We start from the raw sequence: 57,671 nt of genomic DNA, 5'->3' as shown, positions 1-57,671 counted from the left end.
ATGTTTGCCTTAGCATAACTGGTCGTCCCTATATAAAATCAGTATCTGCGGGAGGGTGCCCATGAGATCCCTGCCAACCACTTCTCAGAAGCATTTTTGTCAAGGCATGACTCTCATCGAAGTGTTAATCGCTGCTGTTGTTATCGGCATAGGCTTAATGGGAGTAGCCGCACTCCAGGTGGCAGCCTTACAAGGCTCAAGCAATGCGCAATATCGCTCTAAAGCGACCGACATAATCTCTAACCTGTCAGACAGGATCCGTGCAAATCCTAATGGCGTCGTCGATTATGTTTCAGCCGCAGCGATTGGAAATTGTGGTGCAACTGTACCCGCAGCTATCTGCGCAATGACTCCTGATGCTCCTTCTGCAGCTGGCGTTTCAAACTGCTTACCTACACAGTTAGCTGCGCATGACCTGTGGGAGGTACGCTGTGACCTTGAAAATGAATTACCTGGCGGACAACTTGCTGTTAGCTGCCCCGGCGCATGTCCAGCACTATCACCCTTGCAAATCACAGTCACCTGGCAAGTACAGGAAAGCGCAGCAGGCTTTACAACCCAAAATGTCACCTCTACGATAATTCCAGGGGTGGCGCTAGGACCTCCATTATGATCTCGATAGGAAAGAAACAAACAGGCTTCTCAATCGTCTCGCTATTAATTGCAAGTGTAATCGGTATTTTCCTTATCGGTGGTGCTGGCAAAGTATATGTAGATAGCAAAACTACTTTTACAGCACGATCAGCCATCTCTGTAGCTGCAGAGAATACCCGATTCGCCATTCAAGATTTGCGGCGAACATTGGTTATGGCAGGAAGAAGTGTTGGCGAAGATGATGACGCACCGTTAGCCTACACATCAGCTGACAATGGCTTCAGAACCTTCCCCGCAGTTGGCGCGCTTAACGGCATTATTGACATAGATGGCAATGGATCTAGTGTGATAGCCATTAGGTATGCCGGTGGACCCGCACCTTGTGGACAAGCAGGCACACTTGCTGGCACTCGCGCATCAACCAGAACTGTACGTTTCTACGTCGACAATGATGCAAATCTTGTGTGTCAAGTCGTTGAAACTAACTTTATTCAACCCTTGGTTCCTGGAATAGCAATTATGCGTGCTTTATATGGTGTGGATACAATCGGCGATGATATCGCGAATCAGTATCTTACGGCGGCAGAAGTGACTGCAGCCAACCGTTGGGTAAATGTAGTTTCGATTCGCATCGGCATTGTAACCAGTTCCGGTGATGGCGCAGAGATTCCACTGAAATATAGGCCGCCTGCTGCTGAAGACCTGGATCTCCTTGGAATGACTTTTACAGCGCCTGACACATCCCACTACTACAAAAGCGCAAACACGACGATCTCCCTCAGAAACATGCATAGCGGCGTACAGAAGCAATAATCATGAACATGCACAGACTTCAAGGTCCGAAGCGACCAAAACACGAGAATGGGGCGGCATTAGCAGTCAGCTTAATTCTTCTCGTAATTATTACACTCCTGAGTGTCAGCGCCATGAGATCAACCAATCTCGACACCAAGATTGCTGTTAATCACCAGTTCAAAGAAGCAAGTTTTCAAGCTGCAGAAAACGCTTTAGCGATTATTACCCCTTCGACGATACTGGTACCTCCGACGCCATCATCTGCTCCCGTTACAAACCCAAACTATTTCACCTCGTCCGGAGTCACAGATCAGCCAGATGTCTCCGCTGATGTCATCATGACATACATAGGTCCCACAAGAGCCTACAAGGTTTCTGGATATCGCCCGAATACCCTGTTTCAGGAATACCGAGCAGATGCGGTCGGAACAGTAGACCAAACCGGCACCAGAACACAAAATCGCATGCAACTATTGATTGTCAGGGATTAGGAGCTATTCAGATGAAAATTTCGACACACTCCATATATTCAAACAAACTCGCCATCTCTTTAGGCCTCTTAGTCGGGATTATTTCCTCAAGCTTCAACGTCTTTGCTGATGACATTGAAATCTATCTGCAGGAGCCACCAGACCCCGTACCACCGAATGTACTATTTGTACTCGATGAGTCAGGCAGTATGGCCACAAATGATCGTAGAGGCAGTCTTGTCACAGCAATGACGACATTGGTTAATGATCCAGACATGGGCAATGTCAATGCCGCACTAATGGGCTACACAACCAGATGGGGAAATAATGGTACTCTCTATCTGCGAGCCCACAGTGGTGATTTCAGCATAATCGATGACAATAGAGCGAGCCTCCTCGCAGCAATTAACAATCTTCAAACAGTTAGTTATACACCAACAGTTAAGTCTATGGAGGCTGCTGTTAATTGGTTCCGTCGTGACCGAACTTTTACAGATTATAACAATTTCTCAACCACCTCCCCAATTGCAGGTGACCCAGAAGACAACTGGTGTCGACCAAATCATATGGTCGTACTCACAGATGGTCGCCCAAACTCAAACTCCACAACAAGTGGACAAGCCTATGGCTTAAGCAGCTACGAAGGTACTAACTGCGCCAGTGACGCAACTTCAAGATGGCAAAACGGTCGCTGCGCCAGAGAGATTGCCTCCTGGGCTTTCAACACGGACCTGGAGACAGGTGCAGGCTGGAATGATCAACAAAATATCGTTACCCACACCATTGGATTTGATACTAGTGATGCGGCCATCGCAAATTTCATGACAAGCATCGCAAATGCAGGCGGTGGTAGTTACTACCCTGCCAACAATGTCTCACAACTGGTCTCAGCCTTCACCTCAATTGTCACTGAGGCCATGGAATCGATCCCTTACGCCTATACAGCCCCGGTCATACCATTCAATCAAGACAATGCCGCCATCAGTGGAGACAGTATTTATGTTCCACTGCTTGTGCCCGCCTCTGAGACTTTTTGGAAAGGTAACCTTAAGAAGTACACTATCACAACTAGCACTTCGGGTGATGGCGACATTTCAATCGTTCTGCGAGATGCCGATAATGGCCCTATTGTTAATGATAACTATGAATTTGTAAGTTCGAGAGACCACTGGAGTTCTTCAACTGATGGGGGTGACCCGCTAGTAGGTGGTGCCTCTGAGCATTTGTTTTCAACAGCTAGTAGGAACCTATATACAAATACCAACCCCGGCGTTGCCCTTTCAGATGCAACAAATCATGTACATCGTGATAACACATTAATTACAAATACGATGTTGGACGTGAGCACTGATGAACTTAGAACCGAGGTTCTTAACTGGATAAGCTGGGATCCATCCTTAACCGGTGACGCATCTCATGAAGGTGAAATGGGCGCGCCCATACACACACAGCCCGCAGTCATGAATTACGGTGCTGGCGATGTCATTTTCCTACCTACCAGTGAAGGTGTACTTGAAGCCATTGATGCAGAAACCGGGACAGAGCTTTGGGCCTTTATGCCTACAGACCTTTTAGATGAAATATTAACCATTAAAAATAACAATGACTCAACAATCCCATATTATGGCCTGGATGGCCCTCTAACACTGTATGAGACAAGTGGTAGAAAAATGGCAATTTTCGGCATGCGCAGAGGCGGTCGGAATTACTATATGCTGGATATTACGGACAGGCTGAATCCAACCTTTGTAGCCATTCTATCCAATACAGCAGGCATGGAAACCCCTGGCTTTGGCAATCTCGGACAAACCTGGTCTAAACCATTGTTCTTGCAGATGTACATAGGTACTTCAAATAGGGATGTACTGGTTTTTGGCGGCGGCTATGATCCTGATCAGGATGGCGCCACATCACGGCTGGATGATGACGAAGGCAATGCAATCTATATTGTCGACGCATTAGATGGAACGCTCTTAAAATCATTTACCAATAGTGGAGGTTCTTTTACAATCCCTGACATGGATAACGGTATTGCGGGCGATATTCTACCTATAGATATTAACTCCAACGGCATAACTGACCGACTCTATGCAGCTGATGTAGGTGGTAGAATCATTCGCGTTGACGTTCCTGACAGCGATTTTAGCAGTACAGCACTAAGTGGAGGGGTAATTGCAGATATTAATGCAGGTACCACTCACTATCGTAGATTCTTCAACACACCAGAAGTTGGTTACTTCAATAGAGGAGGATACCAATACTTGGCCGTCTTGATCGGAACTGGCAACAGACACTCGCCACTTGATAGTTCTATAACAGATAGATTTTATATGATCAAAGACCCATCTGTGTGGACTGCACCAGGAAGCTATGAAACCGTTGTGAATTCAGACCTTTTTGATGCTACAAGCAACACTGTTCAGGAAGGTAGCGCTGCAGAACAAATAGCGGCCAAACAGGATATACTAACAGCAAGTGGTTGGTTTATAGACCTAGGAAATGCGGAAAAATCATTCTCGAAAGCTGTCCTCTATAACTACGCTGTTTTGTTTACAACCTACAGCGCAGTTCGCACAACAGATCTGGCAGCCTGTGAAGCCAGAGGTGCAAATGGTGTTTCTCGTTTCTATTCAGTCGATATGACGAATGGTGGGGCAATGTTCGATGGTCTGGGCGGAAGCGAAGGCACTCTCGATTCAGACGATCGCTCAATGGTATTGAGCATGCTTGGCATGCCTCCTTCACCGACACTCGTTTTTCCTGGCGGAGAAGGTGGAACATTAGGCCAAGTAGTGAAAGCACTCGTGGGACTGGAAGAGGTCTATGAATGGCCCGATAAATTTATTCCAATCTCATGGGAGGAGGTCATTCAACAATGAAGCACCCTAAATACAATATGGGATTCACTCTTGTTGAGCTTATGATAGTTCTTGTTATTGTGAGTGTGCTAGCTGCAATCTCCTACCCAAGTTTTGTGGATTCCGTCAGAAAGGGACGACGTAATGACGGTATGTCGACACTGCTTGATGCTGCACAAAAACTTGAAGTCTACCGCTCGCGCCAAGCTTCATATACCAACACTCCCGGCGTAGCAAACATATCAACAACAAGTGCCGAAGGTTACTATGACAACTTGACTATTCAAGCAGGGGCATGCGGTAATATTGTTAATTGCTATGTCCTGGAGATTACGCCATCTACACTCAATAGCCAAGATGAAGACACAGTACAAGGCTACCGTCTCACATCCACAGGGGTAAAGACTCGGTATGAGCATGGTATTTGGGAAGATGGCTGGAAATAAATCACCCTAATAATTACTCATTCCTACAATATTCATCAGAACTTAAAAGGACTCTCTGACTAACCCAGAGAGTCCTTCTGTTTTTGCCACACTCGACTCCCTTATTTCAGATTCTTGAATAAATAAAATCCAGCTGACAAAGCTACCCGTTTGTCGAATATGTTACTCTACTGAGCTTGCGCGAAAATCGTTGATCACCCTAACTAACCAAAACCAGCCTTAACTCAGCTTAGAAAGGTAATACATGACAGACTGTCTTATCGTCGGAGGCGGAATTATTGGCATGCTCACTGCCAGGGAGCTTCATAGTGCGGGAATGCAGGTAACTCTCCTCGAGCAGAACCAGACAGGCCAGGAATCCTCCTGGGCAGGTGGTGGTATAATCTCACCCTTGTATCCCTGGCGATATGCACCCTCAATCTCCGACCTTGCAACATGGAGCCAGGGGGTTTATCCCGGCCTCGCTAAAGAGCTCACCGAGCAATCCGGAGTAGACCCGGAATACACACTCAGCGGCCTGTTGATAGTTGAACCTGAAGATAGCGAAAAAGCCCTTCAATGGTCTGAAGCGCGTGGAGAAAATCTGCAGCTTATCGAAAGCAAAGAGATCGCAGCCTGTGAACCAGCACTGCAGACCAATGCGCAACATGCCGCCTGGATGCCCGATGTTGCTCAAATTCGCAATCCCAGGCTCACGAAATCCCTATATGGTGCGATTCGAGACGACATCACAATTCATCAGAACACAAAAGTAACTGGCCTGGTCATTCAAAATAGTCGAATCAAAGGGGTCGAAACAGAGAGCGGCCAATTCGAAGCTGACAAGGTAGTGATTTGTGCCGGTGCATGGACAGGACAGCTACTTCAATCACTGCCGATACCACCAGCCATTGATCCAGTATTGGGACAGATGATCATCTTCAAACACCAACCTGGCAGAATTTCACGAGTAACCCTGCACCAGGATCGATACGTCATACCCCGGCGTGACGGCAGAGTGCTGATAGGCAGCACCCTGGAATTTCGAGGTTTTGAGAAGACCACAACAGCGCAGGCAAAACAGGAACTGAAAGCCTACGCCCTCAACCACTATCCGGAACTTGCCGAATCAGAAATCGAGCACCACTGGGCCGGCCTTCGCCCCGGATCACCCAGCGGCGTCCCCTACATCGGCCCACTACCCGATATTGAAGGCCTCTATGTCAATGCAGGACATTTCCGCAATGGCGTCGTACTTGGACCAGCCTCCTGCCGTCTCGCTGCCGACCTGGTTCTGGATCGCCAACCAATACTCAACCCACAGCCTTACAGCCTTACTGCAGAGAGATAATCAACATATATCAATGGGTTATTTACCGAGGCAGCCTATAGGCGTGTAACTGTTGATAAAGTAAGAGGCTAGACCATTAGAACCAAGAGGGTCTATAATCGGCCGCTTCGGGCCGATGTAGCTCAGTCGGTAGAGCAACTGATTCGTAATCAGTAGGTCGGCGGTTCAATTCCGCCCATCGGCTCCATACAATCAACATGTTACATATTTTTATTTGTTCTATAATCTTCCATGTAGACAATTTGTAGACTATAAAAAGTACGTATCTGTTACGCACTAACTAAAAACTATAAAGACAATCCAGAACCAGCAATGAACTAGTTCTTATCCATGTAACTACCTTATCTTTTGATCGTCAGCTCGTATCACCAAGTCGTTTTTAACATAGAAATACTAATCCTTAATTTCGATTTATATCTAGCTACGATAACTAACTTAGTCATGAATAGACTTTATATATTGTCTATTTTTATACATACTTAAGTTAAAATAATATATTCATTATTTAACATTACCCTATAGTACCCTGATCATCACAATTTAATGTAAATTTGGATTTTACGAGTCATTATTCGAATATTAAATATGGAACTATATGCCTAAAAAACGCCGGAAGAATAAAGCCATTTCCTCATTTAACAGCATTAAGAATTATGTACGCGGATCAAAAGACATAAGACACGGCTTTTCGATAGCAAGAAAGAATTGTCCGATTAGCTTATATCCAGATCTAATTAAATGGAGTGCAAACCAAAAACACAATATATCGCCGCTACTGGGTGAACCGTTTCCTAATAAATACCACAAGATACTAAAACTTTTGCCACCCAACCCTTTAGAGTGGACCCAAGAAATTTTTTGGGCTGCTTACAGGCTTCGTGTTCACAAACAAAAACTAAATGATTTTATATTGCTAAGTAGTGAGTATGAAAAAGAATTTGTTAATTCTAGGTTTAGTGCTTCTAATGAAATTTTGAAAACAATACAAAATAAATTTGGATTATCTTTTTGGTTAATAGAAAACAAAATCGCTTTGTTACAAATCTGGAAAGGCCTAGAGGCTCAAAAGTCATATGTTGAAAAGGTTATTGAAGAATCTAATTCAGGGTTAGTTCCTTACATTGCCCAATATTCAAGCCAAAGAAATGAAGAAAGTGTCTCCATTTTCAGACTTATACACAGATTGGAGGAAATAAACTCTGACCACTCAGTTCCAAATGGAATGAATAATTACATCTCTTATAAGCTATTTGGAACAACCCCAGATAGTTATGATGAATTAGGTGAGATACTACTATACGATGGAATGTCTAGTTTAATAGATTTATATACGTCTTTTTTTAATATCTGCTCAAGATTAGCGATACTAGAAGAAACCAACGAACAAATAGAACAAATGCATCGATCTCTTATCTTAGTTAGTGAGATCAATAATCCTTATCTAGTGAAAACAAATATACTAAACTCAGGAGATATTTCTAGTTATTCCAGATTAAAGAAAAGAAATTTAACTGCTGATATGAGTTTATTTTTAGGTGACGAAGTATCTGCTAAAAAGCACTCTTATATGTCATTAAAGAATGATGCGTTCGACTACAATTCCATCATTAACTATGCAAGAGCAGCAACCGTCACATCAGATAATAATTATGAATTCGGTTTACTCAAGAGTACAGCTATAAAGTATCTCATAGATATCTTTGAATTGAACGAAAATGCTGAAAAATCTAGCCTAGCACTTTTAAAACTTTCAGTTAACATCAAGTATTTAGATATTTCTAATTATTTATATGCATATGCTTTATCTTTTTTCAGTGATGACCTACCTATTATTGGTAGTGAAATGAAGCACCTTGCCTTCAGATCTAATTCTCTAAATCCAAGTGACTCACTAGTACTACCAGAGAATATCCGTAAAAAGTATCTGTTAAAATGCAAGGAAGTATATAGTGAAAACTATTTAGTTGACTACTTTATTAGTTTATTTGGTTTTTATGACAAGGAAAATCACCTTTTTGACTGCAAAGGATCAAACCTATGTAGGTTGCAAGCTTCTATATATGAAGCTGTTAATTTCCTCTTACATAAAAAACCTAAAGAGGTTATTAAATTACTTACATCATATACTCACAGTTCACTATTTTGTTATACCGCGGACTACGAACGATTAATTGCAAATGCATTAATTGAAAATGGATTATCTGAACAACTCTTAAGGTTTATTGTTGAATCTTGTTTTAAGAACCATCATGCAAAAATGTACTTGCCTATTAAAAAGATTTTTTCGAACAAAAAATGGGATGAATTTAAGCCATACACTAATAACATCTTACTACCAATTGCATTCCACATCTATAGTGAACTAAATACAGATTCTGCTTCTATTTCATATTTGAGGTATTCTTATGAAGAATACTTATGGTCGCAAGATATCCAGAAACCTAGCGAACTTGCAATTAACACCACTGATACTTTTACAAAAGACTGCCTTATATACTATTTAAGATACATTTGCATTCCATCGATCATAGATGTTGGTATTAATTTTGATAATCAAGCTGATGTAGATAAAGAGAGAATTGAGATTTGCGCAAAATTATCACTTATCGACAAAAAGTTTTCTGATGTATATATTGATGAAATCAGATCATTAACGACAAAATTAATGATTCAACAAGGCGTTGAGTACTTAGACAAGACACGTATTTTTGTTAATGAAGAGAACTACACTAAGTGGGCTATTAAAGAGTTAGAGGAAATATTTGAAAGATACCTAGAATACCAAAAAGCAGGCTTGGGTGAGAATTCAGAAGGTTTCTCAGACGCACTTAATAGCTATTTTATAAGCGGTAAAGCCATACCTGATGATTTCTTGAAAATTCCAAGTGGAAATAGTTCAGACATTTTAGTTGACCTTATTATCTCCCTCAAAGAAGCTTTTTTAAGCAACACTGAATTTGGCCTCGATTCTTATATTGGAATGCGTATTCGACACGGAACGTTATCAGGATTTGTCAGGAGTCCATTTGAGCAAGAAAAGATTACTCTATTATTAGATTCATCAAAGAATAAATATAAATATGATGATTATTGGGAGAACAAGCTTAATCTAACACCAGAGTCCAGTAGAACACTACATAAACATCTCTCTACTTTTTCTAACTCTATTGACTCTCTTTTAGACGAGACTATTCGTGAATACCTACAGATTAATAACAAATCGAAAAGTAACGGCCTATTTGAAATAAATATTAATGCGATTGTTTTTCATGCTTTGAGAGAGATAGCACAGAAAGAAAGAAATTTTGATTCATTTATCAATGAGTGCATTAGTATGTTTTGGACTCTCCTTGGACCCTCACTTATTAATGCCACACAATACTTCAAAGATTTTTTTATATCTGAAATAGTAAAATACACAGAAGAACTAGATAAAAATGTATCAAGAAGTGTTAACCGAGTGTCACATCTAAAATTTTCTAATATTTTGAATCAAGCTTCCACACAAGCTAAATCATCTATCTCTCTAATTTCATCATGGTTTGAAAAACCTACTGCAAAAGGCATCTCTGCATCACCTATAGAACAGGTCATAGAGATTGCATTACAAATGATGAGACAAGTTAAAGTGGGTTTTTGCCCAAATATCAGAAAAAACGTTAATGTTCCTGTTGAAATTGAAACGAGATCTGTTTCTATATTGTGTGATGTCCTATTCATTATTTTTGAAAACACCGTAAAGCATTCTGGCATGGGATTGGCACCGAATATCGACTTAGATATTTCATTGGACTATAAAAATGATATTGTAATAAACGTTTCGAACCAGATATCTAAGTTAAGTTCCTTATCTGATATTCAGCTTAAGCTATCAAAGATTCGGACCCAAATCGAAAATGGTGATTACTTAGACTCACTGGCAATCGAAGGCGGGACAGGATTAAAAAAAATTAAACGAATTATTGACCCAGACAACTTAAGGGCTGATTCTCTTATTTTTGGTTTAGATAACGAAACCTATTTTGTATCAGCAAAACTATTCATGATTGAGTTTGACTATGAAAATTCTTCTAATTGAAGATGATGATGCCAAAAAGAAGCATATAGTAGACTTTTTAACTACTACTATTAAACCTGATATATCTTGCATAGGATCCGTTAACTCTGCAGTCAAATTACTTCGGTCAGTATCATATGATTGCGTCATAACTGACATGTCACTACCAACCTTCGAAACAACAACTGATCCCAGAGGCGGAAGACCCCAAGGATTCGGTGGCAGAGAAATCATTAGGCAGATGAATAGATTTCATATCAATACGCCTGTAATTGTTATGACACAATTTTCCACCTTTGATGATACACAAGAAATTCTAACAATTGATGAACTTTCAGATCAATTAAGTCAAGAAAACAACGACAATTACTTGGGATTAGTATTTTTTAATTCGGCAATTGATAATTGGAAAAACAATTTACTCGATTTTCTTAATAACATATTACCTAAATAATGAGAAGCAATCATGAAGTGTTTAATAGTTGATGACGACAGAGTAAAAGTACGCAATATACGTGAATGTATTGAGACCAACATTGATTCATACGTTTATATAGACGTCGCACAGTGTGTAGTAGACGCAAAAAGACTATTAACAAGTGATGTATTTGATCTCTTAATTCTTGATGTTTGCTTACCATACAGAGCTGATGACAAACCAAAGAATGATGCCGGCCCAAGCTTATTAAGTGAAATATATGCCAGAGATAATCTCAAAAAACCTAAATATATTATAGGAATCACTGCCTACCCTGATTTGTTTGAAAACTGGAATGATGACATAGGTGATCACTTATGGTCTATTGTAAAATTTGACTCCAAACAAAGTGATTGGTGCAACAGATTAAGTTCTGTTATCTCTCATATCGAAACTGCTAATAAACAACCGAAGAAGATTAAGTATCAATATGACTTAGGCATCGTAGTCGCTCTTAGAGAACCAGAGTTAGACGAAGTACTCAAATTACCTTGGAACTGGAAACAATGCAATCATGACAATGACCCTGCTGAGTATTATGAAGGTCATATTAAAATTAAAGATAGAACTTTAACGGTAGTAGCCACAGTCACAAGCCGCATGGGAATGGTTTCTAGCAGTATTATAACTACAAAATTGATATGTAAATATAAACCTCGATACATTTCTATGGTTGGAATTTGCGCAGGCATCGGCGAATCAATAGAACCTGGAGACGTAATTGTAGCTGATCCAGTTTGGAACTATCAAAGTGGTAAAAAAGTTGCTACTAAAAAATCATTTGAAATAGAACCACACCAAATACAGCTAAGAAACTTTATTAGGCGTAGAATGTCACAACTTGCTAAAGATACAGATATACTTACTAGAATAAAATCGGATTGGCAGGGTGAACAATCAAGATCAGATATCAAATTACACATAGGGCCTGTTGCAAGTGGCTCACAAGTTTTAGCAGATGCTGATTTTATAGATTTAATCAAAGAACAAAATAGAAAACTATTAGGTGTTGAAATGGAAATTTACGGTCTATACTCAGCTGCCGAAGAATCTATTTTTCCTCAACCAGTATTTTTTGCGCTAAAAGGTGTGAGTGATTTCGCTGATGATAACAAATCTGATAAGCATCAACATTATGCTGCTTATACTTCGGCTAACATTTTAAAGCATTTTGTTACAAAACACTTGATCGATCTAATTAGTACAAGTGAACATGATCAATTATCAGAGAACTAATCCCTTTAATAGGATGGCGCACCCGCCTACTATAGGAATAATTAATCTAGTCTGATATCAGGTTATTATCCTATGATAACTTACTTGATAAATAAAAACTCAAACCATTAGGGCATTAATTCTCACCTAAGATTGAATTTAAACTAAGTTTTTAGTTCCAGCTTGTCTAAGCTCATCAATTCCAACTTTATCTGTAGTAATTATGTTAGTACAGTTATTGACAGAACTCCAAGGCAGATATTGCCCTTGACATAGGGACCCCTGCTGGTTGTGGTATTAGCTCGGCAGGCCCCGCCGGGCTACGCCCGGCATGGCCTCGCCGCCCTTGGCTACCACAACTCAGCCTCCCCATGTCAAGGGCAATATCTTTTTTACATGATTGATTTATTTGTATTTTCCAGATATGCAGTCTTGTACAAATATGATTCAGAGCAGATTTTACCCCTATAATTAGGTTACCCTTCTCTTCACCATAAATATTCTTAATACTACACTTTTCATATAGAACACTAACTACGTAATCATCGCGTTTAAGTGTTGCTCCCCCTTGAGCAATTAAATATTGATGCCAATCACCACTATCTGCTGCAGACCTACATGCTTCTAGATCAGCATCATGATCTATTTGTTCTCTCAGTCTTCGTAATTCACGCCAGACACCAACCGGAGGACCACCAATTTGCTGAAATTGGCGTATACCCCAGGTTGAAGCCCACGCATCAACACGTTCGGCAATATATGAACTAGTATTACCCTCGGTATCATCTAATCCATAGCCATCAATATTTTTACTAACATACTTTGCCACATAACCAGTAGCGGTTCCCCTTGACCAATCAATTTTTACAACTTTGAATCGATGCTCCAAAGCGCCAGGTTCACTACCATCAATTTCCAACGCATAATGGCGCATCACATCTTGTAGTTGTTGAGCATGACGAGGGTCTATAAACAGCAACATATGCCAGTGTGGTGTTCCATCATGATGAGGTTCAGCAATACGAAACCCATAAGGTTGAATTCCAAGGCGTTTTAGCTTTGCCCGTACCTTCTGCCACTGTTTATTCAAATACGACTGAGCTTCTTTAGGTGTAATCTTTTGATATTTAGGGTTTTTTTGCCCTGATAGTGATAGACACGCATGCATCTTGCTGGGTGTGGTAAGCGTTAGAAATAACGCAATATGATTCTGATTTTTCGCAAAAAGTTCGAATCCAGCCATCCGTACCATTAACTCTGCACGTTTTATACGTGGAGTGCTGATAGAACTTTCCATAAGCTCTAATAAATTAAATATCTCGCCCTCTTCATTAACAGCTTCCATGAGACTTAACAAATCTCTCATTTCCGCTTTCTGTGACCGCCTAGATTTCAGTGTATAATCAGTGACATACTGTTGGGATAGTTTATTTACCAACCCCTGGAATATTCCAACAGTTTCCCAGGCCATACGAAAAACTCGACGCAACTTCCGTAACCACCAGCGCTCACAGGATAAACGGCGAATAATCCCTTCATGTGTTTTAGCTTTTGGTAGCCCCAACCCATATTGAGCAACTAGTTGAGTTAATGCATGAAGAGCTATGTTTGGTGGATACCCAAACCCAATACTCCTTGATTTACGAGCCTGCTTGCGAGATAAGCCTCTAATCTCTACTTCACTATAGTACCGGTTAGGTAATACTTTTTTTGTCACCTCATGCCTTTGAGCAAGCTCCCAACTCGCATCAGCACGACCAAAATTGATATATGATTCTGCATAACGCTTTGCCATATCAACTGCAAAATCTTCTGGATACAACTCAAAGATATTGTGTCGCCATTCCCTATCTAGACCATAGGGATCCTGCCCCTCAGAACCTAATTCCCATGTGTTTTCATCTGCCTGGGTTAATACACACTTGTGACTATTGAGGAAGTAACTCATTTTCTACTCCTCCGGTCACTTGTTGATCTACGATTCTTACTCTCTATATACTCATCAAGTGCTTTTTTACGATACCGAATTGTGCGTTTTCCAATTCTGATGAATGGTATTTTGGCCCCTTCCCAACGATCTCTCTCCAGAAAGGCCATGCTCATGCCCAAATAGTGAGCAGCTTCATAAGTGGTCAATAGATTTTTTTCATACATAACAGTCACCTACAGTTTGAAAATGTAGGAAACAGTTATACAGCGCTGTATGAGATATCAGTTACCGTCTGCGCGCAGACGGGGATAAATATTTAGCTCTTCTTTATCTCATAGGAGGGATTTTTGTTTAGAAATAGCCTAAGACGATCAGTTAACATTTTTTCATGATCACCAATCTCTGGGACAGAACAGTCTAGAAAGGCTTGTAATACATCACTGTATTTCGAATAGTCTTGGTAGTTGATTAGATAGTATTCTATATATGACTCGACCATTTGTTCAGTAGTAATATGACGCTTTGATGCGGCCTTATTTTGCTGACTACCAGTAGTTAGGCTCTCTATTGATCCACGCTGAATACTATTGATCTGCTCTTCTTTTAAGCATGCCTCCCCTACATATACAGATTGAACTGCTTCAAACAGTAGATCAACAATATTGCTTTCTTTATCCAATCGATCAGTTGGACTATCTTCAGTAACTCCATCATCCCTTAGGAAACGACACTCACCAATTTTCATTAACGCATGAATACCAAATAACTCAGACCAACTGACTTCTTTTAGCTGTTGCCTTAACTTCTTTATGCTACATATTTTCTTTGCTTCTTGAAGAGCAATGGTATCTGTTAGAAAGGTAGTCTCCATATAGCTCACTTCTTGGGATTGACTTGAAATATAGCTATCTCTACCTTGTGCTATTAACTGATATATACAATCCGCTGCAATATCATAATATCCTAACTTCCTTTTTTTGTTGATTAACATACGCGCTGAATCAGCAGCCCATTGAAAGTGGACTGGATAGTCAATAGGCAACTTCCCTGTAATCGGATTAAAAGTTGAAAATACATCGATAACTTCTTTTTTATGAAAGTCTTCTTTTTCAAGTTCTCTTTTTACAGCCATCTTCCGTCCTTTCCTCAATGTACTTTATTAAAGATTGGCATTGACTAAATTACGAACCATTTCAACAGTCAGTGTCTGCTTTCTATGCCTATGGACAATGACATGACAATTCGCACACAAGACACTAAGATCATTTTTTGGATCAATATTGGTAGGACCAGCCTCAGATAATGGCTTATTGTGGTGAACTTGTATGTAACCGTCACCAATAGCACCATATTGTTCTTTAAAATCAAATCCACAAGCCATGCAAGTCAGTCCATGTATCTCAATAGCACGATTTCGATAATAGGGATTACGCTCATAGTAAGTTGAATATCGAACCTGTTGTTTACCTTCAATCAAGTGATAGCTTTCCAATTCACCTTTTGGATCGGGAAATGAAGGTTGATACTCTTTTACTGCTGCACTGCTTAATATCCGCTCAAATGTCTCTTCATCAATTGTACGGACACCATAGCGCCAGTAGTTAGTTTTGAGATTATCAGGGATCACTTCTAGGTAATCATTGTTTACTTTGAATGGTACGGCTTTCTCAAATTCCTGATAATCCTGAATCTCACAGTACCAATCATTTTTATTTGAATCAGGATCTTCTATTGATTCCCCAATAACGCCTACCCCAAAATAATGTGGATTAGGGCTTAACCGCTCAGATTCATACAATTGGTCTCTCATCTTTCCCTTGTAATACACCACCTTACACCCAGGCTCTAAAATGTCACGATACCGACTCGGGTAGTGGTACAAGTCACCTTTGTAATCATTCCAGTTTGACTCATCATTTTGTGTGATAACCGCATACTTGCTCATACTTACTCTCTCCCTTTAAATGGAATCACGTTCGAACGACACCCTTGGATTCCGATCTTTTCTTTCAGAAAATCGGCCACCTGCTGCACCGGTTTTCGAAACCGCTCCACATCACTGACGATATACTCATCGGTGACATCGTAGCCAGACTTGTGATTGAGCAATCGTTTGATGGTGTTACGGGACAGATCCATCATATCCAGAATGGTGGCATAGGTCCGGCGCAGATCATGCAGCTTAAATTCCACTCCTGACTGCTCGGTCACCCGCACCATCTGCCTTTTAGGCTCAATGAGAAACCCCTTACCATCCTTACCGGGAAAGACATACTCATTCAGCGCCAGCTCTCGTCGTTCCTGTAGGATGTCAAACACCATATCGGATAAGGGAAGTACAAAGGTATGGCGGTTTTTCGGATCAGGGATGGTGAGCGTCCGATCTTCAAAATCCACATCGAGCCAGCGCAGCTTTCTGGCCTCACTGGAGCGCAGGCCGGTAAACAGGATCAGACGGAGTAGATCGGCAATCACAAAATGTGAGGTGGGGTTCCCAGGGGATTTGAGTGCTTCAACCGCCTGGTACCAAGCCGGAAGCTGGTAGGCCTTGATAACAGTCTTACGCCGCTTCATGGGATACCAGGCACGGGTATAACCCAATACCTCCACCGGATTGTAGGGGAGAATCGACTGCCCTTCCCCATCCTCATAGTGGTGGCGGGCAAAATTGAGGATCGATCTCAGGGTTCGAAAGACCGCATTGGCCTGGGCCTTGGCCCCTCGCTCGCCAATTTCCCGATGACGCTTCGACACCATGTGCTTAGTGATGGTCGTAATCGGTTTATTCAGCCAGTCACCGAGGTCTTTCTCCAGATGATGGGTATAGTCCCGTAGGGTGATCGGACTGATCTGTTTACGGGCCTTCTTGAAATCCTCAAACACCTGCGCCAAGGTTTTTGCCTTGGCCTGGCGGGTCTTCTTCTCAGCAATGGGATCGATCCCCATGGCGATCTTACCCAGTTGCTTTTGCGCCTCCCGTCGGGCCTGTTCGACAGTCAGGGGGCCAAAACGCCCTAAGGTCTGGCGACGAACTCGACCGCCCACCCGTTTTTCAACGATGAACGACTTGGTGCCTTTATCGGTGATGCGCAGACCAAAACCGGGCAATGCTGTGTCTCGAATAAAGACTTGCTTTTTGTCGGTGGGAATCGCCGCTCGATCGACGATTGTTTTGGTCAGCTTGACCGACTGATTGTTGCTAAAAGTAGACACAATGTAGACACTCTGCTTCAAACCACTGCAGAGAGTCTAAAACAGACTCAAAGAATAAATCAAGTAACTAACTGACTTTTCAAAGAATTTCAAAGGCCTTCAAAGAATATCAAACGACCTATAATTTGTCTTCGTAATCAGTAGGTCGGCGGTTCAATTCCGCCCATCGGCTCCATATATCAATACATCACATCTACTTTATGTGCTTCAGAGTTGAATCCGCGCATTAAAACAAGGCTATTTTCATTTCAAATACCGCTGCACATCTGCAAAAGCGTTCGGCGTTGACCTCAGATTCCCCCCTGTAAGGTCGATAATCGCACTTCCACAGCCAGGGCCAGCAAACCCAATATCAGAAATCCCAGTGTAAGGGGTATCAGTGTCATATCGTAGGCTTGGCCAATCAGACCTCCCAAAATGGTTGAGATGGCTGATGTGAGTGCGCCGATTACCGATGAGGCAATACCGGCTTGATGGCCCATGGGCTCCATCGCCATTGCGTTTAAATTACCAAATAGCAAACCGAGGGTGAAAAAAGATAGAACCGCAAACAGCATAAAATGCAGCAACGGGGTCTGTGTGGAGTAGAGCATGTTGCTTGCCAGAAATAGCGCTGACACGCCGACTAAAGCAATCAGCCCTAAACGGCTGATTCGGTGCATACCCAGGCGACGGACTATGCCGGAATTTACCAGCGAGGCCACACCAACCGACAGCGCTGACAGGGCGAAGTAAAATGCAAAGAGATGACCGGTGTGGTAGTAGTCCTGATAAATCTGTCTGGCACAGCTTAAATAGGCGATCAGACAGCTGAAAACCAGCCCTGCGCTGATAGTATGCCCAAGGGTTTGTTTGTTGGTCAGTACGGTTCTGAAGCTGTATCCAATATCATTCAGATTAAATGGATGGCGATCTTCAGGTTTGAGAGTTTCAGGTAGACGCAGAGCCATCCAGGCGGCAGTAAAAACAGCCATAACCACAAATAGTGCAAACACCATGCGCCAATGGCTGATGGACATCACAATCTCGCCCATTGCGGGCGCGATAACCGGGACAAAAATAAAAACCGCCATCACGAAGGACATGACGCGAGCCATTTCCCGTCCGGTGAATCTGTCACGCACGATGGCAATGCTTGCAACCCGTGGAGCCGCAGCCCCAAATCCCTGCAGAAAACGCCCCAAAAGCATGACTGAAAAGCTGGTAGCAAAAAGACTCATGAAGCAGCCACCCACGAATATCAGCAAGCCTAGATAGACACTGAACTTGCGGCCATAGCTATCTGCCAGAGGCCCGTAGAGCAGCTGCCCCAGGGTAAGACCCAGCAGTAGCGTCCCGATAATATATTGAGTCTGATTGTCGTTTTTTATCGATAAATCATGGCCCACGACTGACAAAATAGGCAAAACCGCATCTAGCGAAAGAGCCGTGATCGAAATCATCATTGCTATTAAGGTGATGAATTCACGAAATGGCACGGGAAAGCGGGACGCCGTATCACTATCAGCCGTTGTAGAGTTGTTCAAGATTATCAGGAGCCAAAGTGTCGGTAGTGTGATAAATCGCATCATGAGATGGGGAGAGATATCTCATGACCGTATGAAGATTGAAGACTTACGCCAACACTGTGTTATATGGGGGCGATGAGCTGAAATACAAGGCGCACTGAGGAGACAAGGACAAGGGATTAAGCAGGTATAAGGAGTATAACCGCCCCTAGGCAAAAAACCGGGAGCTGGAGGCGAATAGACTGAAAACCGCTGCCTACCCCGACATTCATCTGGATTTCCGACCTGAGTCTGCAGTCCCGTGGTTGGAAATTTGAAAATAGTAGTTACTGAGAATGGTATCAGTCGGGCCGCGGCAGGTTTGTCCTAGCAGAGGGGTAGCCCTGTATAACAGTTGTGAGATATATATTACCGGCGTATCATCAGCGAATCGAGTCTGTTGGCTGGTTAATAAGTGGCCTCTGTTCGCTTCTCTTTCGTCATCCTGGCGTAAGCCAGACTAAAGCACGAAGCGTACAAGACAACAGCAACCCGGCACGAAGTATGAGCAAGCAGAGTAAACCAGAAAGCTCAAGCTCATATATATCAGTATTGCCCAAACTTTAGGCCCGGCTCATTTCACAGCAAAAAGTATCGAACAGGTATAGTTACTTAGCCTGATACAGGTAGGATTGACAACCAAGGACTGATGTCGAAAAGGAGTTAACACATGCTTTACTCTAAACCCCATTCTGTTTTCATCCGAATCATGACAACTTCTCTATTGACTGCACTTTTATCTAGCGGATGTGGAGGCGGCGGCGGTGGTGGTGGTGACAACACGACCCCGGATAGTGACAGCGGCACAACAGATGACAACGTCGATAGTGATGATACCCAACCAGACACCCAATCTGGTTACAGAGTATTACGCAGACAGTACGATTTCGATCTCAATGGGGTTATAGATGGCGTCTCAGAATTTGTCTACGACACCAACGGTAGACTGATGGAAGAGCAGTACACCTATACAGACGATGGTACACCTGATATTAGACTTCTCGGTAGCACACTACCCAGAGAGAACCTGAACACAACTGCGACCTATACATACGACACTGATGGCAGAGTCGAAACCTGGTCTGAAACGAATAGTGAGTACAGCTTTACTACGACTTATACCTACAATACAAGCGGCCTTATCAGCAGAGTAGATACCACATCATTGGACAGTATCGGTGGTGTTACCACTCAGATTCATCATCTGCTTGAGTACGATGGCATAAGATTGATTCAACACACCCATCATCTAAACAACAACCCGGTAGCAAATCAGACTTACCAGATTGAGTATAATAGTGATGGCCGAGTCTCAACCAATAACATGGCTGTTAACCCACCTGGATCTGATTCTCTCTTCAGCTATACCTATTTCAGCAACGGCAACACAGAAACCGTTATCGCCACAACACCGAGCACACCATCCATAGGTGATATGGTTTACAACTTTGCTTTCAACTCCGCTAACCAGCCAACAAGTTTCGAATTTAGATCTGATCTGGATCAATACACTGACGATTTTAGCTACACCTACCGATATGCAGATAACGCTCTACTATCTGAATCGCTGGTCGATCGATACCTAGATGGCAGTACTGATGTAAGGATCATAACCGAATGGGAAGCAGGTGTTTGTACCCCTATGATCTTATGGGGGGTTCGAGCCATTGTTCCAACTAACTCAGACCCCTCCTCACCATATATCCCTGGTACCGGGTACTGGGAAAGTGACTTTTGCGCAACAGCAGGCGAGTAGATTGACATGTCTACTTAGAAGTTGCACGAATCCTGAGCTCAACCCTTGGAATAAATTAAACGGTGGGATGTAAATGCAATAACATCACTAGCTGATTGATTATGTAGCTGAGCCTCGCCTCAGAAATCACATTCCATTAGCAAAATCATCATGATGGACTTGTGTCTGCTGCCGCATTGCTTTCAGCGCCTTACCGTAGCCAATTAAAATACCCAGTCCCCAATGGAGACGAGATTTGTAGTACGGATCACTATCAGGGTCGTTCTCTTCGGGGTTCTCGTTAAAGACCTTTTCACAATTACGCACGATAAGATGTTCTGGGATATAGCAGATACGGTTGTTCTTATAACTGCTGATCCGCAGCTCGGTTACTGGGTAGGCTCCGCCAGCACCAGAAGAGACTGCAATAATGTAAGCTGGCTTATGCCCCAGCTCCAAATTGTTGAACATCAGGAAGAAGTTTTTCAGACCAGCTGGAACCTGCCCATGCCATTCCGGGGATATAATGACGAAAGCATCACTTTCAGAAAACTGCTTTCTCAAAGGGGCCAGCCGTTCAACCCACTCCTTATCCTTTGTCCAGATAGACTGTTCCCAGAACGGGAGTGGATTCCCAGCAAGTGAATAGAGATAAGTCTCAATATCATCAAAATCATTTTGCAGGACCGACGTGGTGTAACGTCCGATTTTCTCGCTTTGAGATGAAACTCGGTGACTACCAGTGATGATGCTGATTTTCATAATAAATGAACTCTTCTTGCTGGGCTTCTATACAACAGCATGGAGCCTTAACAATCAACTGACTTTTGTTAAGGTATTTTCATCAATATGGTGGAATATCTCCTGCTTAACAGGAATCCACAACTCGGTATCTTCACTGTAGCTGAATGTACCATCTGAGTTAATTGAGAGATCAAGCGAGTAACGCTTGGTTTTGTAGCTGTCATCAAGGTAGCGGTTGGATAGGACACCATAGGTCAGTGAGCCTAACTCAGCTTCGAGGCGAAAGTTTTTACTATCCTCCTCAACATAACCACCGGCATTCACTAAAACACCACGGGGCACCAGAAAGCAGCGCATAACCTGTTTGCGGTCTTTGTCCCAAAGCCAGTAACCTAGCTCTTCATGGAATGGATCCTCTTTATCCAGAGGCCAGCAGACGGTTGAGTATCTCAATCCATAGAGTTCCTGTGGCCCATTATTGACCGGACCCAATGCTTCAAAAACAATTTTTTCTCGGAATTTTGTGACCGATTCCTTGCCATGGATCCTCGATCTATCCACACCCTGATCACTCTCCCAAACACCAGCCAAAGGGGCCAATGGACCTAGACTATCAATAATTGCATCACTCATGAGATTCTCCACATGGAGGTAATAGATATGACTTACTATCTGAAGCAGTTCTTCACTGAAAGATCCGTAGTACATTACTCTTTCGTTCGAACTGACTCATTGAATTATTTCAATAACTCCATATATCTATCGATTTTATTGATTCAGATCAATAGTCACCTGCAACAAGAACCTCTGATTAATCTGTAACCAGGGATCTATTTTATCTCTATCCTAGAAGCTGGTCATCCATGTCGTCCCAGTAGAGTCTAAAGTAAATGCTATGCTTACAATTATCCTTTTATGAAATACTGAATGAAATAGTTAAAAAATAGAAAAGGGAGTTTCCAGACAGAGTTCCACCCCATGTAGTCATGACACTGGTACTCAATTTGAGCGATATTATAAAAAACAGCTGAATCTAATAAAAACAGTCTCCCTCATACTAATCTTACAAGAGTGAATGGATCTTCTTACTGAAGCAACAAACCTCAATTTTTTCTCCGCCTTCTCAAGAGCACTGGGGTTCGTTTGAACAATAGGGATAGATAACTAATGAACGATACAACACAAAAAATTGCACTATTTATAGATGCTGATAATGCACCCGCAAGTAAATTTGAAGATGTCCTTAGCGAAGTTGCAAAATATGGGGTGGTAACAATAAGAAAGGCATACGGTAATTGGAAAAGTTCTTCGCTAAAGCCTTGGGAGGACTTATTAAATGAATACGCCATTCAGCCAATACAGCAGTACGATTTAACTAAAGGCAAAAATGCATCCGATATTGCTTTGGTGATTGACGCGATGGATGTCATGTATACAAAGAACATTGATGTTATGTGTTTCGTTTCATCAGATTGTGACTTTACACCCATGGTTACTCGCGCACTTGCAGAGGGTAAAGTCGTGCTGGGTTTTGGAGAGCGTAAAACACCTTCACCTTTTGTTAACGCATGCTCGAAATTCCTATACATTGATCAAGCACCTAAACAAAACAGCTCAGTTACTGAAAAATCAAAAAACATTAAATCTGACACAAAGCTAATCAATCTTTTACGACAAGCAATAGAGGCAACTGAAGAAGATAATGGATGGGCTGCTCTTGGTCCCGTAGGATCACATATATCCAATAAAACATCATTTGACACAAGAAATTACGGATACAGAAATTTAAGCAGCCTGATTAAGGCGATTGATCTATTTGAGTTAAAAAGAGGACCAGGCAACTCATATCTCGTAAAAGACAAGCGGAAGAAAAACTAACGGTTTAAATATCGCTCTGTGTGCTTATGACAAGAGAGTCGATAGACACATGAAACATTTGGCATAGAACAACCCTGACACTCGATTTATTATCTATTATTTGCACGCTTGCTACATTAGGGTGAACCGGTGCCTGGCAATTATTTTTGGTATTCCCCTGAGCAGTGTCGCTTCAGTTAAATAGCCCCCTATTCAGAATGACTACCCCGCTACTTTTAATCGAATCTTATCTCGATAAAGTTTTCGAACGAACACCCAACTTATATTTTAAAAAGCACCTTTCATCATATTATTGCAAAGTTCTATTGCGAACAGAACGACTGCACTCAACTACCTGGCATTAAAGATTAGAAGATAAAGAAAAATAACATCATCAAAATGGCAAATAAGTCGAAGAGTAATGTACAACTGAATCATCGTTACTCCCCTCTCCCCTTGCGGGAGAGGGGCTGGGGGAGAGGGGTATTCAACAACATCATCATCTAAATCAACACTCAGGATAAGAAGGATTGATCTGATAATGCCGCATTCACTTCAATTTCAATATGCGCTTGACGCACACCCTCTCCCCAACCCCTCTCCCGTCAGAGGGAGAGGGGCCTTATGGCTGCCCGTGGAGTGATATCTACACCCTTGAGACCCTCATTTGTGCCTCAAGCCTCTATCCGCGACATGTTCATCATTGGACATTTGCTGGTGATGAATTAAGCTAGCGACTAATAAACAGCAAAGCTGTAAAACCGTACCAGCTTCAATCAAGCTATTTATTTCTCATTGGATCAATGCCTTATAGATTGCAGAGATTCATAAATCATAGAATCAGTTTAAAAAAGGCATCTACACATGTCAGATTTTCACCACCAAGGAGCTATTTAACTCCCCATGCACTTGTTTAAAATCGTTTTTTTAAATCAAGGAAAAGTCTACGAAATCTTTGCTAAAACCATTCGTCAGGGAGAGCTTTATGGTTTTGTCGAGGTAGAGGACTTGATATTTCAGGAGAGCAGCTCACTGGTCGTTGACCCCTCAGCTGAAAAATTAAAAGAGGAGTTTTCCGGAGTACAGCGGACACGTATTCCTATCCACTCTGTGATTCGTATCGATGAGGTGGAAAAAAATGATCATGGTCCTGGAAAAATCATCGATATTGACTCGGACTCCAACATCACCCCATTCCCAAACCACTTCATCAATCCTAAAAACAGACCAGAGAAGTAGGCTCTGATTGCGATAACGCATTGAGCAACACCTGGGAATATCGAAAATGGAGGCGACTTTCACTGCTTCTCATCGATATGAAAATATTTCTCTTTCTAATCTGTTCACTCTCTCTGGTCAGCGCATGCTCTCAACAAGCCGCTGATGAGCTGCAGGAGGATTTCGCAGAGACACCAGCGATGATTGTTGCTGCGGAAACGGGCGATCTGCCTACAATACGCAAACTGATCGATGATAACGGTCAGGTTGATATCCAGGATGCCTGTATGTGGACACCATTAATGAAAGCCGCACTCAATGGACATCTTGGCATAGCTCAGCGTCTGATCGATGCGGGAGCGGATGTTAATCAAGTCGATAAGGGGGGCTATTCTGCAACGATGCTCGCTGCCTCAAACAACCATTATGAGATAGTCGAGTTACTCTTGACCCATGGTTCCGAAATTGACCAGATTGAGGTTACCGGTGGCTGGACCGCTCTAATCTGGGCTGCAAAGCTAGGTCATATTGAATCGGTGAGAACACTATTGGCTCATCAAGCCAACCGCGATATCCGCGATTTCAGTAATTTGACGGCCCTTGACTGGGCCACAAAGAATCAACATTCAGAGATATCGGAAATGGTTGAATCATCTCAGCTCTCCCACTGACACCCTCTTCCTTAGGAAATAGCTGCAAACTCAATCTTTCCTTGTGCGTTTAGATTCAGACAGCCATTAAAGCCACTTATATCAATTAGTTAAGGCATCTTTATTTGAATAGCGACTCAATAGTTCATGAATCATCAAATGGTGGGTAGCTGAAGGTTAACCGAACAACAGCGAAAACAGATCAAATAAAAACATCTCATTCACTGATCTGGATCATCAAGTAATATCTGGACTAATCCTAAGATGTGTAGATGAGCCAAATCTATCTCATCCTACGTCCAGTCTACTGGTTTGGAGGTTTCTCTCATGTCAAATCAAATCACTAATGACCAAAGTTTACGCGATGCTATTAGCCAACTATCCAGTAAACAGCAGAGAGCTTTAGCAGGTAAATTTGTAGCCAGCGTTGAACATTTAAGTTCAGATCCAAGGATTGCCCGGGCAATTGAAGCTGCAACAAACCCCGATCTCTCAAGCCAGGAGGTCGAAACTGCCTATAAAGACGCCAAGGCTTTGGCGACTCAGACCTATACAGCTTGCGGCCGTGATGCAGACTGGGCTGCACAAGCTGAACATTTTGTTGCCGCAGCTGCAACAGCCTCACTGACGCCTGATGAAGCTGATGGCACAAAGGGGGCATGGCGGGCTGCGATGCAGGCACGCATGGCTAAAAATTGTGAGATGATTCTGAATGATGGAGGTGGTCTGGCCAACGAATCAGAAAATCAGTATCGCCTTGCTGAGGCTTTTCTGCCCTAGTGGGTTGTTGGGTAAATTTGGCAACACTCAGCCGGATCACCCGCGCCATTGGTAAAGCGTGCGAGCGCAAGATCAGCGGTCAACTGCAGAATCCAGGTTTAAGCAAGCATAACACCGACGATAGCGTTTCTTTCCGAACAGGAGTATTCAGAGTCTTCCCTTAGATTTACAGGAGCTATCTGAATCTCGTTGATTGTGTGCCTAATAAACAGCTCTGAGCAAGTAGTGCCTGGATATCTCAGGCCTTCCCATCCATCAGGGTAATACCATCCAGTCCATCAACCAGTGAATCGTTGGTATGGCTTGCTCCAAGTTTGATCATCAATCGTACATCATTGGCGGAATCAGCATGGGCGAGTGCATTCTCATAACTGATAACGCCCTCTTCATAGAGTTGAAAAAGATGCTGATCAAAGGTAATCATGCCGAGCTCGTTCGAGCGTTTCATCAACTCTTTCAGCTTATGAATCTTACCCTTCCTTATCAAATCGGCAGCCAAAGGCGTATTTAACATGACCTCAATCGCAGCGCGACGCCCATTCCCATCAGCTTTGGGTATCAGCTGCTGCGCAACTATTGCCTTTAGATTCAGGGAGAGATCCATAAAAATCTGTTCTCTGTGATCTTCCGGGAAAAAGTGGATGATGCGATCCAATGCCTGGTTTGCATTGTTGGCATGAAGGGTGGACAGACAGAGGTGACCTGTCTCAGCAAAGGTGATTGCGTTTTCCATGGTTTCCCTGCTACGGATCTCACCGATCAATATCACATCCGGTGCCTGACGAAGAGTATTCTTCAGTGCTACATCGTACGATTCTGTATCTATACCCACTTCTCTCTGCGTGATAATGCATTTGTCATGATCATGCATATACTCGATCGGGTCTTCGATACTGATGATATGGCCGTCACCCCGTGTATTTCGATATCCAATCATTGCAGCCAGAGAAGTCGATTTACCGGTACCGGTAGCACCAACAAAGATCACTAAACCACGTTTGGCGATAGATAAATCCTGCAGTACAGGCGGAAGAAAGAGAGATTCCAGGGTTGGAATATTGGTCTCAATCCGGCGCAGAACCATTCCGACAGCATCCCGCTGTATAAAAGCACTGACACGAAACCGCCCAATCTTTTTCGCGCTGATGGCGAAGTTACACTCTTTGGTCTCGTCGAACTCCCGCTGCTGGGCATCGGTCATGACGCTGTAGGCCAAGGCTTTGGTCTGTTGCGGGGTCAGTGCTGTTTTGTTCACTGGGTGAATTTTACCATCCACCTTGATGGATGGTTCCCGACCTGCGGTGATAAACAGGTCCGAGGCCTTGTTCTTGACCATCATGGCAAGGAGTGGGTTCAGTTCCATATTCTTGTCCTCTAAACACTCATTCTTATGCGCCGAATACGGTAAATCAGCGCAATTTCGATGACTATCAGTTAACCCTAATTATAATTAACCCTGCGACTAAGTATATCGCTTTCAGCCACTGTGCACGCCTACAGCCAAATTTGGTAACGTACTCTAGAACTGATCCTTGTGCTGTGCTTTGGCTCTGGCATCCAAACGACTCACTACGCCCTTCTGCACCAGCTCTTTCAGGGCCTGATCCATGGTCTGCATCCCGGCTGCCTGCCCGGTCTGTATCGCAGAGTACATCTGAGCTACCTTGTCTTCACGAATCAGATTACGGATCGCCGGGGTACCAACCATAATCTCCCAAGCGGCAATTCGGCCACCGCCTATTTTTTTCAATAGTGTCTGGGCTACAACTGAACGTAAAGACTCAGACAGCATGGAACGAACCATTGATTTCTCACCTGCAGGGAAGACGTCGATGATTCGGTCGATAGTCTTTGCTGCTGAGCTGGTATGCAGGGTACCGAATACCAAATGGCCGGTCTCCGCAGCCGTCAGCGCCAAACGAATGGTCTCAAGATCACGCAACTCACCCACCAGGATGATATCCGGATCCTCACGCAGTGCAGATCGCAGCGCTTCAGCAAAGCCGAGGGTGTCGCGGTGTACTTCTCGTTGATTGATCAGACACTTTTTGCTGTTATGAACAAATTCGATGGGGTCTTCGATGGTCAGTATATGGGAATAATCATTATCATTCTTATAGTCCATCATTGCCGCGAGAGTAGTCGATTTACCTGAGCCGGTGGGGCCGGTGACCAAAACCAGGCCACGAGGCACATCTACAACATCCTTAAATATCTGAGGACAACCCAGATCTTCGAGGGTCAGAACTTTGGATGGAATGGTACGAAATACTGCCGAGGCACCCCGCGCCTGGTTGAAGGCATTGACCCGGAAACGGGCCAGACCAGGAATTTCAAAAGAGAAGTCGTTTTCCAGAAATTCCTCGAAATCCTTGCGCTGCTTATCGTTCATGATGTCATACACCAAGGCATGCACAACCTTGTGCTCAAGCGCCGGCACGTTGATCCGGCGTATATCTCCATCTACGCGAATCATCGGCGGTAAGCCAGATGAAAGGTGTAAATCTGATGCGTTGTGTTTGACACTGAAGGCCAAAAGTTCAGCGATATCCATTCATTCCCCCATTACTATCATGCAAAGGATGCATGTGCCATTTGCGGGCACATAAAATTTCAGCAAATCATGGTACTGTATCTCATGCTGGTAGGCATTATCCCTTTATCGACATCCAGACAGATAAATTTAACTGGCACTTAAACTTGAATTGGCACCTGACTGACCACACATAAGAAAGCAACATTACGCTGCCGGATAAGCAAATAATATACTAATCCGCCTGACAAATATCCGTTATCCGGCAAAATGGCATGAGATAGACGTGACAGACGACACCATATCCAAATCTGATCAGCTTCGGCAACGCTTTCATCACGTACAGGAACGCATCCGCAAGGCAGAGACATCTTGTAAGCGCCTCCCCGGCAGTGTGGAACTGCTGGCTGTGAGTAAAACCCGTAGCAGCGAGGAAATTCATGCGCTTGCAGAGCAAGGACAGCGAATGTTTGGAGAAAATTACTTACAGGAAGCGGTGAGCAAAATCACACAACTTGAAGCGTTGAAACTCTCCTGGCACTTCATTGGTCGTATTCAGAGTAACAAGACCCGACAGATCGCAGAGCACTTCGATTGGGTACACAGCGTTGCCAGCCTCAAACATGCGACCCGACTCAGCCAACAACGTCCTGACAACCTGGCTCCACTCAACATCTGCCTGCAGGTCAATACCAGCGGCGAGTCGAGTAAAGACGGTCATTCACCAGAAGAGCTGAAAGAACTATTACCTGAATATCAAGCATTGGATAAGATACAAATTCAGGGACTGATGACCATTCCAGCTCCTGTAGAAGACAATTCTGACCCCCGACAGCCATTTCAATTGCTGCGGACACTGCGTGATCAATTGAGTACAAAAGAGAAGCCTTTAAGCACCCTTTCCATGGGGATGTCCAACGATCTGGAGGATGCTATTTGCGAGGGAGCGACCATCGTCAGAATCGGCACCGCAATTTTTGGCCCCCGGCAGTATAATCAATCCCAGTAATCACCTCTGAACACAGAGCGGTAGCATGAAAAACGACAAAATCACTTTTATCGGCGGCGGCAACATGGCAACAAGCCTGATTGGCGGCCTCATTGCAGACGAATATGATTGCAATGCCATTACAGTCAGTGATCCCGATACAGAAAAATTAAGCCAACTGGCTGCCCGCTACGGGGTTACAACAGAGCCTGATAATGAACAGGCGGTTCAGCAGGCTCAGATCGTTGTATTGGCGGTCAAACCACAAATTCTCGAGTCGGTTGCTCAGAATTTGGCTAAAACCCTTCAAAATTCAAAGCCTCTGATCATCTCCATCGCTGCGGGTATTACCGCTACAGACCTCGATAACTGGCTCGGTGGAGATCAGGCAGTAGTGCGCAGCATGCCGAACACCCCGGCAATGATCCAGTCTGGTGCAACTGGTCTCTATGCCAGCCCCGGAGTGAGTGAAAACCAACGCAACCAGGCAGAGAGCATTCTTAGAGCCGTAGGCCTTACACGCTGGGTAGAGAATGAATCCCTCATCGATGCAGTAACTGCTGTTTCCGGAAGTGGTCCGGCCTATTTCTTCCTGGTCATGGAGGCCATAGAGGAGTCGGCCAAGTCGATGGGGCTTGATGAAGAGAGCGCCCGACTGCTCACGCTACAGACAGCTTTAGGTGCAGCCCGCATGGCGATTGAGAGTAGTGACTCGCCAGCCATGCTACGTCAAAAAGTCACCTCCCCAGGTGGCACTACCGAACGAGCCCTTGATATCCTTGAGAAAGGTGGCCTCAGGGAATTGTTCAAAGATGCCCTGCAAGGTGCCAAAAAGCGTTCCCACGAACTTTCCAATTTACTAGGACACAATGATCATGGGTAGCAGCTATCTCTCCAACCCTTTGATTTTTCTGGTACAAACCATATTTGGCCTGTATATCCTCGCGATATTACTGCGCTTCCTGCTGCAGCTTGTACGAGCCGATTTCTATAACCCTGTTTCGCAGTTTTTAGTCAAAGTGACTAACCCGCCGATTAAGATATTGCGTCGCATCATACCTGGATTTGGGGGTATTGATCTGTCGTCACTGATACTGGCCTGGGCATTGAAAACAGTTGAGCTGTTCCTGGTCATCATGATCTCGGGTAGCAGCGTCAATCTTCTGGGTCCGCTGTTGTGGGCAATCCCTGAACTGATTGAACTCACCATCAACATCTTTCTGTTCGGTGTACTGATTCAGGTCATTCTGAGCTGGGTCAATCCGGGGGCCTACAACCCAGCCACCAATCTGCTCTACAGCCTCACCGGTCCGGTGATGCGTCCAGCTCAAAAAGTTCTACCACCGATTGGTGGTATTGATTTGTCGCCTATGTTGGTGATGATCGGGTTGGTTTTATTGAAAATGTTGCTGATCCCACCGCTGCTGCAGATTACTTCTAGCCCCTTTGCATGAGCTGGTATCAGTGGCAGGAGGATGACCTGATTTTGCGCCTTCGGGTTCAACCCAAGGCCTCAAAGGATCGTTTTGTAGGGCCCTATGGCGAAAATGAGTTCAAGGTGGCTATAATGGCACCACCTGTTGATGGACAGGCAAACGCCCGGTTACTGAAGTTCATCTCAAAGGCTTTTGGCCTCCCTAGAAGCAACATCTCTCTGCTCACTGGAGAGTCATCCCGCAGCAAGTGCCTGAAACTAAAGTCTCCTAAGCGTCTGCCGATACCGATTGAGAAGTGAGACTGTGGTCATGGCGTCTGCCTGATTACTCGAGTATCATTTTTTCCTAAAGCTGATCAGAGCGGAAAATGGGTCCGTTTCAGCATGTGTAAGACTGGGGCTATTGCATGGAAAAAGTAAGATTTCAAGAACAGTTACAAGCTTACGAGCAGTGGAAAAAGGACATTATCAATACCATTGAAGAGTATGGTCCCTGGTTGGAAGAGAATGGTATGTCCACAGAGGACATCCAACAGCGCATCAAACATACACTCGACACTCTCAAAAGTGACAAACTCACGATAGCCTTCGTCGCTGAGTTCTCTCGCGGTAAGACTGAGCTGATCAACGCCATCTTTTTTGCCGACTACGGCCGCCGACTGCTGCCATCTGATGCCGGCCGCACCACAATGTGCCCTACTGAGATATTTTACGATGATGAGCGGGACGAAGCCTATGTACGTCTGCTGCCCATTGAGACTCGACTGCAGGACACCACGCTCTCTCAGCTGAGACACGACACCAAGCAGTGGGTTCATTATCCGCTCGAAATCGACTCCGTTGAGCAGATGCAAGCTGCGTTGAGTGAAGTTATCCAGACAAAAGAGGTCACCCTCGAAGAGGCCAAACATCTCGGCCTCTACAATCCTGACCTGCACCCCCATCAGAAACAACCACCTGAAACTGTCGAGATTCCAAAATGGCGTCATGCCCTGATCAGCTTCCCCAATCCGATGCTGAAGAAGGGTCTTACCATTCTTGACACCCCCGGCCTGAATGCACTCGGTACGGAACCAGAACTGACCCTCAACATGTTACCTGCCGCTCAGGCAGTGCTGTTTGTACTTGGCGCTGACACTGGCGTAACCCGCAGTGACATGGAGATCTGGCAACACCATATCAAAGGCTTTCAGAGTGGCCGTCAGCGAGGTCTGATGGTGGTATTGAACAAGATCGATACCCTCTGGGATGACTTGCGTGAACATGAAGATATCCATGATGCAATCAGAAACCAGCAGACTAATACAGCTGAGATGCTGGGTGTTGAACCAAGAGTTGTTTTTCCCATCTCTGCTCAGAAAGGTCTGCTTGCAAAGATCAAAGGCGAACCATCGCTACTTGAAAAGAGTGCATTACTGGAACTTGAAAACTACCTGGGTCAGGATGTTCTGAACATCAAACAACAGATCATTCTCGATACGGTCAGTTCTGATGTCGGTCAGATGCTCGACAACAGCCGCAGCATGCTCTCCGGCAAGCTCAACGACACCAAGTACCAACTCGAAGAGCTGGAAGAGCTGAGCGATAAGAGTGATGACGTGATCACCAATCTGATGGAGAAGACCCGCAGTGAACAGGCGCAATATCTCCGTGATGTAGAAACTTTCCAGCTGAGCCGCAAGCAGCTGAAACAGCAGGCCAGCACGCTCTCTGAAACCCTCAGCCTTGAAGCCCTGGAAAGTACGATTGAAAAATCCCGCAAAGAGATGACCAACAGCTGGACCACCAGCGGCATGAAGGGTTCGATGAAGAACCTGTTCGAAGAGACACGCAGCACCATGCTTATGGTTGTCAACCAAAGCGAACAGACCCGTAAGCTGATACGCGCGATCTACAGAAAATTTCAGAATGAACACGGTTTTGCCGTGGTGCAGCCAAAGATGTTTTCGATTGTGAAATATCGTGTTGAACTTGAGCTGCTGCACCAGGAGGCTGAGATCTTTCGAAATAGCCCTGTAACTGCCATGATGGAACAGAACTTTGTCGTTAAACGTTTTTTCTCTGCATTGGTTAAGCGCGCTCACGACATCTTTAAAAGGGCTGACGAAGATATCAACAGATGGCTCAGTTCAACCCTGGAACCCTTAGTGATGCAGATCAAAGATCACAAGGAGATGATGGAGAAGCGGCTTACAAATCTGCAAAAGATCGGCCAGTCCCGAAATACTTTGCAGTACCGCATACTCGAACTTCAGGAACAATATACCGAACTGGCCAGACAGCTGACAGCACTACGCAATATGTCCAACAGACTAAGCAATAGCCGTCCATTGCATCAGGCTAAACGTCAGAAACCAACACTGGTTAAACAAAATGCGGGTTGATAGCTGCATAACAGAGTTCGTCTTAATCTAAATATACCTACTGCTCTGTCATGTGACACTGCAGTAGGTCGTCTTTTAATTAGCAATTATCTTCGATCTGCAAGCCTTATATTAACCAAGTTAATCAGCGCTTAAGAGACTAATCGGCCTCAGGCTCATATACCTGCAATCTACTAACCAGCAGGCGTCCTACACCCCACCCCGTATACAGTTCCACTTCACGCTCTGGGCTTGATCGTCTAAACTGTTGTTCATGCCCCAAGCATAGAAGAGTGCTTATCTGCTCTTCTGATCGACATCGTCCACTTTGACATAGGCAGAAAAGATGTTCACCTTGACCGGGGCAATCACAACCTAGACCGGTCAATCAGACCGGCATAATGGAGGAGTTTACATGTCCGTTTTTAATTTTTTTACCAGACTGCTGTTTGTATCACTCATCACCCTTCCTGTCTGGGCAGAAAACAGTACCACCATTCCTGGATATACCATTCACCACAACGCCATACCCAGTGCTTCACTGGAGCCCAATGTAGCCCGCCAATATGGCATTCAACGAAGTAAGTACCGTGGCATGCTGAATGTCAGCATCATCAAATCAGAGGAAGGAACCACCGGTACACCATCGGAAGCCATCGTAATGGCCAAGGCTAATAATATACGCGGCCAGTTGATCAGCATCCCCATGCGTAAGGTCACAGAGGGTGATGCCGTCTATTACATCGGTGAGTTCCGCATCGCTGACCAGGAGACACTGAATTTTGAGTTAAAGGTTCAACCCAGAGGAGAGCGGCGTTTCTATACCGCCAAGTTGAGCCAGGATTTTTATATCGACTAGCTCTGCTACCCCACTAACTCCCTCGCCCTCTGGGTGAGAGGGGTTGATTAACGGGAACTCTCTTATAGTAATCAGACCACAAGCATTACGACACTCAGGGCTGTTAGAAAGCTCGATATAAGGTCACCAAACCAAATATGATGACCGTCAACCCTGCTGCACGACGAACCCGAATATCCTTGAGCCATCTCGCCAGGCTACCTGCAACCATCCCCATAGCAAAAAGATTTGGCAATGTGCCTAAGCCGAAAGCCAACATCAATCCCGCACCTTCAACAATGCCACCTGATGAAACAGTCCAGATCAACATACTGTAGACCAGACCACAGGGGATCCAGCCCCAGACAATACCCAGAACCCAAGCTTGTGCAGGGGTTTTAACCGGTAACAGTTTTCTTGCAAAGGGCTCGATACGCTTCCATAAACTGTTACCCAGATGCTCTATTCTAGACAAACCTAACCACCAACCACCTAGATAGAGACCAAGAAAGATCATGAATAATCCAGCTACGACCAACAACACCTGCTGCGCTACATAGACCGGCATCAATTGAGCCAGTAATAGGCCGAGCCCCCCCATGATCGCACCAGCCAAGACATAACTGGTAATACGACCCAAGTTATAACCAACCTGATAAGGCAGTGTCTGTATAAGTCTATCCCGTACCTGTTCCGGCAGGCCGAATGTCAAAGCACCAACGATACCACCACACATACCGGCACAATGACCACCCCCCAATAGCCCAACAACAAATGCAGCCAGATAACTTCCTGGTTCAACCATGGATTGCGCTCCCGACAATCAACCTCGATCTATCAATGATATGAGTATCATCTGTATGAATCACCAGCTGGCGACTATCAGATCGTATTTCAGAGCACATTGCAGTTAACCTCAAAAAATTGACACATTATCCGGGATTATGCTTCGATCTGGGCACAGGTACATATCGCATTGCCAATAGAATCAGGAATATGACAGGCACTCCAATTGAAGCGGTAATCAGAAAGAATGCAGGATAACCAAAACTATCCACCATCACGCCGGAAAAGCCTCCCAGGAATTTTGGCAATAACAACATTACTGAGCTGAATAGCGCATACTGGGTTGCCGAATAGGCGACATTGGTCAAACTTGAAAGATAGGCAACAAATGCAGCAGTTGCCAAGCCGGCGCTCAGATTATCTGCCGAGATCACCAGGGTCAAAAAGAAGAGGTTATATCCAACCTCAGCTAACCAGGCAAAAAGGAGATTGGTTGCCGCTGCCAATATCCCACCAATAAGTAAGATTGGCATCACACTGAAACGAGCGACAAGCGTACCCCCAAGAACAGCGCCAACCAAGGTCATTACCACGCCAAACACACCGACAACCAGACCAACCTCACCCTTACTGAAACCCAGATCAACATAGAAAACGCTCGAGATAACCCCTAGCACAATATCTGAAATCCGGTAGGTGGCAATCAGGGCCAGTAACAATAGAGCCTGCCATTGGTAACGCCTGATAAAATCGACAAATGGACTGACTACCGCATCGGAAAACCAGGTCATGAATCGACGCAGCGGTTCAGGTAGCCAGGTTTGTTGCCCCAGGGCCTCCTCAACTTTGGCCTCCTGCTCTAAGGTAGCCCTATCGGGATGCACATCCGGTTCTGATATCAGCAAAACTGTCGCCACACCCACTAACATCAACAGTGCCATACTCAGATAGGCCAGGGTCCAGGCAGCAAGATGATAGCCAGTCTCAGTTGGTGCAACCCAATTCGCAATACCCAGGGCACCACCACCACTGACGATCATCGCCAGGCGATAGCCAATCATGTAGTTTGCAGCCATATACCCCTGAAACTTTACCTCAGCCGATTCGATACGGTAGGCATCGATGGCGATATCCTGGGTAGCGGAAGAAAAAGCCACCAACAGCGCAAACAGGGCAAATGAGCCTAATCCTTGCAACGGATCAGAGAAGGCCAATCCACAAAGCCCCAGGATCACCATCATCTGGGCAAAAATCATCCATCCCCGACGACGCCCCAAACGTCTCGTCAGCCAGGGTAATTGCATACGATCGACCAATGGAGCCCAGATCCACTTGAAGCCATATGCCAGAGCCACCCAGCTCAAAAAGCCAATGGTGGAGCGGGCGATGCCAGCCTCTCGCAGCCAAAAGGAGAGGGTCCCGAAAACCAGCAACAGGGGCAATCCGGCGGAAAACCCCAAAAAGAGCATATTGCGAACGCCCGGTTGCCAATAGACTGACAATGTTTGGCGCCATTTGGATAACCTGCTGGCTGTTGACACGGATACCTCAGATCATGAAATGATCGGGCATTATATGCTTCTGTTGGTCAATAGTCCCATTCGAGTCCGGTGAACACCCTGTCGGCTCAAAGCCCAAATTGTATGCTCTGATGACTATTTAGGTGGCGGGAGGTTACAATGCGCACCTCTCTTTAAACAGGTATTCGATCATGCAGGATTATCAACGGGAATTTCTTGACTTCGCCCTCGACGTCGGGGTACTTCGGTTTGGCGAGTTCACGCTGAAATCCGGCCGGGTCAGCCCCTATTTCTTCAACGCCGGACTCTTCAATACCGGTGCCAGTCTGGCACGATTGGGACGATACTATGCCCAGGCTATTGTCGATTCCGGAATCGAATTCGATGTACTCTACGGCCCAGCCTACAAAGGCATTCCACTGGCTGCAGTAACCGCTGCTGCGCTGCATGACCATCATGGTCTGGATCTGCCCTATGCCTTCAATCGCAAAGAGGCTAAAGATCATGGCGAGGGTGGTGTGATTGTCGGACATGCCCTGGAAGGCAGAATAATGATCATCGATGATGTCATCTCTGCAGGCACTTCAGTGCGAGAATCTGTGGAGATCATCAAGAGCGAAAGTGCCATCCCCGCCGGGGTTGTTATCGCCCTGGACCGACAAGAGCGGGGACAGGGGGAGAGATCGGCCATACAGGAAGTCGAGAGTGATTACGGCATGCCTGTCAGTGCCATAGTCAAGCTTGAACAGCTGATCGAATACCTCAGTCAGAAGGATGATGACAAGGAGGCTCTGCAGCGTATTCAAGCCTATCGTGAGAATTACGGGGTCGCATAATCTGCAATCCCGGTTTGCTTCAACCTAAAGAGATCAGTTGGGCAGCGTAATTCACCCAAAAGGTAACCATCACTGTCGAAGCCGTTTTCCTTAAAATCAGGACACAGCACTGGAATGGCGCGGTCAACTGATTTTTTTAGGTTCAAGCTGGAGATTCCTCACCACCAGGCACTCGATCTACTCCGCTTCAAGTGCCGGGAGCTACTATCCATAAATAAGCTTCAATCCAACGAGGAGGGTGACAATTTCAAACCCCCTTTTGATCCATCTATTCCCTTTAGCAATTGAGAGGTGTGCTCCGAAATAGCCACCAATCAACGATCCAGCAATCAGAACAGGCAACCACTGCCAACGTATCTCCCCCAGAAGCCCTAAAGTAATAGCCCCACTGCCATTCCAAAACACCCCAACCAGGACCAAGGTGTGCGCTACTGCACGCTGATAGTCGAGACCATACCAGCGCACTAGCCAGAGCGTAACAAACAGACCTGTGCCAGAAGTGAGAGAGCCGTTCAGCACACCAATCAGGAACAACCCCACTCCCCCGGCGATCATCCCTATCCGGTCACGATGAATTGCCTTGTACTCCTGCCCCAGCTGAGGACTTAGAAAAGAGTAGAGACTCAACCCCAGGGTGAGTATTCCAAGGGAGACTTCGGCGATCCTGTCCGGTATTTGCAGAATAAGACTTGCACCAAGGATCACGCCAGGTATACCGGCTGCGAGCATAAAGATCACAAACTGACGCTCCAGCCCACCCTCGCGCAGATGTCGTATCGTGGCGCCAATCCCCAGCGCCACAGAGGCCACTTTGTGGGTCGCTAAAGCGATACCGAAAGGTAATCCAAGGAAGATTAATGCAGGCAATTGCACCAATCCCGCACCGCCACCAGAGAAGGCGGAGAAGAGATTCGCCAGAATAGAAATAATGAAAAGGGTGAACTGTTCCACAAACCAGCTATCTTATGAGGTAACTCCCGAAGTATAATCGATATTTAACGAAATTAGAGTCATAAGCGAGCATGGGTTTGAGAAATATCTGTATAGCTATCCTTTTTTGCAGCGTCTTACCCCTAAATTGTTTTGCAGGGAAGCTTTATAAATGGACGGATGACGAAGGGCGCACCCACTATTCTGATAAATTACCACCAACGGAGACACATCGGGCACGTACTCATCTAGATGAGCATGGCGTCACGATACAAAAGGTGGACGCAGCTAAGACTGCCGAGGAACTCAGGCAGGAGCGCGAAGAGGAGCGGCTGCGACTGGAGCGACAGAGGGTACTGGAAAAACAGCAGGCCCTTGATAATGTGCTGTTACGCTCCTTCCGCACTGAAGATGATATTCTGATGACCCGTAATGGGCAACTACAGGCTGTAGACACGCACATCAGGGTAACCCAATCGAATATCAAACGGCTCAAATCGACCCTTGATGACATGCAACAGCATGCCGCGCAGAGAGAATTGAGCGGAAAACCTGTCTCAGCGAAGATGCAGAAGAATATCGAGATCAAACGGCAGGCTTTAAAGGATGCCTACAGCTCCATTATCGATCGAGAACACCATAAAAACCGTATACGGCAATCATTCGCCCAGGACCTGAAGCGCTTTCGTGAATTGAAAAAGCTGAGTGCCAGCAACAATCCTATCAAAGAGGCCGAGTCAACCTTCAGTGACGCACTTCAAAATGTCTACGATTGCCAGGATGACAACTCCTGTGACAAACCCTGGATATTGGCCAAGCAGTATCTTAAAAAGCACAGCACCACAGCAATCAAAATCGATGGCAAAAACATTGTGATTGCAGGCGAGCCTGTCAATGATGGCGATATCAGCATCTCCATGTCCCGTATTGAGGATCCACAAAAGGGCAGTACTGTGATCTTCATGGATCTACAATGCAAAGCTGATCCGACAAACAGCATCCCATGTAAGAAAACATCAAAGGTATTGAAAATAAAAGAAGGGTTTCAGAAAGCACTCACCCAATAGCTGGCAGAGTGATATTCTGGTGTGGAGTATACTTTGATGGAATATGGCTGAATGCTGACCAGCAAACCCCTGATGGCCGTTAACTATCTGGAAACAGGGTTGCTGATAGAAGCCGCCACTGAATCTCCCAATGCTGCAGTGGTGATGCTTTAAATCGACTACGCAGATATTGGTGCAGCAACCCCTCTACAAGACAGGTCATCATGTTGGCAGAAATTGCGCTATCCAAGGCATGAGGCCGCCCTTCACTCCTCATCTCTCCTTCTCTCAGGATCTGTTTTAGCTGGGTCTCGAAGCGATCAAAAAACTGCCCGACACGAGCCAACAGGCGCTCTGTCTCACCCACCAGAACATCACCAAGTAAAACTCTGGTTATGCCTGGATTCCGTTCAGAGAAAACCAATAACAGGTAGAGAATTCGTGCACATCGGGTTTGTGCATCTGAATGTTCTTTGAGAATCTGATTGATGCGAATAAAGACACTCTCTTCAGCGAAATCAATCAATCCTTCGAACATCTTGGCTTTGCTTGCAAAATGACGATAGAGTGCCGCCTCAGAAACACCAACCGCCTTACTCAGAGAAGCAGTTGTAATCCTCTCCCCAGGGTTCTGCTCAAGTTCACGAGCCAGTGCCTCGAGAATCAATTGCCTACGAGGCACCTTCTTCTCTTTTGTCATCATCTACGCCGAATCAAGGTACCCACACCCTCATCCGTGAACAGCTCAAGTAAAACTGCATGGGGTACGCGTCCATCAATGATATGAGAGCTTCCCACTCCCGCTTTCACCGCTTCCAGAGCCGTGGCAATTTTAGGCAGCATGCCGCCGTGAATAGTCCCATCATCAATCAATTCATCGACCCTTTCAGCAGAGAGACCTGTCAGCAGACCACCGTCCTTATCAAGCAATCCCCGTGTGTTGGTCAGGAGTATCAGCTTCTCTGCCTGCATAACCTCTGCGACCTTACCGGCAACCAGGTCTGCATTGATATTATAGGAGTGGCCGTCCTTGCCGACACCGATGGGTGCGATTACAGGAATAAAGTCACCCTGTATCAACATATCGACCACACTCACATCAATGCTCTCCACCTCACCAACATGCCCAATATCGATGATTTCAGGAACATCCAACTCAGGCCCGATGCGGCTGATCACCATTTTTTTTGCGTGGATCAGATCACCATCCTTACCTGTCAGCCCCACAGCCGAGCCACCAGCACGGTTGATCAGACTAACGATGTCTTTATTCACCAATCCACCCAGCACCATCTCTACAACGTCCATGGTTTCGCTGTCGGTGACTCGCATCCCCTGAACAAACTCAGAATTCTTGCCCAACCGCCCCAGTAGATCGGCAATCTGTGGACCGCCGCCATGCACAACCACAGGATTAACCCCAACCAGCTTCATCAACACCACATCCATGGCAAAACTGTTTTTTAAAGCCTCGTCGACCATGGCGTTACCGCCATATTTAATGACCAGGGTTTTACCACTAAATCGCTGGATATAGGGGAGGGCTGAGGTTAATACGTGGGCAATATTCTGCGCCTGTTCAGCTGTTAGACTCATCTTTTGGTGACAACTCAGTGAGGAAGGTTTAACTATCTATACAAAGTAGCCTGATACACACCGCTTAGAATGGCAACTCAAGGTGTGGATCGACTTTATTAAGCATATCACGGAAGATGGACTGCACCTCTGCCAACCCATCTTCAGTCTCTGCCTCAAAACGGAACAGCAGTGCCGGAGAGGTATTCGACGCTCTCACCAAGCCCCACCCCTGTTCAAATTCAGCCCTTAAACCGTCTATCTTGACCATTCTGGCTCCTGGCATGTCAGGCAACAGATCGAGTGCTTCCATCACTGTCTCGGCATACCCCTCATCAAGGCGTACAACAAATTCAGGCGTCGATAGACTATCGGGAAGCTCAGCAAATACTTCTGCACTGGTACGATAATCCAGAGAGAGAATCTCAAGCAAGCGTGCCCCAGCATATATACCATCATCAAATCCGTACCAACGTTCGGAAAAAATAATATGGCCACTGAACTCCCCAGCCAACAGTGCATGGGTCTCTTTCATCTTGGCCTTCAGCATGGAGTGGCCACTCTTCCACATTAAGGGACGACCGCCATTGGAGAGTACGATATTTGCCAGATGACGGCTGCACTTCACATCGTAAATAATGTCACCACCGGGCTCACGGGTCAGCACATCGATTGCCAAATACATCAGCAGACGATCAGGCCAGATGATATTCCCCGATGAGTCAACAACTCCCAAGCGATCTCCGTCACCATCGAATGCCAGACCTAATGCAGCCTGGTGTTCTACAACAGCCTTCTGCAAATCAGCCATATTTTTCGGGTCGCCCGGATCGGGATGGTGATTGGGAAAATCACCATCGACATCACAATAGAGCTCCACTACTTCACAACCAAGCTGGCGATAGAGCTCTGGTGCAACTACAGATGCAGCACCATTCCCACAGTCAACCACTACCTTGAGGGTTTGCCCCATTCGCACATCCGAGAGCACTCTCTCAATATAGTCTTCTATGATATCCCTGGAATCAAAAGATCCTTCACCCACCAGCAATTGATCAGCATCGATACGACGACGGAGATTTTGGATCTCCTCTGGAGAGGGGCTCTCACGCCCGATTACCATTTTCAAACCATTGTATTGAGGTGGATTGTGACTGCCGGTCACTATAACCCCACACTCCGCATCGAGTTCGTGGGCAGCAAAATGGACCAGTGGCGTTGGCACCAGTCCCAGGTCAATCACATCCCGGCCACTGGCCTGAAGTCCTTGAATGAGAGAACTTTGAAGACTTTCACTCGATCTACGCGCATCCCGACCTACAATTACTGCGCTATGTCCCTGCTCATAAATCTCGCTGCCAATACCCTGACCAAGCACCGCAACGGCTTCCTCTGTCAGGACCTCACCCACAACACCACGGATATCATACGCACGAAAAATTGTTGGCGAGAGATCAACTGAACGGATCAATGTCTCAGAATCGGCTTGATCATGAATCGCCGGAACACCCTCTTCAACAGAGATCCCCATTCCTGGCTTGTCATCAGTAGCACTCCCTCGTTTGGTGGTCGCCTTTCCTGCCTGCGTGCTACGATATTCTCTTATCTGATGCTCCATTACATCCAAGGTTGGCTGGAGATCACTGAGTTGCGCCAATTGGGATTTAGGTGGACGACCCACCACCAGCGCTTCTACCAGAGAGAGTATGCTGTGTTGATCCGCTTTTAATGCTTTGGTCATCTGTTTGGAAAGCATCAATAACAGCAAAGCGGTAAAAAGAAACAGCAACGCACCGGGAGCAATCTGCATTCCGATCTTTAGAGGATCGAGCACAGCCCCGGTACTGCTCCAATAGGCGATCTGCCAAATTGATCCAGGAATAGAAATCACACCATCCGACTGTATACCTGCTGCTGCCAACAATCCCGTTCCGGCAAGCGATAAAGGCGGTTTACCAGAAATTACCTGTTGCCACTCGATACGCCCAACTGTGCTGCCGGCACTATCCAGTAACCGTTGGAACTCTTTGCTTGGAAAAGAGGCGTGAATGACCCCTTTAATCTGGCCTGCTGGCCCACGGATCGCAGCTGCAATAGCAATATGCTGGTGAGCCGTACCATACTGATGCAGTTCAGCTGGGAGCGACTGATCACTGGTTTCAGCCTGCCTCAGCAGTTGCAGTGACGCATACCCCATGTGGGGAGAGATACTCTTATCCGGCTCACTTACACCTACAGGCAGAAGACGAACCTGCAGTGCGCCAGGTACTAAATCGGTCAGTCTTTGTTGTTCACGCAGTAATTTCTCAGGGTCATTCAAGTCAAACAGCGCAGAGGTTCCAACCTGACTGGCCAACCCTCTGATCAAATCGATTTGCTGCTGAATTCCAGCACTGACAGCCTCTGCCAGGGTTTGGGCTACGGCTTTGGTATGAAACTGCTGATTGGCCTGCTTCGCATTTTGGGCCAGGTAGTAATCAGCAGCCCAAGCGGCGACGACCAGGATCAATAAGCCAAACACCCCAATCATCCAATAACCGCGAATTGTGCGCCCACTCCCTTGCTTAGCCATCTGGTCCCCATTCTTTTTTGCAAAACCCATAATAAACCCTGAATTCTATCACTACCCAGGCAGATGCTCTTCGTCATCTACAGCTCTATCATGACAACAATCTTAGATATCAATGCCTTACAGAACGACCTAAACCACCAAGCAGATTATCATGCCAAACCTTGGCCCCTAACAACAAAGCTGAGTTATTTCAGCCCACCCGGTATCTTCAGACATGAAAAACAATAGTTGTCAAAACAAGTTCAATCAGCCCGAGTTTCAGTACGATAATTGATGCCAGCATAGTGTGCAGGTCTCAATTGACTACCCCGTGAAAGAGATTCAGACAGCAAAATATTTCACCCTGATAAGAGTCGTGAATACTATTGTTGCGTTGTTGCATGATATCGTTCTGAAATTCTCGCTACGAGTTGTTGTGCCAACTGATGTTTTGACATCATGGGTAAGACTTCTCGTCCCCCTTCCCACAACAACAGTAGTTCGTTTTGATCTGACTCAAACCCCCCTTCCTTGGCACCAACTTTGTTGGCTGCAATCATTTCCACTCCTTTGGTCTGTCGTTTTGCCTCTGCATAGGCCTCCACATCGTTTGTCTCAGCGGCAAAACCGACACAAAATGGAGGCTCATCAAGACTGGCTACTTCAGCGAGTATATCTGGATTTTTTACAAGTTCCAGTGTAACTATCTCTTTATTTTTCTTAATTTTATCATGAGCAACGCTGCTAGGGCGGTAATCTGCAACAGCAGCGACCCCAATGAAGATATCCGAATCGGTCACATATGACATGACTTCAGCTCGCATCTCCTCCGCTCGCTCAACGTTGACACAGTTCACACCTGGCGGCACTGCCAATGCAACAGGACCACTTACAAGGGTTACTTCAGCACCTTGTGCTTTAAGCGCTTCGGCCAGTGCGTAACCCATTTTCCCCGAGCTGCGATTACCGATATACCGCACCGGATCGATCGGCTCCCGAGTCGATCCAGCTGTCATGAGCACATGAACACCAATCAGTGAACCCACTTCAAAGAACGCTTGTGCCAGCGCCATCAACTGCTCTGGCTCAAGCATTCGCCCTGGCCCGGTTTCACCACAAGCCTGCTCTCCAGAATCCGGCCCCCAGCTATGCACCCCACGAGCTGCAAGTCTCTTTATATTCTCCTGAGTTGCAGGGTTGAGCCACATCTGCTGATTCATTGCCGGCGCCAGGGCTATCGGCGCAATGGTAGCTAAACAGATCGTGGTCAACAGATCATCTGCCAGACCTGTAGACATTTTTGCTAAAAAATTTGCCGTTGCCGGCGCCACCAACACCAGATCCGCCCAGCGTGCCAGTGAGATATGATCCATGGCCGATTCCTGAACGGAATCGAGCAGCTCGGTATGAACCGGCTGTCCGGAGAGTGCCTGAAAGGTCAGCGGTGTGACAAATGCCTGGGCCGATGCCGTCATCACGACTCGCACCTCAGCCCCAGCTCTTTGCAGTTCGCGCAGGAGTAGTGCGCTTTTATAGGCTGCAATTCCACCAGTAACGCCTAGCAGGATTTTTTTATTTGCCAGACTGCTCATCAGTTATGTCCACACCATTCGCTCATCCCACCAAGAGTAACCCCTGGGCCTGAAAATGTTAACAAATTTGCTTTAGATGTCCCTGACAACAAAACAGGCTATGATCTCTTCTCGGTCAAACATGAGACAGGGAGGTCTTAAAATATGGCGATCACAGACTGGCCAGATGACGAGCGTCCACGGGAGAAGTTACTCCAGAAAGGCCCGGCTACACTCTCCGATGCAGAGCTACTGGCAATTTTTTTACGTACTGGTGTCAAAGGTATAACCGCCGTTGATCTTGCTCGCAACTTGTTGTCTGAGTTTGGAAGCCTTGGTGCACTGTTAAGGGCAGACCAATCCCGGTTTTGTCAGGCCAAGGGAATGGGAGTGGCCAAATTCACTCAGATTCAGGCAGCCCTTGAGATTTCGAGGCGTTATCTTCATGAACAGCTACAACACAGCGACAGTCTGACCAATCCTCAACAAACCCAGCATTATCTGCACAGCAAGCTACGCCACTATCCCTATGAGGTTTTTGCCTGCCTGTTTCTAGATAACCATCATCGGGTTATCTGTTATGAAGAGCTGTTTCGCGGCACCATCGATGGTGCCAGCGTGCATCCCAGAGAAGTAGTCAAACGCGCACTTCAACACAATGCAGCCGCGCTGATCTTTGCCCATAACCACCCTTCCGGTATTGTCGAACCCAGTCGTGCCGACAGAGCAATTACAGAACAGCTGAAAAGCGCTCTGGCTCTAGTGGACATTCGGGTGCTTGATCACATTATCATTGGCGATGGAGAGCCGGCCTCATTGGCTGAGCGGGGAATGATCTGAGAGAATCAAATCCAAATTCCCTTGATTCATAGTCTGCACTCTGATATAAATACGCGCCTTTCGCCCCCAGGGATAACAATTTTTGAGGTTTTGACTATGTCAAAAGTCTGCCAAGTAACCGGCAAGCGCCCGGTCTCGGGAAACAACGTTTCCCATGCGCACAACAAAACCAAGCGCCGTTTTCTCCCCAACCTGCATACGCATCGGTTCTGGGTTGAAAGTGAGAACCGTTGGGTTCGTCTGCGCCTTACCTCCAAAGGTATGCGCATCATTGATAAAAAGGGTATCGACTCGGTTTTATCTGAAATTCGCGCCCGTGGCGAAAAAGTCTAATCAAGGAGCATTGAGTCATGCGTGATAAAATCAAACTTGTCTCGAGCGCCGGGACTGGACATTTTTACACCACAACCAAAAACAAGCGTAATCAGCCGGGAAAGATGGAGATCAAGAAGTTCGATCCTAAGGTTCGTAAGCACGTGATGTACAAGGAGTCCAAGATCAAATAGATCTTGCACTATCCCTGGAAAAGCCCGCCACACCGGCGGGTTTTTTTATGCCAGAGATTCCTAACCAAGAGTAAAAAGCTTCTCTATGCCTAAGGTCATCCATTGATTTAAACCCGATGCAACATCAGGTTCCCTGACCGATCAACCACACACTGCCAGCCTCGCGCCAGCCAAGTGGTGGAAGCCATCTCAACAATCAAGGCGGGCCCATCGATAGACTGCTCATCAGCCAACGCCTCTCTCTCATAACAGGGAACTGGAGTATCTTCACCTGACAGACTCAACAGCTCAACTGGCTCAGCAGGTTGAGTTGTGGCAACACCTGGCAGCACAATATCGGCCTGAGCGCCGTGCAGCGCCACTCTTAAATTGACCAATTCGACGCTGCCATCCATTTGATGTCCATATCTGGACTTGTGTAGGGCATGAAACTCCCGCTCAGCCTGGATCTGGCTCTCCCAGGGCACATTGAGGGTGTAAGACTGGCCGAGATAACGTAAATCGACTGAGTAAGCCTGCTCAATCTCTTGCTGACTCATACCCTCTTGCAGCAGCCCCCTCCTGCCTTCTGCAGCAAGTTCTGACAACGCCTCATTGATCGACTTATCGTCCAGTGAATCCAGCAGCCCCAGTCGGGTTCTTACAAGCTGTCGCCCCGGTTTAGTAGCCAGCATACCCAGAGCAGAGAGCACCCCGGCATTTACAGGTACTAAAGCCGATCTCATTGCCAATGCATCAGCCAAGGCGCAAACGTGTAGCCCCCCTGCTCCGCCAAAGGAGACCAGTGTGTAGTCTCTGGGGTCTACACCACGTTGAACTGATGTAACCCGTAAGGCATGAGCCATATGCTCATTGGCCACACGGATAATCCCTTCCGCGACGGTCTCTATTGGCAGTGCCATCTGCTGCGCCAATCGCCCAACCGCCTCTTCGGCTGCCTGCCGCTGCAGTCTCATTCGCCCCCCAAGAAAGGCATCCTCCCGCAATCGCCCCAGTAGCAGGTTGGCGTCGGTTACAGTGGCCTCTCTGCCGCCTCTTGCATAACAGGCTGGCCCCGGATCTGCACCAGCCGACTCCGGGCCCACCAACAGCATGCCTCCGGCATCCAACCGAGCTATTGAGCCCCCACCAGCACCAATGGTATGCATATCAACCATCGGTACAGCCACCGGCCAGGGGCCGATACGACCTTCACGGGTAAGACGGGGAGCACCATCGATCAAGGCCACATCAGTGGAGGTTCCCCCCATATCCAGAGTCAGCAGTCGACTACGTCCAGACTCTGCGGCTATAAATCCAGCACCGACCAGACCACCGGCAGGCCCTGACAACAGCATACGTACTGCCTGACGCGCCGCTTGCTCCGCAGCAATTGCCTCACCTGAACTTTGCATCACTGAGAGACGGGTTCCCGGCAATCCGCAACTGAGGCGTTTGAGATATCCTGCCACCAACGGACCTACCCAGCTATTGAGCCAGGTAGCAATGCCCCGTTCATACTCCCCACTGGCAGGGAGCACTTCGGAGGAGCGGGAGCAGAAAACATCCCCTGATACCAGAGACTCGATCTGCCGCTCAAAACTATCATCCAGGTAGCTGAATAAGAGGTTGATGGCGACAGCCTGCGGGTTGAGCCGATCTATTTCTGCTTTCAGGCAGGCAAGATCATTCTTACTCAGAGGCTCAATAACCTGCCCATCACCTCCCAGACGCCCCCCAGTCTCAAGACAGTACTCAGATGACACTGGTGGCTCGATAGCATCAGGTTGCAGGTTGTAGAGCGCCTGACGCGCCTGACGACCAATGGTCAACAGGTCAGCCAGTCCACGGTTACCAATATAGAGGGTACGAACCCCTTTTCCCTCCAGTGCTGCATTGGTGGCGACAGTGGAGCCATGTACCAATACCAGACCGTCGGCTTCCAGTTGCAGCTCTTGAATCCCCTGCAGTATCGCCCGCTCTGGTGCCTCAGGTGTTGAGAGCACCTTGTGAATTTCTATTTTACGATCCTTGAGCAACACAAAATCGGTGAATGTGCCGCCAGTATCGACGCCCAGCAACACAGGAAATGAGGCTTGTTGATCCAGCTTTGTCATTTTCTATTCCGGCAAATATTGATAGCTATGCCGAGAGTCAGTTATTCTGCGACCTGTTTTTAGACGTTGTTAACCATGAATTTATCGGTTAAGACGTTCAAACCTATCGAGAAATGCGGATTGGTTCCAATCACAGGCCTTGCATAGCGAGCCAAGAGTGATATGTTTGGCGGGCTTCTGCAACGACTTTTTTATCTATTCCACAACAGCTTGAGTACTGCCCGTCCACCTTTATCAACAATGCTGAACCTCCTCTCAACCAACCAGCTTTGCAGAAGCTTTAATCAAGTTCAGATTGTCGAACCTCTCGACCTGCAACTCTCCAAAGGAGACATCCTTGGACTGCTGGGTCCCAATGGTGCTGGTAAATCGACCATCATGCGCATGATTTGTGGTGATCTTGCTGCGAGTGGTGGCTCAGTGGAGATCTGCGGCTTTGATCTACTTGAGCAGCCACAGCAAGCCAAACGGCAAATCGGCTACCTGCCTGAGCGTCCTCCACTTCACCCCGATCAGACCGTCGATGAGTTCCTTGCTGATTGCGCGAGGCTTCATGGCCTGAAACGAAAACAGATAGAAGAGGCTAAACAATCGACCAAACAACAGTGTGGACTGGAAGAGTATGGCAAACGATTAATCCGTAAACTCTCCAAAGGCTATCAGCAGCGGGTTGGCCTGGCACAAGCCATTATTCATGACCCCAGGCTGCTCATTCTCGATGAGCCGAGCGATGGTCTGGACCCGGCTCAGATCCGTCAATTGCGGGAATTGATCCGCACACTGGCCACTGACAAGGCAGTCATTCTCTCCAGCCATATCCTGCCGGAGATTCAAGCCACCTGTAACCGGGTGGTTATCCTGCAGCAGGGCAAAACCGTCTATAGCGGAGAGATCACGCCAGCCGATCAGTCCTACTACCGACTGGGCCTTGAACAAAATCCCCTGGAGTCTGAAATCGCAGCACTACCGGCAATTGCCTCTGCCGAGCAGTTACACACTGACTATTTTCTGATAACCCTCGAGCAGGGGTGCCGACCCAGTGAGTGTCTGCAACAGATACTTAGCCGAGGCTGGCAAGTATGTGAGCTGTCCCCCGAAACCCGCAGCCTGGAGCAGCTTTTCCTGCAAGCCACCACAGGAGGCATTCAATGAGCTGGCCTCTTGCCTCGATTGAGTGGCGGCGATTGATGCGCACCCCCCTTGCCTGGAGTTTGCTCGCGCTCTGTTTATGTCTGCTCAGCTGGCAGTTTCTCGGCACCCTGGAATCCTTCAGCGGCATGCAGACAGAGCATAGGAAACTGGGTCTCAGTCACCACCTCAGTCTGCAGCTGTATGGACTGACTGCAGTGCTGATTCTGATCATCACGCCGATACTTACCGCCCGCACTTTCAGTGATTCATTCCGCATTGGAAGCTATGCACTATTGAGCAGCGCACCACTTTCGAACAGCAATATCCTCCTCGGTAAATTTTTTGGCGTGCTGCTGTTTCTCGCTCTAATCGTCGCAATACCGTTGTTACTCAGCCTAAGCCTTTCCGGAGGTACACGACTTGATCTTGGGCTACTCATGGCCGCCACCATCGGACTGCTGCTATTGAGCGCCAGCTTCACGGCTATCGGGCTCTATTTTTCCACCTTGAGTGACAATCCTGGGGTTGCTGCAGCTGGAAGCTATGGCTTGTTGATGTTGATTTCCCTGTTGGATCAACAGACAGATGGCAGTAGTTTCATACATTGGCTGGCGTGGCCCTCACACTACCTGGATCTTCAACTGGGGCTGGTTCGCCTCAGTGATCTGTCCTATTTCCTGCTTCTGGCCCTGTTCTTTCTGGGACTGGCCCTACACAGACTGGACAGACTGCGGAGGGGATGATGGGCTGGCTAAAGATAGGATTCAACGACCTGCTGTTTTATCTGCTGATGCTGATCATCCTGATACTACTGGCCTGGCTGAGTGGTCGATACGATTTTCATTGGGATTTGACCCACCAGGGGAGCAACAGTCTCAGTCCGGTCAGCATTGAGACCATTCAACGCACCCCTGGCCCCCTGACCGTTATAGCCTATGTACCGGAAACCACTAAGCTGCGTGATCAGGTTCGTCGCTTTATCGGCCGTTACCAATACCTGAAACCAGATATCGAACTGACTTTTATAGATCCCCTGCGCCACCCCGATCAGACCCGCCGGCAGGGGATCAGCCTCTCAGGAGAGATCCTGCTCAGTTACAACCAGCGGGAAGAGCGTATACAGCGACTGGATGAGGAACAATTTACCAACGCCGTATTGCGACTGGGGCAGACAGATAGACGCTGGGTTGCCGGATTGACAGGCCATGGCGAGCGCGACCTGCTAGGCAAGGCCAATCATGATCTCGGTGACTTTGGCGCCACCCTGAAACAGCAGGGTTATCAGGTGATCGGCATTGACCTGGCCACCACGCCAACCCCGCCCGACAATACGGCTTTACTGATTATAGCTTCACCACAAAGAGCCTTGCTCGCTGTCGAGATTGCGCGCCTCAGGAGCTATCTGGCAGAAGGCGGCAACCTGCTGCTGCTTAGTGAACCTGAGAGTCAGGTTGGCGACTCACTGATGCGACAGCTGACTGGTATAAAACAGCTTCCCGGTACTATTGTTGATGCCAATGTGAAAGAGCTTGGCATCGATAACCCAGCGATTGCCCTGGTACCCAGATATCCTGATCACAAGGCCATGCAAGGATTCAACCTGCTGACCCTGTTTCCTCAGGCTGCGGCGCTTCAGATTCCAAAACAGAGCATGTGGTCCCCCACCCCTATCCTGCAGACGCAGGAGAGGAGCTGGAACGAAACAGGATCACTCCAGGGTGAAATCGAACGCAACCCACTGTCAGGCGAGGAACCGGGGCCATTAACGCTCGGTGTGACGCTCACTCGACAGCTTGATGATCAACAGCAGCGCATCCTGGTCATTGGCGATGGTGACTTTCTATCCAATAGTTTTCTCAGCAATGCCGGCAACCTGGATCTGGGGCTGACCATCAGTCGTTGGCTTGTCGGTGATGACCAGCTGATAGGTATTCCAGTAACTGAAGCCAGTGACCGGGAGTTGCACCTCTCTCAACTTGCTATCGGAGTGATTGGTTTCGGCTCTCTCATCGTCGCACCAATTCTGTTACTGTTGTTCGGTGGTTTGATGATGTGGCGTCGAAATCGCGCTTAGGTCTGAATGACTCTGTTTGGTTCGAGTTTGCGAATGAACTACACTCTCAGACCTGAATAGAAGATCAAAAAATCATCTTCACCTGTTCCTGAGTGAAGATGCAGGTAGCCCGGCAACAGCCTAGGGTCTACCAAAGCCGAATAACTGATTCCACACGGATAACATGCAACGCCAGCTGCGAACCAACCTGACCTTATTACTTGTCATCAGCCTCCTGACAGCAGTGGTGTGGTGGTCGCAACCTGCAGCGGTAACCCCTCTCAGCCAACTCTTACCACAACAGATCACCAGAGTAGAACTCAGCGGTCCTGCAAGAGAGACCATCACCATGACACTTACCGGGGATCAGTGGATGATAGGAGAACGTGCTGGAATCAACTCAAGAGTCAAACAACTTCTGGAGATCTGCCGAACAGAGAGCCTTCGTCATTTCCCCGCCCCAGCAGAACTCAAACCTTTCGGATTGGATCAACCCAGCCTGATACTACGCCTTAACCAGACGCAGTTTTCATTTGGCACAACCGACCCGATCAATGGCTGGCGGTATGTATTGCACAGGGGTGAGATTCATCTGATCGGTAACGGATTCCAGCACCATCTGATCGCTCCCATTGATGCCTGGCTGGAGAGTCGGGATGCCTGAACTTCCCGAAGTGGAGACAACACGTCTCGGTATCTCTCCCCACATCACCGGCAAACGGGTCAAACAAGTAGTGATTCGTCATCCCCGACTTCGCTGGCCTATTCCTGAAGAGCTGCCCCAGCTACTTACTGGCCGCAAGCTGCTCGCGGTAGCCAGACGAGGTAAATACCTGCTGTTGAGCTTTCATCATGGCACCCTGATCCTACATTTGGGTATGTCAGGCAGTCTACGCATTGTCGATCCATCAAGCCCTGCACAAAAACATGACCACTTCGACCTGCAACTCAGTAGTGGAAAGCAGCTCAGACTTAGGGACCCCCGCCGATTTGGTGCGGTACTCTGGACCGACAAACCACCAACCCAACACCCACTGATCGCCAACCTGGGCCCGGAGCCTTTAGAAGATGAATTCAGTGGGGAGTATCTGCACAGCCGGGGGAGCAGTCGCCGTATTCCTGTTAAACAACTGATTATGGACAGTAAAACCGTCGTCGGGGTAGGGAACATTTATGCCAGCGAGTCCCTGTTCAAATCTGGCATCCATCCTACCCGTCCCAGTAACCGGATCTCTGGTGAGCGATACCAACGACTCGCCCTGGCAATAGAGGAGACTCTGAATGCAGCAATAGCTCAAGGAGGTACAACATTGCGCGATTTCCGCAGAGAGGATGGTAAACCGGGTTATTTCGCACAACAGCTGCAAGTCTATGGAAAAGCTGGTGAACCCTGCCCTGTCTGTGGCAATCCGATCCATAGCAAGGCCATAGCACAGCGATCAACTTTCTTCTGTAAAGCATGTCAGCACTGAGATCTCAAGGAGATGCCCCATTGATTTCTACTGAGCTCTCATCTAGCATGCGCTGGTTTGCTCTAACTGACATCGCCAATGGATATTAAAAGCCTACGCCAACTCATAGCCGATGACATGGATGCTGTCGATAAATTGATCATTCAACAACTCAAGTCTGATGTTGTGCTGATCAATCAGATTGGAGCTTACATCGTACATAGCGGTGGCAAACGTCTGCGACCCATGATCGTACTGCTGGCAGCAAGCGCGTGCGGCTATGCCGGCGAAAAGCACATCAATCTCGCCTCTATCATCGAATTCATCCACACCGCCACGTTGTTGCACGATGATGTCGTCGATGGTTCAGATCTGCGTCGCAACAGAGAGACTGCCAATGCGGTCTGGGGTAACGAGGCCAGCGTGCTGGTTGGGGATTTTCTCTACTCCCGCTCATTTGAAATGATGGTGGAAGTTGGACGGATGCCCGTTATGGACATCCTCTCACATGCAACCAATCGCATCGCCGAAGGCGAGGTTCTACAGTTGCTCAATGTACACAACCCAGACACCAGCGAATCTGACTACATGGAAGTGATCAAGCGTAAAACCGCCACCCTGTTCGAGGCTGGCTCGCGACTTGGTGGCGTAATCTCAGAGGCCCCCCAGGAACAGCAACAGGCCTTGGCCGACTACGGCCTTCACCTGGGTATCGCTTTCCAGCTGGTGGATGATGCCCTCGATTACCACTCAAGTAATGATGATATCGGCAAGAATATCGGCGACGACCTGGCTGAGGGTAAACCCACCCTGCCATTGATCCAGGCGATGAAAAAGTCAGATGAGAAACAACGCCAACGACTTGCCTCGGTCATCGAGAATGGCGGATTGGAAGAGATCGATTTCGTCATGCAGGCTATCCAGGAGAGTGATTCGATTGCCTATACAATGCAGCTTGCACAGCAACAGGCGCAGCTCGCAAAACAGGCACTGGAATCGATACCGAACAACCCATACCGAGAGGCACTGGCTGAGCTGGCCGACTACTCAGTTGCCAGAACCCATTGATCAGCCCAGGCTATTCCTATACCATTTTCGGCTCTCTGTAACGGCCATAGATTCGGGGTGTAGCTCAGCCTGGTAGAGCACTGCCTTCGGGAGGCAGGGGCCGGAGGTTCGAATCCTCTCACCCCGACCAGCATATTCAATTCGATAACTATCGATCTACCATCCCTACTTGTTGCGATACCAGGATTGCGTGGCATTAGTGGAGTATCACAGCAACAGATAGAGTTACTCACTTCCCACTACAAGCTACTGATTGCTCTCAATTCTGAGTCAAATACAGTAAATATCTGAATAGCTGCGTTTTTTCTGTTATAGTGGTCAATTCGAGGCGCCTTACCGGTTAGCGCCTGCACGATCAACAGATCGCCGAAATAGCTTAAGCCGTCGCTTATCCCTCATTCGGGACGATGCTTCCCGCTTGATCACAGAATTCTTTTTTACAGCCCGGACCGGCTCCCGCCAGCAGATGCTGATGCAGGGAGGGCACGACCGGAGTACCTTTTATAGTTCCAATCAGACACCCGAAAACTGTTTTTCGGATGTTCGCCAGAGGTTAGAGTTCGCTCTACACCTCCTGAAAAATCCCAAATATTTACAATAACCAGCTAACAGTTCCATAGGTATGGTGCTGCCTGTCGGTTATGGAGCACAATTTTATGTCATTTGAAAACCTCGGCCTTTCGGCTGAACTCCTGCGCGCAGTCAGCGAGCAGGGCTACTCTGAAGCCACGCCTATTCAAAGTAAGGCGATACCTGTCATCCTTAGTGGTAAGGATGTCATGGCCGGTGCCCAGACCGGTACCGGAAAAACTGCTGGTTTCACCCTGCCTCTTTTGCAACGCTTATCTGAAAAAACAGTTAACAATGGCCGCCGCCCTGTCAGGGCTCTGGTCTTGACCCCTACCCGGGAACTGGCAGCTCAGGTAGCGGCCAGTGTAGAGACTTATGGTCGCCACCTTCCACTTCGTTCAGCAGTGGTGTTTGGTGGTGTCAAAATCAATCCCCAGATAGAGAAGTTGCGTCGCGGAGTCGACATTCTGGTTGCCACACCAGGCCGCCTATTGGACCACGCCAGTCAAAAAACTGTGGACCTCTCACAGATTGAGATATTGGTTCTGGATGAAGCCGATCGTATGCTGGACATGGGATTCATACATGACATACGCAAAGTCCTGGCACTTTTACCCACTAACAGCACTCGCCAAAATCTTCTTTTCTCCGCCACCTTCTCCAGTGATATCAAAAAACTGGCCGACCGTTTATTGGATCGTCCTGAGCTGATCGAAGTTGCCCGTAGAAACACAACGGCTGAACGGATCAAGCAAGTTATCCATCGTGTCGATAAAAATCGCAAGAGAGAGATGCTGAGCTATATGATTGGCTCCCAAAACTGGCGCCAGGTATTGGTCTTTACCCGCACCAAACATGGTGCGAATCGTCTGGCACAACAGCTGGAAAAGGATGGACTCAGCGCATCGGCAATCCACGGCAATAAAAGTCAGGGTGCCCGCACTCGCGCACTCGCCAGCTTTAAAAATGGTGACGTACGGGTTCTCGTTGCCACTGACATTGCAGCACGCGGCCTGGACATCGACCAGCTTCCACATGTTGTAAATTACGAATTGCCCAACGTCCCTGAGGATTACGTGCATCGAATCGGTCGCACAGGACGTGCTGGGAATGAAGGTGAAGCCATCTCACTGGTATGCGTTGATGAACTCAAGTTACTGAAGGATATTGAGCGTCTGCTGAAAAAACCGATTCCTGAGGTTGTTATTGAGGGTTATGAACCAGACCCAGCGATAAAAGCGGCTCCTCTAAAAAAACAGAGCAACAACAACCCTCAACGTAGAAACGGTAGGCGGCCTGAAAACAGAACCAAAGCGAGTAACAACAACGCTAAAAAATCTGCTAACTCGCAGCAGCAACACTCAAAGTCGAAAGAAGCTGGTGAAAAACAGTTATCCACCAAGGCACCACATAAACATAAGCGGCGCACTCAGAGTGGAAATAGAAGCAGCACCTCTAATCAGCACCCACGCCCAAGCAGAAGAAGAGAGACTGCAGCGCTACTAGGTGGCGGCTATAGTGATGAGTGATCCGGCGGCTTGCCTGAACACCGACACGTATTATTCACTGACAAATATCTTTTTGTAATCCAGCCATACGGGTGGAGGTTGAGACAACCTCCACCCACTGCTACTTACCAATAGAGCGGTACACCAACATCGATCAGAATACTTCCGTAGCCTTCATCCATCCCCCCCTGTGGTTTAGCAACAGATCGTGCGTATCCCTTTCCTGAATGGAGAATAGAGCTACCATAAGAATCACCAATGCCAGGCTGAATGGCAGTAGGCTGTGAGGAAGAATCAGCTAGACCATCATAAAGATCAGGATTATTTCCAGTCACATCAAATGCACCAGCATATAGATTGGTTGACAGGATCATAGCCGCAGCAAGCATAATTTTTTTCATCTCAATCTCCTCGTATGTTCAAATTTAATGCAGTTAATTCTGCTTTCAATTCTATTTACGCATGCAACTGGAGAATGGATTCGATTATGTTTATAAAGTCAGCTGCAAATATCAAGGTCTGTAGGGTGCGGCCCTGCCGCACCATACCCAACTGAAATGAAAACCACCTAATACGCAGACAACAGACGTTGTCAGGAACGAAAAAAACAATCGGTATTTACGTGGAACCCTCACCCTACATCATCGCACTATTATAAACCTGGCGATCCAAGCATAATAGTTTGCCTACCATATAGGTTAAACCAACCTAAACTCCCCCAACAATAGATAAGGGAGATCGAAGAGCAATAAAAAACGGACTGATTTCTACCCGCTTCTAGTAATTAGGCAGTTGATAATCTTGGAAACAATCTATACATTTTTACTCGCATCCCTGCTTTTATGTATTGCGCCAGGCCCAGACAATATTTTTGTTTTGACTCAATCGGCACTTCATGGAGCTAAAAAAGGAGTGCTTGTTACACTGGGGCTCTGCACTGGCCTGATCGTCCATACCATAGCTGTTGCACTTGGGGTTGCAGCGCTTGTAAAAGCATCACCCGTAGCTTTCAATCTGCTTAAATACATGGGTGCCTTTTATCTTCTCTATCTCGCCTGGAAAGCCTTTACTTCATCATTGAATCCTTTGGGTAGATTTCAAGATAGCAGACTATCTGACCTCCAGTTCTTTGGGCGTGGTGTCATTATGAATATAACCAATCCCAAGATAACCATATTCTTTCTTGCCTTTTTACCACAGTTCACCAACCCCGATCAGGGAGGCATGATTCAGCAGATATTTCTCCTGGGCTTTATATTTATCCTGATAACCCTAATGATATTTGGCGCTGTGGCAGTAATGGCTGGCACATTGGGCTCTTGGCTTAATCACTCACCCAAAGCTCAGTTTTATCTCAATCGTGTAGCAGGATTGGTATATATTGCACTTGTTCTGAATCTGCTTTTTGGTCGTACCCTGTAGGTTATCAGCCTGCGAAGTATCTGGATTCCAACTTGCATCCAATGTCGATACTTATGCTCTGGTTTGCATGTAGGGTGCCGGCCCTGCCGCACCATGCCCAACTGAAATGAAAACCACCTGATAAGCAGGTTAACAGA

53 protein-coding genes, 2 tRNA genes and 1 pseudogene (1 of these 56 running past the window's edge) are annotated in these 57,671 nt (G+C 46.6%); 37 read left to right on the top strand and 19 right to left on the bottom strand.

Annotated features, from left to right (window positions below):
- The 11 genes from AC4IFB_RS17855 to AC4IFB_RS17805 form a co-directional block, all read left to right on the top strand.
- A protein-coding gene (locus AC4IFB_RS17855; RefSeq protein ID WP_490780908.1) for a pilus assembly FimT family protein crosses the window boundary here: on the top strand, positions 1-65 show its final stretch. Its footprint begins 391 nt before the window's first position; 65 of the gene's 456 nt are visible here — the last part of the coding sequence; its start codon lies off the left edge, out of view; it ends in the stop codon at positions 63-65.
- The gene (gene pilV, locus AC4IFB_RS17850; RefSeq protein ID WP_490780907.1) at positions 62-613 is read left to right on the top strand and encodes a type IV pilus modification protein PilV; all 552 of its coding nucleotides are present in this window, start codon (positions 62-64) and stop codon (positions 611-613) included. The genes AC4IFB_RS17855 and pilV overlap by 4 nt, the downstream gene beginning before the upstream one ends.
- Entirely contained in the window at positions 610-1,407 is a 798-nt protein-coding gene (locus AC4IFB_RS17845; RefSeq protein ID WP_490780906.1) for a PilW family protein, read from the top strand. The genes pilV and AC4IFB_RS17845 overlap by 4 nt, the downstream gene beginning before the upstream one ends.
- Before the next feature lie 2 nt (positions 1,408-1,409).
- A complete protein-coding gene (locus AC4IFB_RS17840; RefSeq protein WP_490780905.1) occupies positions 1,410-1,880 on the top strand; it encodes a pilus assembly PilX family protein in 471 nt (156 codons plus the stop codon).
- Positions 1,881-1,891: 11 nt separating this feature from the next.
- Complete coding sequence (locus tag AC4IFB_RS17835) at positions 1,892-4,738, top strand: pilus assembly protein (protein ID WP_490780904.1); 2,847 nt, start codon at positions 1,892-1,894, stop codon at positions 4,736-4,738.
- Complete coding sequence (locus tag AC4IFB_RS17830) at positions 4,735-5,163, top strand: type IV pilin protein (protein ID WP_490780903.1); 429 nt, start codon at positions 4,735-4,737, stop codon at positions 5,161-5,163. The genes AC4IFB_RS17835 and AC4IFB_RS17830 overlap by 4 nt, the downstream gene beginning before the upstream one ends.
- 244 nt (positions 5,164-5,407) lie before the next feature.
- Positions 5,408-6,493: a glycine oxidase ThiO gene (thiO, locus tag AC4IFB_RS17825; RefSeq protein ID WP_490780902.1), complete on the top strand. Its 1,086-nt coding sequence runs from the start codon at positions 5,408-5,410 to the stop codon at positions 6,491-6,493.
- A gap of 111 nt (positions 6,494-6,604) precedes the next feature.
- Positions 6,605-6,680, top strand: a tRNA-Thr gene (locus tag AC4IFB_RS17820).
- A gap of 408 nt (positions 6,681-7,088) precedes the next feature.
- A complete protein-coding gene (locus tag AC4IFB_RS17815) occupies positions 7,089-10,571 on the top strand; it encodes a hypothetical protein (protein ID WP_490780901.1) in 3,483 nt (1,160 codons plus the stop codon).
- Positions 10,552-11,004 (top strand): response regulator, encoded by a 453-nt coding sequence (locus AC4IFB_RS17810; protein ID WP_490780900.1) that lies wholly within the window; start codon positions 10,552-10,554, stop codon positions 11,002-11,004. Before AC4IFB_RS17815 ends, AC4IFB_RS17810 begins: the two co-directional genes overlap by 20 nt.
- A 12-nt stretch (positions 11,005-11,016) precedes the next feature.
- Positions 11,017-12,264 (top strand): phosphorylase family protein, encoded by a 1,248-nt coding sequence (locus AC4IFB_RS17805; RefSeq protein ID WP_490780899.1) that lies wholly within the window; start codon positions 11,017-11,019, stop codon positions 12,262-12,264.
- 214 nt (positions 12,265-12,478) lie between these two features.
- Here the strand turns inward: AC4IFB_RS17805 and AC4IFB_RS17800 are convergent, their stop codons facing one another.
- From AC4IFB_RS17800 to AC4IFB_RS17775, 6 genes are all read right to left on the bottom strand, one after another.
- Positions 12,479-14,191 carry a replication endonuclease gene (locus AC4IFB_RS17800; RefSeq protein WP_490780898.1) on the bottom strand — a complete coding sequence of 571 codons (1,713 nt, stop codon included), beginning with the start codon at positions 14,189-14,191 and terminating at the stop codon, positions 12,479-12,481.
- A complete protein-coding gene (locus AC4IFB_RS17795; protein ID WP_490780897.1) occupies positions 14,188-14,397 on the bottom strand; it encodes a helix-turn-helix transcriptional regulator in 210 nt (69 codons plus the stop codon). The genes AC4IFB_RS17800 and AC4IFB_RS17795 overlap by 4 nt, the downstream gene beginning before the upstream one ends.
- Before the next feature lie 92 nt (positions 14,398-14,489).
- Positions 14,490-15,305 (bottom strand): hypothetical protein, encoded by an 816-nt coding sequence (locus AC4IFB_RS17790; RefSeq protein ID WP_490780896.1) that lies wholly within the window; start codon positions 15,303-15,305, stop codon positions 14,490-14,492.
- A 27-nt stretch (positions 15,306-15,332) separates the two neighbouring features.
- Complete coding sequence (locus AC4IFB_RS17785) at positions 15,333-16,118, bottom strand: HNH endonuclease (protein WP_490780895.1); 786 nt, start codon at positions 16,116-16,118, stop codon at positions 15,333-15,335.
- Between the two features lie 2 nt (positions 16,119-16,120).
- The gene (locus AC4IFB_RS17780) at positions 16,121-17,386 is read right to left on the bottom strand and encodes a tyrosine-type recombinase/integrase (RefSeq protein ID WP_490780894.1); all 1,266 of its coding nucleotides are present in this window, start codon (positions 17,384-17,386) and stop codon (positions 16,121-16,123) included.
- Between the two features lie 290 nt (positions 17,387-17,676).
- Positions 17,677-18,912, bottom strand: coding sequence for a multidrug effflux MFS transporter (locus AC4IFB_RS17775; RefSeq protein ID WP_490780893.1), 1,236 nt, complete (start codon positions 18,910-18,912; stop codon positions 17,677-17,679).
- Positions 18,913-19,603: 691 nt separating this feature from the next.
- Here AC4IFB_RS17775 and AC4IFB_RS17770 point away from each other — a divergent pair.
- Entirely contained in the window at positions 19,604-20,689 is a 1,086-nt protein-coding gene (locus AC4IFB_RS17770) for a hypothetical protein (protein ID WP_490780892.1), read from the top strand.
- Positions 20,690-20,815: 126 nt separating this feature from the next.
- Here the strand turns inward: AC4IFB_RS17770 and AC4IFB_RS17765 are convergent, their stop codons facing one another.
- Together AC4IFB_RS17765 and AC4IFB_RS17760 are read right to left on the bottom strand one after the other, a co-directional pair.
- Positions 20,816-21,430 (bottom strand): NAD(P)H-dependent oxidoreductase, encoded by a 615-nt coding sequence (locus tag AC4IFB_RS17765; protein WP_490780891.1) that lies wholly within the window; start codon positions 21,428-21,430, stop codon positions 20,816-20,818.
- Between the two features lie 54 nt (positions 21,431-21,484).
- A complete protein-coding gene (locus AC4IFB_RS17760) occupies positions 21,485-22,045 on the bottom strand; it encodes a heme-binding beta-barrel domain-containing protein (protein WP_490780890.1) in 561 nt (186 codons plus the stop codon).
- Between the two features lie 534 nt (positions 22,046-22,579).
- Between AC4IFB_RS17760 and AC4IFB_RS17755 the strand changes: the two genes are divergently transcribed.
- The 4 genes from AC4IFB_RS17755 (at position 22,580) to AC4IFB_RS17740 (ending at position 25,917) form a co-directional block, all read left to right on the top strand.
- Positions 22,580-23,290 carry an NYN domain-containing protein gene (locus tag AC4IFB_RS17755; RefSeq protein ID WP_490778066.1) on the top strand — a complete coding sequence of 237 codons (711 nt, stop codon included), beginning with the start codon at positions 22,580-22,582 and terminating at the stop codon, positions 23,288-23,290.
- An 882-nt stretch (positions 23,291-24,172) separates the two neighbouring features.
- Complete coding sequence (locus tag AC4IFB_RS17750) at positions 24,173-24,508, top strand: DUF1820 family protein (RefSeq protein ID WP_490778068.1); 336 nt, start codon at positions 24,173-24,175, stop codon at positions 24,506-24,508.
- Between the two features lie 77 nt (positions 24,509-24,585).
- Positions 24,586-25,158: an ankyrin repeat domain-containing protein gene (locus tag AC4IFB_RS17745; RefSeq protein ID WP_490780889.1), complete on the top strand. Its 573-nt coding sequence runs from the start codon at positions 24,586-24,588 to the stop codon at positions 25,156-25,158.
- Positions 25,159-25,464: 306 nt separating this feature from the next.
- Positions 25,465-25,917, top strand: coding sequence for a hypothetical protein (locus AC4IFB_RS17740; protein ID WP_490778070.1), 453 nt, complete (start codon positions 25,465-25,467; stop codon positions 25,915-25,917).
- Between the two features lie 238 nt (positions 25,918-26,155).
- Here the strand turns inward: AC4IFB_RS17740 and AC4IFB_RS17735 are convergent, their stop codons facing one another.
- Both AC4IFB_RS17735 and AC4IFB_RS17730 read right to left on the bottom strand, forming a co-directional pair.
- Entirely contained in the window at positions 26,156-27,280 is a 1,125-nt protein-coding gene (locus tag AC4IFB_RS17735; RefSeq protein WP_490778071.1) for a PilT/PilU family type 4a pilus ATPase, read from the bottom strand.
- Positions 27,281-27,436: 156 nt separating this feature from the next.
- A complete protein-coding gene (locus AC4IFB_RS17730) occupies positions 27,437-28,471 on the bottom strand; it encodes a type IV pilus twitching motility protein PilT (RefSeq protein ID WP_490780888.1) in 1,035 nt (344 codons plus the stop codon).
- A 265-nt stretch (positions 28,472-28,736) separates the two neighbouring features.
- Here AC4IFB_RS17730 and AC4IFB_RS17725 point away from each other — a divergent pair, with 265 nt between their 5' ends.
- From AC4IFB_RS17725 to AC4IFB_RS17700, 6 genes are all read left to right on the top strand, one after another.
- The gene (locus AC4IFB_RS17725; RefSeq protein ID WP_490778073.1) at positions 28,737-29,459 is read left to right on the top strand and encodes a YggS family pyridoxal phosphate-dependent enzyme; all 723 of its coding nucleotides are present in this window, start codon (positions 28,737-28,739) and stop codon (positions 29,457-29,459) included.
- Positions 29,460-29,484: 25 nt separating this feature from the next.
- Complete coding sequence (proC, locus tag AC4IFB_RS17720; protein ID WP_490780887.1) at positions 29,485-30,321, top strand: pyrroline-5-carboxylate reductase; 837 nt, start codon at positions 29,485-29,487, stop codon at positions 30,319-30,321.
- Positions 30,314-30,892: a YggT family protein gene (locus AC4IFB_RS17715; protein ID WP_490778075.1), complete on the top strand. Its 579-nt coding sequence runs from the start codon at positions 30,314-30,316 to the stop codon at positions 30,890-30,892. Before proC ends, AC4IFB_RS17715 begins: the two co-directional genes overlap by 8 nt.
- The gene (locus AC4IFB_RS17710) at positions 30,889-31,173 is read left to right on the top strand and encodes an ACR/YggU family protein (protein ID WP_490778076.1); all 285 of its coding nucleotides are present in this window, start codon (positions 30,889-30,891) and stop codon (positions 31,171-31,173) included. The genes AC4IFB_RS17715 and AC4IFB_RS17710 overlap by 4 nt, the downstream gene beginning before the upstream one ends.
- Before the next feature lie 107 nt (positions 31,174-31,280).
- Complete coding sequence (locus AC4IFB_RS17705; protein WP_490778077.1) at positions 31,281-33,257, top strand: dynamin family protein; 1,977 nt, start codon at positions 31,281-31,283, stop codon at positions 33,255-33,257.
- Positions 33,258-33,651: 394 nt separating this feature from the next.
- Positions 33,652-34,095 (top strand): DUF4426 domain-containing protein, encoded by a 444-nt coding sequence (locus tag AC4IFB_RS17700; RefSeq protein WP_490780886.1) that lies wholly within the window; start codon positions 33,652-33,654, stop codon positions 34,093-34,095.
- Positions 34,096-34,198: 103 nt separating this feature from the next.
- Here AC4IFB_RS17700 and AC4IFB_RS17695 read toward each other — a convergent pair whose 3' ends face one another.
- Together AC4IFB_RS17695 and AC4IFB_RS17690 are read right to left on the bottom strand one after the other, a co-directional pair.
- Positions 34,199-34,879, bottom strand: coding sequence for a sulfite exporter TauE/SafE family protein (locus AC4IFB_RS17695; RefSeq protein WP_490778079.1), 681 nt, complete (start codon positions 34,877-34,879; stop codon positions 34,199-34,201).
- 127 nt (positions 34,880-35,006) lie between these two features.
- Positions 35,007-36,401: an AmpG family muropeptide MFS transporter gene (locus tag AC4IFB_RS17690; protein WP_490780885.1), complete on the bottom strand. Its 1,395-nt coding sequence runs from the start codon at positions 36,399-36,401 to the stop codon at positions 35,007-35,009.
- A 170-nt stretch (positions 36,402-36,571) separates the two neighbouring features.
- Between AC4IFB_RS17690 and pyrE the strand changes: the two genes are divergently transcribed.
- Positions 36,572-37,216 carry an orotate phosphoribosyltransferase gene (gene pyrE, locus AC4IFB_RS17685; RefSeq protein ID WP_490780884.1) on the top strand — a complete coding sequence of 215 codons (645 nt, stop codon included), beginning with the start codon at positions 36,572-36,574 and terminating at the stop codon, positions 37,214-37,216.
- A gap of 204 nt (positions 37,217-37,420) precedes the next feature.
- Here the strand turns inward: pyrE and AC4IFB_RS17680 are convergent, their stop codons facing one another.
- Positions 37,421-38,167 carry a sulfite exporter TauE/SafE family protein gene (locus AC4IFB_RS17680; protein ID WP_490778082.1) on the bottom strand — a complete coding sequence of 249 codons (747 nt, stop codon included), beginning with the start codon at positions 38,165-38,167 and terminating at the stop codon, positions 37,421-37,423.
- 71 nt (positions 38,168-38,238) lie between these two features.
- Here AC4IFB_RS17680 and AC4IFB_RS17675 point away from each other — a divergent pair.
- Together AC4IFB_RS17675 and AC4IFB_RS17670 are read left to right on the top strand one after the other, a co-directional pair.
- Positions 38,239-38,385: pseudogene (locus AC4IFB_RS17675) on the top strand (DUF4124 domain-containing protein); the annotation flags it as partial.
- Between the two features lie 39 nt (positions 38,386-38,424).
- Positions 38,425-39,213, top strand: coding sequence for a hypothetical protein (locus AC4IFB_RS17670; protein ID WP_490780952.1), 789 nt, complete (start codon positions 38,425-38,427; stop codon positions 39,211-39,213).
- Positions 39,214-39,292: 79 nt separating this feature from the next.
- On the opposite strand, the gene slmA is transcribed toward AC4IFB_RS17670, so the two are convergent.
- The 4 genes from slmA to coaBC form a co-directional block, all read right to left on the bottom strand.
- Entirely contained in the window at positions 39,293-39,892 is a 600-nt protein-coding gene (gene slmA / locus AC4IFB_RS17665; RefSeq protein ID WP_490780949.1) for a nucleoid occlusion factor SlmA, read from the bottom strand.
- Positions 39,892-40,788, bottom strand: coding sequence for an acetylglutamate kinase (gene argB, locus AC4IFB_RS17660; RefSeq protein ID WP_490780883.1), 897 nt, complete (start codon positions 40,786-40,788; stop codon positions 39,892-39,894). The genes slmA and argB overlap by 1 nt, the downstream gene beginning before the upstream one ends.
- Before the next feature lie 64 nt (positions 40,789-40,852).
- Positions 40,853-43,339 (bottom strand): phosphomannomutase/phosphoglucomutase, encoded by a 2,487-nt coding sequence (locus AC4IFB_RS17655; RefSeq protein ID WP_490780882.1) that lies wholly within the window; start codon positions 43,337-43,339, stop codon positions 40,853-40,855.
- 362 nt (positions 43,340-43,701) lie between these two features.
- Complete coding sequence (gene coaBC / locus AC4IFB_RS17650) at positions 43,702-44,910, bottom strand: bifunctional phosphopantothenoylcysteine decarboxylase/phosphopantothenate--cysteine ligase CoaBC (protein ID WP_490780881.1); 1,209 nt, start codon at positions 44,908-44,910, stop codon at positions 43,702-43,704.
- A gap of 144 nt (positions 44,911-45,054) precedes the next feature.
- On the opposite strand from coaBC, the gene radC reads away from it, so the two are divergent.
- The 3 genes from radC (at position 45,055) to rpmG (ending at position 46,235) form a co-directional block, all read left to right on the top strand.
- Entirely contained in the window at positions 45,055-45,729 is a 675-nt protein-coding gene (gene radC, locus AC4IFB_RS17645) for a RadC family protein (RefSeq protein ID WP_490778088.1), read from the top strand.
- 96 nt (positions 45,730-45,825) lie between these two features.
- Complete coding sequence (rpmB, locus tag AC4IFB_RS17640) at positions 45,826-46,062, top strand: 50S ribosomal protein L28 (RefSeq protein ID WP_490778089.1); 237 nt, start codon at positions 45,826-45,828, stop codon at positions 46,060-46,062.
- Positions 46,063-46,079: 17 nt separating this feature from the next.
- Positions 46,080-46,235, top strand: a complete 156-nt coding sequence (gene rpmG / locus AC4IFB_RS17635) for a 50S ribosomal protein L33 (RefSeq protein WP_068990016.1) — start codon at positions 46,080-46,082, stop codon at positions 46,233-46,235.
- A 107-nt stretch (positions 46,236-46,342) separates the two neighbouring features.
- On the opposite strand, the gene AC4IFB_RS17630 is transcribed toward rpmG, so the two are convergent.
- Positions 46,343-48,331, bottom strand: coding sequence for a hydantoinase/oxoprolinase family protein (locus AC4IFB_RS17630; protein WP_490780880.1), 1,989 nt, complete (start codon positions 48,329-48,331; stop codon positions 46,343-46,345).
- A gap of 162 nt (positions 48,332-48,493) precedes the next feature.
- Here AC4IFB_RS17630 and AC4IFB_RS17625 point away from each other — a divergent pair, with 162 nt between their 5' ends.
- From AC4IFB_RS17625 to AC4IFB_RS17590, 8 genes are all read left to right on the top strand, one after another.
- Entirely contained in the window at positions 48,494-49,483 is a 990-nt protein-coding gene (locus AC4IFB_RS17625) for an ABC transporter ATP-binding protein (RefSeq protein ID WP_490780879.1), read from the top strand.
- A complete protein-coding gene (locus AC4IFB_RS17620; protein ID WP_490780878.1) occupies positions 49,480-50,205 on the top strand; it encodes an ABC transporter permease in 726 nt (241 codons plus the stop codon). The genes AC4IFB_RS17625 and AC4IFB_RS17620 overlap by 4 nt, the downstream gene beginning before the upstream one ends.
- Complete coding sequence (locus AC4IFB_RS17615) at positions 50,205-51,536, top strand: GldG family protein (protein ID WP_490780877.1); 1,332 nt, start codon at positions 50,205-50,207, stop codon at positions 51,534-51,536. Before AC4IFB_RS17620 ends, AC4IFB_RS17615 begins: the two co-directional genes overlap by 1 nt.
- 163 nt (positions 51,537-51,699) lie before the next feature.
- Positions 51,700-52,179, top strand: coding sequence for a DUF4340 domain-containing protein (locus AC4IFB_RS17610; protein ID WP_490780876.1), 480 nt, complete (start codon positions 51,700-51,702; stop codon positions 52,177-52,179).
- A complete protein-coding gene (gene mutM, locus AC4IFB_RS17605; protein WP_490780875.1) occupies positions 52,172-52,987 on the top strand; it encodes a bifunctional DNA-formamidopyrimidine glycosylase/DNA-(apurinic or apyrimidinic site) lyase in 816 nt (271 codons plus the stop codon). Before AC4IFB_RS17610 ends, mutM begins: the two co-directional genes overlap by 8 nt.
- Positions 52,988-53,065: 78 nt before the next feature.
- Positions 53,066-54,034: a polyprenyl synthetase family protein gene (locus AC4IFB_RS17600; RefSeq protein WP_490780874.1), complete on the top strand. Its 969-nt coding sequence runs from the start codon at positions 53,066-53,068 to the stop codon at positions 54,032-54,034.
- A gap of 53 nt (positions 54,035-54,087) precedes the next feature.
- Positions 54,088-54,164 (top strand) — tRNA-Pro (locus AC4IFB_RS17595).
- 526 nt (positions 54,165-54,690) lie between these two features.
- Positions 54,691-56,133, top strand: a complete 1,443-nt coding sequence (locus AC4IFB_RS17590) for a DEAD/DEAH box helicase (RefSeq protein WP_490780873.1) — start codon at positions 54,691-54,693, stop codon at positions 56,131-56,133.
- Positions 56,134-56,237: 104 nt separating this feature from the next.
- On the opposite strand, the gene AC4IFB_RS17585 is transcribed toward AC4IFB_RS17590, so the two are convergent.
- The gene (locus AC4IFB_RS17585) at positions 56,238-56,513 is read right to left on the bottom strand and encodes a hypothetical protein (protein WP_490778098.1); all 276 of its coding nucleotides are present in this window, start codon (positions 56,511-56,513) and stop codon (positions 56,238-56,240) included.
- Positions 56,514-56,913: 400 nt separating this feature from the next.
- Here AC4IFB_RS17585 and AC4IFB_RS17580 point away from each other — a divergent pair, with 400 nt between their 5' ends.
- Positions 56,914-57,534 (top strand): LysE family translocator, encoded by a 621-nt coding sequence (locus AC4IFB_RS17580; RefSeq protein WP_490780872.1) that lies wholly within the window; start codon positions 56,914-56,916, stop codon positions 57,532-57,534.
- The last annotated feature ends 137 nt before the right edge of the window (positions 57,535-57,671 follow it).

Source organism: Candidatus Thiodiazotropha sp. AKIB8 (assembly GCF_058244675.1).
Note: the sequence above shows the minus strand (reverse complement) of the source record. Positions and strands in the feature narration are given on the sequence as shown.

What these genes read in the sequence shown, in the direction of transcription:
- pilV (WP_490780907.1), top strand. Translation starts at nt 62, where the DNA reads ATGAGATCCCTGCCAACCACTTCTCAGAAGCATTTTTGTCAAGGCATG.
- AC4IFB_RS17845 (WP_490780906.1), top strand. Translation starts at nt 610, where the DNA reads ATGATCTCGATAGGAAAGAAACAAACAGGCTTCTCAATCGTCTCGCTA.
- AC4IFB_RS17840 (WP_490780905.1), top strand. Translation starts at nt 1,410, where the DNA reads ATGAACATGCACAGACTTCAAGGTCCGAAGCGACCAAAACACGAGAAT.
- AC4IFB_RS17835 (WP_490780904.1), top strand. Translation starts at nt 1,892, where the DNA reads ATGAAAATTTCGACACACTCCATATATTCAAACAAACTCGCCATCTCT.
- AC4IFB_RS17830 (WP_490780903.1), top strand. Translation starts at nt 4,735, where the DNA reads ATGAAGCACCCTAAATACAATATGGGATTCACTCTTGTTGAGCTTATG.
- thiO (WP_490780902.1), top strand. Translation starts at nt 5,408, where the DNA reads ATGACAGACTGTCTTATCGTCGGAGGCGGAATTATTGGCATGCTCACT.
- AC4IFB_RS17815 (WP_490780901.1), top strand. Translation starts at nt 7,089, where the DNA reads ATGCCTAAAAAACGCCGGAAGAATAAAGCCATTTCCTCATTTAACAGC.
- AC4IFB_RS17810 (WP_490780900.1), top strand. Translation starts at nt 10,552, where the DNA reads ATGAAAATTCTTCTAATTGAAGATGATGATGCCAAAAAGAAGCATATA.
- AC4IFB_RS17805 (WP_490780899.1), top strand. Translation starts at nt 11,017, where the DNA reads ATGAAGTGTTTAATAGTTGATGACGACAGAGTAAAAGTACGCAATATA.
- AC4IFB_RS17800 (WP_490780898.1), bottom strand. Translation starts at nt 14,191, where the DNA reads ATGAGTTACTTCCTCAATAGTCACAAGTGTGTATTAACCCAGGCAGAT.
- AC4IFB_RS17795 (WP_490780897.1), bottom strand. Translation starts at nt 14,397, where the DNA reads ATGTATGAAAAAAATCTATTGACCACTTATGAAGCTGCTCACTATTTG.
- AC4IFB_RS17790 (WP_490780896.1), bottom strand. Translation starts at nt 15,305, where the DNA reads ATGGCTGTAAAAAGAGAACTTGAAAAAGAAGACTTTCATAAAAAAGAA.
- AC4IFB_RS17785 (WP_490780895.1), bottom strand. Translation starts at nt 16,118, where the DNA reads ATGAGCAAGTATGCGGTTATCACACAAAATGATGAGTCAAACTGGAAT.
- AC4IFB_RS17770 (WP_490780892.1), top strand. Translation starts at nt 19,604, where the DNA reads ATGCTTTACTCTAAACCCCATTCTGTTTTCATCCGAATCATGACAACT.
- AC4IFB_RS17765 (WP_490780891.1), bottom strand. Translation starts at nt 21,430, where the DNA reads ATGAAAATCAGCATCATCACTGGTAGTCACCGAGTTTCATCTCAAAGC.
- AC4IFB_RS17760 (WP_490780890.1), bottom strand. Translation starts at nt 22,045, where the DNA reads ATGAGTGATGCAATTATTGATAGTCTAGGTCCATTGGCCCCTTTGGCT.
- AC4IFB_RS17755 (WP_490778066.1), top strand. Translation starts at nt 22,580, where the DNA reads ATGAACGATACAACACAAAAAATTGCACTATTTATAGATGCTGATAAT.
- AC4IFB_RS17750 (WP_490778068.1), top strand. Translation starts at nt 24,173, where the DNA reads ATGCACTTGTTTAAAATCGTTTTTTTAAATCAAGGAAAAGTCTACGAA.
- AC4IFB_RS17745 (WP_490780889.1), top strand. Translation starts at nt 24,586, where the DNA reads ATGAAAATATTTCTCTTTCTAATCTGTTCACTCTCTCTGGTCAGCGCA.
- AC4IFB_RS17740 (WP_490778070.1), top strand. Translation starts at nt 25,465, where the DNA reads ATGTCAAATCAAATCACTAATGACCAAAGTTTACGCGATGCTATTAGC.
- AC4IFB_RS17735 (WP_490778071.1), bottom strand. Translation starts at nt 27,280, where the DNA reads ATGGAACTGAACCCACTCCTTGCCATGATGGTCAAGAACAAGGCCTCG.
- AC4IFB_RS17730 (WP_490780888.1), bottom strand. Translation starts at nt 28,471, where the DNA reads ATGGATATCGCTGAACTTTTGGCCTTCAGTGTCAAACACAACGCATCA.
- proC (WP_490780887.1), top strand. Translation starts at nt 29,485, where the DNA reads ATGAAAAACGACAAAATCACTTTTATCGGCGGCGGCAACATGGCAACA.
- AC4IFB_RS17715 (WP_490778075.1), top strand. Translation starts at nt 30,314, where the DNA reads ATGGGTAGCAGCTATCTCTCCAACCCTTTGATTTTTCTGGTACAAACC.
- AC4IFB_RS17710 (WP_490778076.1), top strand. Translation starts at nt 30,889, where the DNA reads ATGAGCTGGTATCAGTGGCAGGAGGATGACCTGATTTTGCGCCTTCGG.
- AC4IFB_RS17705 (WP_490778077.1), top strand. Translation starts at nt 31,281, where the DNA reads ATGGAAAAAGTAAGATTTCAAGAACAGTTACAAGCTTACGAGCAGTGG.
- AC4IFB_RS17700 (WP_490780886.1), top strand. Translation starts at nt 33,652, where the DNA reads ATGTCCGTTTTTAATTTTTTTACCAGACTGCTGTTTGTATCACTCATC.
- AC4IFB_RS17695 (WP_490778079.1), bottom strand. Translation starts at nt 34,879, where the DNA reads ATGGTTGAACCAGGAAGTTATCTGGCTGCATTTGTTGTTGGGCTATTG.
- pyrE (WP_490780884.1), top strand. Translation starts at nt 36,572, where the DNA reads ATGCAGGATTATCAACGGGAATTTCTTGACTTCGCCCTCGACGTCGGG.
- slmA (WP_490780949.1), bottom strand. Translation starts at nt 39,892, where the DNA reads ATGACAAAAGAGAAGAAGGTGCCTCGTAGGCAATTGATTCTCGAGGCA.
- argB (WP_490780883.1), bottom strand. Translation starts at nt 40,788, where the DNA reads ATGAGTCTAACAGCTGAACAGGCGCAGAATATTGCCCACGTATTAACC.
- AC4IFB_RS17655 (WP_490780882.1), bottom strand. Translation starts at nt 43,339, where the DNA reads ATGGCTAAGCAAGGGAGTGGGCGCACAATTCGCGGTTATTGGATGATT.
- coaBC (WP_490780881.1), bottom strand. Translation starts at nt 44,910, where the DNA reads ATGAGCAGTCTGGCAAATAAAAAAATCCTGCTAGGCGTTACTGGTGGA.
- radC (WP_490778088.1), top strand. Translation starts at nt 45,055, where the DNA reads ATGGCGATCACAGACTGGCCAGATGACGAGCGTCCACGGGAGAAGTTA.
- rpmB (WP_490778089.1), top strand. Translation starts at nt 45,826, where the DNA reads ATGTCAAAAGTCTGCCAAGTAACCGGCAAGCGCCCGGTCTCGGGAAAC.
- rpmG (WP_068990016.1), top strand. Translation starts at nt 46,080, where the DNA reads ATGCGTGATAAAATCAAACTTGTCTCGAGCGCCGGGACTGGACATTTT.
- AC4IFB_RS17630 (WP_490780880.1), bottom strand. Translation starts at nt 48,331, where the DNA reads ATGACAAAGCTGGATCAACAAGCCTCATTTCCTGTGTTGCTGGGCGTC.
- AC4IFB_RS17625 (WP_490780879.1), top strand. Translation starts at nt 48,494, where the DNA reads ATGTTTGGCGGGCTTCTGCAACGACTTTTTTATCTATTCCACAACAGC.
- AC4IFB_RS17620 (WP_490780878.1), top strand. Translation starts at nt 49,480, where the DNA reads ATGAGCTGGCCTCTTGCCTCGATTGAGTGGCGGCGATTGATGCGCACC.
- AC4IFB_RS17615 (WP_490780877.1), top strand. Translation starts at nt 50,205, where the DNA reads ATGGGCTGGCTAAAGATAGGATTCAACGACCTGCTGTTTTATCTGCTG.
- AC4IFB_RS17610 (WP_490780876.1), top strand. Translation starts at nt 51,700, where the DNA reads ATGCAACGCCAGCTGCGAACCAACCTGACCTTATTACTTGTCATCAGC.
- mutM (WP_490780875.1), top strand. Translation starts at nt 52,172, where the DNA reads ATGCCTGAACTTCCCGAAGTGGAGACAACACGTCTCGGTATCTCTCCC.
- AC4IFB_RS17600 (WP_490780874.1), top strand. Translation starts at nt 53,066, where the DNA reads ATGGATATTAAAAGCCTACGCCAACTCATAGCCGATGACATGGATGCT.
- AC4IFB_RS17590 (WP_490780873.1), top strand. Translation starts at nt 54,691, where the DNA reads ATGTCATTTGAAAACCTCGGCCTTTCGGCTGAACTCCTGCGCGCAGTC.
- AC4IFB_RS17585 (WP_490778098.1), bottom strand. Translation starts at nt 56,513, where the DNA reads ATGAAAAAAATTATGCTTGCTGCGGCTATGATCCTGTCAACCAATCTA.